Origin of the sequence: Paenibacillus gallinarum, assembly GCF_014836635.1 — a bacterium.
Classification (GTDB): Bacteria; Bacillota; Bacilli; order Paenibacillales; family Paenibacillaceae; genus Paenibacillus; species Paenibacillus gallinarum.
Genome location: NZ_JACSQL010000004.1, coordinates 288,356 through 329,582 on the forward strand (window position 1 = coordinate 288,356; position 41,227 = coordinate 329,582).

35 protein-coding genes, 1 rRNA gene and 2 riboswitches (1 of these 38 only partly in view) are annotated in these 41,227 nt (G+C 42.7%); of the genes, 30 read left to right on the forward strand and 6 right to left on the reverse strand.

Features of this window, described 5'->3' with window-relative positions:
• From queG to H9647_RS12365, 4 genes are all read left to right on the forward strand, one after another.
• Positions 1–597: the end of a tRNA epoxyqueuosine(34) reductase QueG gene (gene queG, locus H9647_RS12350; protein ID WP_191800254.1), read on the forward strand. The gene continues 1,227 nt to the left of window position 1, outside the view; 597 of the gene's 1,824 nt are visible here — the last part of the coding sequence; its start codon lies beyond the left edge, outside the window; the stop codon is at positions 595–597.
• Between the two features lie 123 nt (positions 598–720).
• The gene (locus tag H9647_RS12355) at positions 721–984 is read left to right on the forward strand and encodes a YneF family protein (protein WP_191800256.1); all 264 of its coding nucleotides are present in this window, start codon (positions 721–723) and stop codon (positions 982–984) included.
• Between the two features lie 48 nt (positions 985–1,032).
• Positions 1,033–1,626, forward strand: coding sequence for a GTP cyclohydrolase I FolE (folE, locus tag H9647_RS12360; protein ID WP_191800258.1), 594 nt, complete (start codon positions 1,033–1,035; stop codon positions 1,624–1,626).
• Positions 1,627–1,741: 115 nt separating this feature from the next.
• Positions 1,742–2,533, forward strand: coding sequence for a lipoate--protein ligase family protein (locus H9647_RS12365; protein ID WP_191800260.1), 792 nt, complete (start codon positions 1,742–1,744; stop codon positions 2,531–2,533).
• 118 nt (positions 2,534–2,651) lie between these two features.
• Here H9647_RS12365 and H9647_RS12370 read toward each other — a convergent pair whose 3' ends face one another.
• Entirely contained in the window at positions 2,652–3,899 is a 1,248-nt protein-coding gene (locus tag H9647_RS12370; protein ID WP_191800262.1) for a superoxide dismutase, read from the reverse strand.
• Positions 3,900–4,103: 204 nt separating this feature from the next.
• Entirely contained in the window at positions 4,104–5,102 is a 999-nt protein-coding gene (locus H9647_RS12375) for an alpha/beta hydrolase (RefSeq protein WP_191800264.1), read from the reverse strand.
• A gap of 411 nt (positions 5,103–5,513) precedes the next feature.
• On the opposite strand from H9647_RS12375, the gene H9647_RS12380 reads away from it, so the two are divergent.
• The 3 genes from H9647_RS12380 to H9647_RS12390 all read left to right on the forward strand — a co-directional run bounded on the left by H9647_RS12380 (position 5,514) and on the right by H9647_RS12390 (position 9,539).
• On the forward strand, positions 5,514–6,263 hold the full coding sequence (locus H9647_RS12380) for an IclR family transcriptional regulator (RefSeq protein ID WP_191800266.1): 750 nt from the start codon (positions 5,514–5,516) through the stop codon (positions 6,261–6,263).
• Between the two features lie 117 nt (positions 6,264–6,380).
• A riboswitch (TPP riboswitch) is annotated at positions 6,381–6,491 on the forward strand.
• 302 nt (positions 6,492–6,793) lie between these two features.
• The gene (gene thiC / locus H9647_RS12385) at positions 6,794–8,575 is read left to right on the forward strand and encodes a phosphomethylpyrimidine synthase ThiC (protein WP_191800380.1); all 1,782 of its coding nucleotides are present in this window, start codon (positions 6,794–6,796) and stop codon (positions 8,573–8,575) included.
• Between the two features lie 109 nt (positions 8,576–8,684).
• Complete coding sequence (locus H9647_RS12390) at positions 8,685–9,539, forward strand: manganese catalase family protein (RefSeq protein WP_191800268.1); 855 nt, start codon at positions 8,685–8,687, stop codon at positions 9,537–9,539.
• 104 nt (positions 9,540–9,643) lie between these two features.
• Here H9647_RS12390 and acnA read toward each other — a convergent pair whose 3' ends face one another.
• A complete protein-coding gene (gene acnA / locus H9647_RS12395) occupies positions 9,644–12,370 on the reverse strand; it encodes an aconitate hydratase AcnA (RefSeq protein WP_191800270.1) in 2,727 nt (908 codons plus the stop codon).
• A gap of 263 nt (positions 12,371–12,633) precedes the next feature.
• Between acnA and H9647_RS12400 the strand changes: the two genes are divergently transcribed.
• The 10 genes from H9647_RS12400 to H9647_RS12445 all read left to right on the forward strand — a co-directional run bounded on the left by H9647_RS12400 (position 12,634) and on the right by H9647_RS12445 (position 21,448).
• Positions 12,634–13,632, forward strand: coding sequence for an amidase domain-containing protein (locus tag H9647_RS12400; protein ID WP_191800272.1), 999 nt, complete (start codon positions 12,634–12,636; stop codon positions 13,630–13,632).
• 134 nt (positions 13,633–13,766) lie between these two features.
• Complete coding sequence (locus H9647_RS12405; RefSeq protein WP_191800274.1) at positions 13,767–14,861, forward strand: D-alanine--D-alanine ligase; 1,095 nt, start codon at positions 13,767–13,769, stop codon at positions 14,859–14,861.
• 83 nt (positions 14,862–14,944) lie between these two features.
• Positions 14,945–15,268, forward strand: coding sequence for a hypothetical protein (locus tag H9647_RS12410; RefSeq protein ID WP_191800276.1), 324 nt, complete (start codon positions 14,945–14,947; stop codon positions 15,266–15,268).
• An 83-nt stretch (positions 15,269–15,351) separates the two neighbouring features.
• Entirely contained in the window at positions 15,352–16,353 is a 1,002-nt protein-coding gene (gene uvsE / locus H9647_RS12415) for a UV DNA damage repair endonuclease UvsE (RefSeq protein WP_191800278.1), read from the forward strand.
• A 143-nt stretch (positions 16,354–16,496) separates the two neighbouring features.
• Positions 16,497–17,369: an inositol monophosphatase family protein gene (locus H9647_RS12420; protein ID WP_225229266.1), complete on the forward strand. Its 873-nt coding sequence runs from the start codon at positions 16,497–16,499 to the stop codon at positions 17,367–17,369.
• 15 nt (positions 17,370–17,384) lie between these two features.
• A complete protein-coding gene (locus H9647_RS12425; RefSeq protein WP_191800280.1) occupies positions 17,385–17,663 on the forward strand; it encodes a hypothetical protein in 279 nt (92 codons plus the stop codon).
• Between the two features lie 126 nt (positions 17,664–17,789).
• Entirely contained in the window at positions 17,790–19,052 is a 1,263-nt protein-coding gene (locus H9647_RS12430) for a stalk domain-containing protein (protein WP_191800282.1), read from the forward strand.
• Positions 19,053–19,379: 327 nt separating this feature from the next.
• Positions 19,380–19,823 (forward strand): helix-turn-helix transcriptional regulator, encoded by a 444-nt coding sequence (locus tag H9647_RS12435; RefSeq protein WP_191800284.1) that lies wholly within the window; start codon positions 19,380–19,382, stop codon positions 19,821–19,823.
• A 32-nt stretch (positions 19,824–19,855) separates the two neighbouring features.
• A complete protein-coding gene (locus H9647_RS12440; RefSeq protein WP_191800286.1) occupies positions 19,856–21,028 on the forward strand; it encodes a rhamnogalacturonan acetylesterase in 1,173 nt (390 codons plus the stop codon).
• Positions 21,029–21,064: 36 nt separating this feature from the next.
• Positions 21,065–21,448 (forward strand): sensory rhodopsin transducer, encoded by a 384-nt coding sequence (locus H9647_RS12445; protein WP_191800288.1) that lies wholly within the window; start codon positions 21,065–21,067, stop codon positions 21,446–21,448.
• A gap of 107 nt (positions 21,449–21,555) precedes the next feature.
• On the opposite strand, the gene H9647_RS12450 is transcribed toward H9647_RS12445, so the two are convergent.
• On the reverse strand, positions 21,556–22,872 hold the full coding sequence (locus tag H9647_RS12450) for a glutamate-1-semialdehyde 2,1-aminomutase (RefSeq protein ID WP_225229249.1): 1,317 nt from the start codon (positions 22,870–22,872) through the stop codon (positions 21,556–21,558).
• 149 nt (positions 22,873–23,021) lie between these two features.
• A complete protein-coding gene (locus H9647_RS12455; protein WP_191800289.1) occupies positions 23,022–24,035 on the reverse strand; it encodes an LCP family protein in 1,014 nt (337 codons plus the stop codon).
• 193 nt (positions 24,036–24,228) lie between these two features.
• Between H9647_RS12455 and bcp the strand changes: the two genes are divergently transcribed.
• Both bcp and H9647_RS12465 read left to right on the forward strand, forming a co-directional pair.
• The gene (gene bcp, locus H9647_RS12460) at positions 24,229–24,693 is read left to right on the forward strand and encodes a thioredoxin-dependent thiol peroxidase (RefSeq protein WP_191800291.1); all 465 of its coding nucleotides are present in this window, start codon (positions 24,229–24,231) and stop codon (positions 24,691–24,693) included.
• A 220-nt stretch (positions 24,694–24,913) separates the two neighbouring features.
• Positions 24,914–26,287: a polysaccharide deacetylase gene (locus H9647_RS12465; RefSeq protein WP_225229250.1), complete on the forward strand. Its 1,374-nt coding sequence runs from the start codon at positions 24,914–24,916 to the stop codon at positions 26,285–26,287.
• A gap of 151 nt (positions 26,288–26,438) precedes the next feature.
• Here the strand turns inward: H9647_RS12465 and H9647_RS12470 are convergent, their stop codons facing one another.
• Positions 26,439–26,576: a hypothetical protein gene (locus H9647_RS12470; RefSeq protein WP_191800293.1), complete on the reverse strand. Its 138-nt coding sequence runs from the start codon at positions 26,574–26,576 to the stop codon at positions 26,439–26,441.
• A gap of 46 nt (positions 26,577–26,622) precedes the next feature.
• Between H9647_RS12470 and H9647_RS12475 the strand changes: the two genes are divergently transcribed.
• The 11 genes from H9647_RS12475 to H9647_RS12525 all read left to right on the forward strand — a co-directional run.
• Positions 26,623–27,453 (forward strand): TerC family protein, encoded by an 831-nt coding sequence (locus tag H9647_RS12475; protein ID WP_191800295.1) that lies wholly within the window; start codon positions 26,623–26,625, stop codon positions 27,451–27,453.
• A 155-nt stretch (positions 27,454–27,608) separates the two neighbouring features.
• Positions 27,609–28,577, forward strand: coding sequence for an AAA family ATPase (locus tag H9647_RS12480; protein WP_191800297.1), 969 nt, complete (start codon positions 27,609–27,611; stop codon positions 28,575–28,577).
• A 4-nt stretch (positions 28,578–28,581) separates the two neighbouring features.
• Positions 28,582–29,802, forward strand: coding sequence for a DUF58 domain-containing protein (locus H9647_RS12485; protein ID WP_191800299.1), 1,221 nt, complete (start codon positions 28,582–28,584; stop codon positions 29,800–29,802).
• A 21-nt stretch (positions 29,803–29,823) separates the two neighbouring features.
• Entirely contained in the window at positions 29,824–32,091 is a 2,268-nt protein-coding gene (locus tag H9647_RS26160; RefSeq protein WP_191800301.1) for a transglutaminase domain-containing protein, read from the forward strand.
• Between the two features lie 162 nt (positions 32,092–32,253).
• Positions 32,254–33,792: a glutamine-hydrolyzing GMP synthase gene (gene guaA / locus H9647_RS12495; protein ID WP_191800303.1), complete on the forward strand. Its 1,539-nt coding sequence runs from the start codon at positions 32,254–32,256 to the stop codon at positions 33,790–33,792.
• A gap of 381 nt (positions 33,793–34,173) precedes the next feature.
• Positions 34,174–34,884 (forward strand): purine-nucleoside phosphorylase, encoded by a 711-nt coding sequence (deoD, locus tag H9647_RS12500; protein ID WP_191800388.1) that lies wholly within the window; start codon positions 34,174–34,176, stop codon positions 34,882–34,884.
• 220 nt (positions 34,885–35,104) lie between these two features.
• Positions 35,105–36,499 carry an MFS transporter gene (locus H9647_RS12505; protein WP_191800305.1) on the forward strand — a complete coding sequence of 465 codons (1,395 nt, stop codon included), beginning with the start codon at positions 35,105–35,107 and terminating at the stop codon, positions 36,497–36,499.
• A gap of 18 nt (positions 36,500–36,517) precedes the next feature.
• A complete protein-coding gene (deoB, locus tag H9647_RS12510; RefSeq protein ID WP_191800307.1) occupies positions 36,518–37,696 on the forward strand; it encodes a phosphopentomutase in 1,179 nt (392 codons plus the stop codon).
• A gap of 144 nt (positions 37,697–37,840) precedes the next feature.
• On the forward strand, positions 37,841–38,581 hold the full coding sequence (locus tag H9647_RS12515; protein ID WP_191800309.1) for a GntR family transcriptional regulator: 741 nt from the start codon (positions 37,841–37,843) through the stop codon (positions 38,579–38,581).
• Between the two features lie 418 nt (positions 38,582–38,999).
• Positions 39,000–39,099: riboswitch (purine riboswitch) on the forward strand.
• A gap of 172 nt (positions 39,100–39,271) precedes the next feature.
• Positions 39,272–40,639 carry an NCS2 family permease gene (locus tag H9647_RS12520; protein WP_191800311.1) on the forward strand — a complete coding sequence of 456 codons (1,368 nt, stop codon included), beginning with the start codon at positions 39,272–39,274 and terminating at the stop codon, positions 40,637–40,639.
• A gap of 510 nt (positions 40,640–41,149) precedes the next feature.
• Positions 41,150–41,227: ribosomal RNA gene (locus tag H9647_RS12525) — 16S ribosomal RNA — on the forward strand; the annotation flags it as partial.

The window sequence follows — 41,227 nt, forward strand, 5'->3', positions numbered from 1 at the left end:
GAAACTGCTCCACAGGCAGATTATATAGAAGGTAAGACTCCGAATCAGGCTGTATCCTGGAAGCCAACGGCAGTTACAAACCAGGCGGGTACACCCATTTATTATCATGAGATGATGACAGACCTTGGAGAGTTAACCTTATGTGCAACACCGCAGGGTCTCGCACGACTGGATTTTGGTAATTATGCTGTGCGGGAAGCTCATTTACAACAATGGGCGAGAACATGGATTGGAGAGTATCATTTTGTTCGTGATATAACTCCTTTTAAGGAAGCAGTGTGGCAATTGGACGAGTATCTAAAGGGTGATCGTAGATCGTTTGAACTCCAGCTGGATCAGCACGGAACCCCTTTTGAAGTTCAAGTATGGAAAGCGCTAGCTGATATTCCTTTTGGACAAAGTGTATCAAGTTTGGATTTAGCAGAGACGATCGGTAGACCAAAAGCAGTACGTTCTGTTGTGGCTGCTGTCGGAAAAAATCCGCTGTCGATCATTATTCCACATCATCGAGTAACAGGTAATGAAGGTGGCGTTATCATATATCCGGGCGGCCTGTCAGTAAAAGAGAAGCTTATGATGATAGAGAAGCAGAATTAGATATAAAAGTGGTAAGATAAACACCAATTTCCGTTTGCTAGCAGCCATCCTACATGCTATGATATCGTTTGTAAACCGTTTTTAAACGATAGGAAATCTAGTTAAAAATAGGGGTGTAGAAGCATGTGGGATATCGTCATACCCATTATTACACTAATTGTGGGCTTGATCGGTGGATTCTTTATTGGAGCTTTCTATCTGCGTAAACAGATGGAGAAAATGCAAAATGATCCTGAGGCTTTACAAAAAATGGCTAAGCAAATGGGTTATAATTTGAATAGCAAGCAGATGCAGCGTGCTCAACAGATGATGAAATCCCAGCAAGGCGGTAATGGATCCGGTAGAATGCAACCGCCTATGCGAAAAAATCAGGGCAGAAAAAGATAGCAGCTGCAATTTGCCTGCCAAAATGCGACGGCGGGGAGGTTATACGAAATGGCTGGACTAAAAGATTACGTGAATTCTTCTGTTGCGGATAATCGCGAGCAGATTGAATACCATGTTGAACAAATATTAAAGCTGATTGGTGAAGATACAAACCGTGAAGGTTTGCTTGAGACACCAGCGCGCGTTACTCGTATGTACGAAGAGATTTTTGCAGGTTACGAAGTAGATCCAAAAGATGTACTGGGTGTAACTTTTGATGAGAATCACGAAGAGCTTGTTATCGTCAAAGATATCGTGTTCTACAGCCAATGTGAACACCATATGGCTCCCTTTTTCGGGAAAGTTCATATCGGATACGTTCCAAGTGGACAAATTGTCGGTCTTAGCAAACTTGCGAGATTGGTAGAAGCAGTAACTCGCCGTCTTCAGGTGCAAGAACGTATCACATCCCAAATTGCTGATATTTTGGATGAGGCGTTGAAGCCGAACGGTGTGATGGTTGTCGTTGAAGGTGAACATTTATGTATGTGCGCTCGCGGCATCAAAAAACCGGGTAGCATGACGGTTACATCTGCAACGCGCGGTACATTCCGTGAGAATGCAGCTTCTCGTGCTGAGTTTCTTTCTTTGCTTAAAGGATAATACCGTTAGACGGGCCTTGGCATATGAAGTACGGATCGAAAGCCTTGACCTTTTAGGTCAAGGCTTTTTTGTATGTGTACAGGATGAAATATACATAAGGGAGGAAAAGACTAACATGTTCGAGGAATTACAAATTTATGAATCTCCGCTCATGAGAAGTTCAGAAGATGTACTTGCTGCTTTTGCATGGGAAGAAGTGCTCTGTAAGCAGGTTGGGCAAGGACATCCTCCGGTTGCTCATCTGTGGAGACATGAGAATGCGCTGGTGATCGGGCTGAGAGACCGTAGGCTTCAGATGGCGCCTGATGTACTGCGTGACTACGAGGCGCGCGGAATCCGTACTTGTGTACGTCCTTCGGGAGGGGCTGCTGTGAAACTTACACCGGGAGTAATCAATGTATCTTTGATCATGCCAAACACAGATCAAGTTATAAATATTCATGAAGATTTTAAAAAGATGGTGAGTTACATACAAGAGGCATTACTGCCTTGGGGAGCTGTGGCAAAGGCTGGAGAAATTGAGGGAGCCTTTTGCCCAGGAGATTATGATGTGAGCATAGCTGGTCGTAAATTTTGCGGTATTGCCCAGCGTCGTTTAGCGAAAGCCTATCTCATTACGGCTTTTATTATTGTTGAGGATAACGGAGATGATCTGGCAGCAGAAGTACGTGAATTCTATGACGCAGCGGCGTCAGGTGAAGAAGATCATTATCCGCAGGTTGTAGAAGGAACGATGGGAGGTCTCCGTGAACTGGCAGGTGTGCCTTCAGTTGAAGCTTACATGAATTCGCTTATTCAAGTTTTTCGTAAGCAAGCTGTACATGTATCTGAAATTGAGCCTGTAGTAAATAGAGAAGAAGTAGATAAGATGGTAACCATATTAAAAGAAAGATATGATCGGGACTAGATCAGGATCATAGAGTTGCAAAAAAACAGCCTGTGCAGAAGCGAGCAGGCTGTAGGCTGTATTGATGCATATTAATTTAGCTGAGCTGTAAATGGCTTCTATTGCAGTTCGCAAAAGATTAATAAGGTGCCCAGCGTAGTTTGCGCGCTTCCATGAATCGTTCAGATACCTCTGGCCAGTAAACCACGTTCCACCAGTCCGCAATGTATTTTTTACGTTCATTCTGATGTTTAAGATAATAGGCATGTTCCCATACATCAAGCGGAAGCAAAGGGACGATATCGTATTGAGACAGATTTTGGTGTTTCTCCGCTTGTAGAATCTCTAGACGATGTGACCTTGGGCTCCAGACAAGAACAGCCCATCCACCGCCCTCTACTTTATTCGCTGCTTCTGTAAAATGCTTCTTGAAAGCTTCATAACTTCCAAAGTCTTTGCGGATTTGCTCGCCGAGAGAGCCGGTGGGTTTGCCGCCCCCTTTCGGGTTCATGATGTTCCAAAAAATCGTATGCAAATAATGTCCAGCTCCATTAAACGCAAGCTCTCGTTCCCAATGCTTTACGAGTTCAAAATCCCCGTCTTTTCTTGCTTCTTGCAGTTTCTTCTCTGCTTTGTTTAGATCATCCACATAAGTTTTATGATGCTTATCATGATGGATGCGCATTGTTTTTTCATCAATAAAAGGTTCTAGTGCATTATAAGCATAAGGAAGAGGAGGGAGTTTGTGTCCACCGATCGGTACAGGTGATTCTGGAGTGCTTGCTTCAAGTGACACACTAGAATTCGTATCTGCTTGTGAAGAAGCCGTGGTTGCAATAGTGAAATCTTCTTCGTCAAGTCGGTCATATCCCGCTACTTCAGGATAAGGGAAGGGTTCTTCATCCCAGTAGTCTCGCTTATGAGCGTTCGCATACGTTTGTTGGTTAATTAGATTAGATACCGCGTTTGGATGATCCAAAGGTTTTAACTGATTTATGTTTTTTTCACACTGATTTCGAATATGCTCAACTATTACTTTCGCCGAAGGATGCTTCGCTACCGATTCACTGCCGCTTAATAAATGACCAAGTTGGCGATGGAATTCTCTGGACTGGGAGAAACAAGTCTGAAGCAGCACATCCATCTGACCCAGAATATATTCATTAGCAGGCTCAGAATTTTCCTTCGTTTTCTTCTTCCAATCGTCCGCTGTATAGCCTGTTCTCTCAAAAACAGATTTCCATTCATCAAGCAGTTTTACATAAGGCGATTCTAGACTCGGTACAATAGGCAGAATAATATCAATGTATTCCTTTTCTGCATCTTTCCAAGAACCGATCTCTTCAAGAACACGCAGGGGCAAATAGGGTCCATACGCAAGCTCCATATACGGGTTACCTCCTAAATATAATTGATATCTTCTTTTTCAGTCGCAGCATCTACTCAAGGACGTTTTCTCTTCTATCTCTATTCTTGGAGGGGCTTGGTTTATGATGACTTGTCAAAGAATACGAAACAGGCAGGGGGTTCAGTAATTAATAGCTATAAAAAAAGCACCTTGGTTAAGGTGCCTTCGACTAAAAATATTGTATTATTGCTGGGCGAGCTTTATATTACCGAGGAACAACGATACTTTTCGTAAATATTCCTTTGGATGTTCTCTAAAAATAAGTTCATGGTGTGCATCATCTACAATCCACACATCAGAATTTGGATTCGTTTGATTACTAGCCAAAAGTTCAGCCATAGGATAAGGAGCTTTGTCATCCTGTGTGCCATGTATGAACAAGATTGGAATGTCATAATCTGTTGTTTTTACTGCTTGATACGGTATGGAATTCAGACTTGTACCATTAAGAATCGGAAATAACATGGTAAGAATCTGTAGTGTCGGCTGTCTTGGCAAGTCGATCTGGTTCTGGATATTATGATATAAAGTATCTGGCTCGAGCAAGAAGGTGCTGTCGAGGATCATAGCATCAATATCATCCGAGACGAGCGCTGCCTGTAAAGCCGTACCTGCTCCCATCGAGAAGCCCCAGACGACGACTTCCTGAGCCCCCTTTTGCTTCGCTAATTGTACTGCACCGAGCAACTGCTTGGACTCTGCTTTTCCTCCTGTAGCAACACCGCGGCTGTTCTGGGAGGCAAATCCATAGTCAAACATAATGACATTAAAGTTTTGCTGGTGAGCGTAATGAGCAAGATCATACATTGGAATCCAAGATTCCTCCCGATTAGCACCATATCCATGGCTCAAAACGATGGTTTTTTTTGCGCTGTCTTCCTCTGCAGGAATATACCAGCCATTCACATTCCGGCTTCCGTCAACTGCTGGAAACGTAACTTCTTCATAAGCCATCCCTTTGGCAAGCATAGGATTCGAGTATACAGGTGCCACTGTCGGATTGGAAAGTACCCAGGCGATATAGGCATGCAGAGCAATAAAACAGAATACAAAAAAGAATATGATGGATAGAATGAGAGCTACAATAATATGTTTAAAACGAATCAACTTTGGTGAGATTGCTGGAGGAATCGTTGATACGTCTCGCTGAAGATGGCTATTGCTCTTGGATGTAGGAAACACTCAGGATCCCCTCCTTCTCGTTAGTATCTTATGCAACCTCTTTCCCTGATGACGAAAGAACTAGTTATTGGTTGAGTTCACATAAATTTACGACAAAGTATGACAAATAGTTTATTAGTCAGTTCTTAACTCTCTTACTATTGTTTTTAATCCTATGTTCTATAAGTAGCAAAGTCAATCCATTAAGATGATTTGTTACACAGATGTAATATTCGACATTCTAGTATCAAAAGTTAATTGTCAAGTGAAGCAAGCCCTAATCCCATGAAGAGAGAAGAGGACATTGGTAAGAGTATGATATTATCTAAATGAGATTGATTCTCAATTATTTTCTTTACTTTAAGGACGAGTTCTCATATAATTTATGTAACCAGGTTTCACGTGATGAAACATGAAAGGAGCATGGATCCCATGGAAGATCAGGATCGCAAATCAACAGTTCGAGCGGTCGAACGGGCACTCGACATTCTGCTCACTTTTACAGGTCAAACGGACCTTGGGCTAACCGAAATATCCAGCAAGATTGGATTACATAAAAGTACGGTGCATCGACTGTTGTCGACTCTGGAGGAGAGAGGGTTTGTTATCCGTAATCCCGCTACTGAGAAATATCGGCTGGGAATTCGGATATGGGAACTCGCTGCGCATATGTCGCAAAGTGATGATCCCGCCGTGTTGCTGCTCCCTGCAATGGAACAGCTCCGCGATAATCTAGGAGAGACCGTTAGTTTGTATTTAAGGGATGGCATTGAACGTATTCGTGTTCAGGCTGTACAAAGTAACCAGGCCATTCGCCGGGTCGCTCCTGTAGGAGTCAGACTTCCTTTATCTGTAGGAGCTTCGAGCAAAGTACTTGTTGCTTTTGCACCTATGGAAGAGCAGGAACAATTAATCAGGGAGTTTGATCCCCAGATTCCTTTTGACAAAGAAACTTATCTAGCACAGCTTCAAGAGATTAAAGCTTTGGGTTTTGCTACAAGTTATGAAGAAAGAGAGCCGGGTGCAGCCGCTGTTTCTGCCCCGATTTTTGACCGTAAAGGGAATGTGGCAGCGGCTTTATCCGTCTCTGGACCTGTCAGCAGATTATCTCAGGAGACGTTGCATGAATATGGACCTGTGCTTGTAAAAGCAGCTGCTCAGATGGGGCTTATGCTGAGATAGCAACAGCTATTAAACGAGAATATGTAAATATTAGGTTGTGTTTCTCATTTTTATGAGATACCCTAATAGAGACCGTTCTTTAAAAGGGCGGAAGTGATCTATCACTACAACGTAATATCAACTTACTAGGGGAGCCCGAAAGGCCGGGCTGAGATGGTGTCGCAAGATACCGGACTCTTTGCACCTGATCTGGATCATACCAGCGTAGGGAAGTAATTGGCGATAACATTAGGAGCTTATTCGATTCCATCTAAATACAGGTAGCTTATCTGATTTCAGGAGCCGTGTGATGACGCGACTTTCGAAATTCGCCTGTATAGATAGATATGGAGAGAGTAGGAACAAACTATTGTATAGAAGCTGATTCCCCTAGGGAATCGGCTTTTTTTATTGTCGTACACTTCTTGCAGCAAAGGTTCATGTGATTCTTTTACAGGGGCGGTAAGCCACTTTGAAGGAGGATGAAGACAATGAAGTTGCAGCAACAAGGCAGTACCGAAAATAGTAAATCAGAGGACGTTACAGAAGGAATGGGGAGTGAATCGATGTACATTCCTTTTCCTGCAAGCCGTAAAGTGTACAAGACAGGATCTCGGCCTGATCTTGTTGTCCCAGAACGCGAGATAGAGCTTAGTCCCACACAAACTCCGCAAGGGGTAGAGATCAACGAACCTTTTCATGTCTATGATACGAGCGGACCGATGGGGGATGCCGATTATGAAGCAGATATTATGAAAGGACTCCCTGCACTTCGGCATGAGTGGATAAGGGAGCGCGGGGATGTAGAGTATTATGAGGGGCGGACTGTGAAACCGGAAGATAATGGACTGCGGTCAGAACGAAGTGTTCAGCAAGCAGCCGAAGTTTTTCCAGGAGAGACAAGCAGGCCGCTCCGAGCAAAATCGGGACAGAATGTGACGCAGCTGCATTATGCCCGCCAGGGGATCATCACTCCGGAGATGGAATTTGCTGCCATTCGCGAAGGGCTGGAACCTGAATTTGTGCGTGAAGAAATTGCTAGTGGACGAGCGATTTTGCCGTCTAATATCAATCACCCGGAAGCTGAGCCGATGATGATCGGAAGAAATTTTCTCGTGAAAATCAATGCGAACATTGGTAATTCTGCTGTTTCTTCCTCTATTAAGGAAGAGGTAGAAAAAATGACGTGGGCGGTACGTTGGGGAGCCGATACGGTGATGGATTTATCAACCGGCCGTAACATTCATACCACGCGGGAATGGATTATTCGTAATGCTCCTGTTCCCATTGGGACCGTGCCTTTATATCAGGCGCTCGAAAAGGTGAACGGAGAAGCAGACAAGCTGAGCTGGGAAGTGTACCGAGATACCCTGATTGAGCAGGCAGAACAAGGTGTCGACTATTTTACGATCCATGCTGGGGTGCTGCTTAGGTACATTCCTATGACTGCCAAGCGAATGACAGGAATTGTGTCCCGAGGCGGTTCGATTATGGCAGCTTGGTGCTTAGCCCATCACAAGGAGAATTTTTTATATACACATTTTGAAGAAATATGCGAGATTATGAAGACCTACGATGTTGCTTTCTCGCTGGGTGATGGACTGCGGCCAGGAAGTATCTATGATGCGAATGACGAGGCACAGATGGCGGAACTTGCTACGCTAGGGGAACTCACGCAAATCGCATGGAAGCACGATATCCAGGTGATGATCGAGGGACCAGGTCATGTTCCTATGCACAAGATTAAAGAAAATGTAGATCTACAGATGGAGATTTGCAAGGAAGCTCCGTTTTACACTCTTGGACCCCTGACGACTGATATTGCACCGGGTTATGATCATATCACTTCTGCTATTGGTGCTGCGATGATCGGTTGGTTTGGTACTTCGATGCTTTGTTATGTTACGCCGAAAGAGCATCTAGGTCTGCCGGATAAGAATGATGTTCGTGAAGGAGTTATCGCCTATAAAATTGCTGCACATGCAGCGGATTTGGCGAAGGGACATATAGGAGCACAGCGGCGTGATGATGCCTTATCCAAAGCACGATTCGAATTCCGCTGGAGAGACCAATTCCATCTTTCGCTCGATCCAGAGCGGGCGCTGTCTTATCATGATGAGACCCTGCCTGCCGAGGGGGCAAAGACGGCTCATTTTTGTTCGATGTGTGGACCGAAGTTCTGTAGTATGCGTATTACCCAGGATATCCGAAATCTTGCTGCTGAAAAGGGAGTGAGTGAGGCTGAGGCGGTTCATGCTGGAATGCAGGAGAAAGCAGCAGAGTACCGAGATAAGCAGTCTTTTGTATCGTCTTTTGATATAGATCCATCTTAATAATAGAAAGTTATCCAATTCATAAAGTAGCACTCTCTGTTGTATAAATCATGATATGGGAGAACAAAATAGGGTATCCGAATGATCAGAAATGAGGAGGCCCTATCCTATGTATTTTTACAAAGAAGATTTAATTAATGTTATTGTACCGGACAAGCCCGATCCAGCGGCAGCTAAAGTGATTCAGGAAACGCTTGGCGGACAATTTGGTGAAATGCGTACAATGATGCAGTATTTTTTTCAGAGCAGTAATTTTCGGGGGAAAGCAACCCAGTATCGTGATTTGATTCGTGGTGTATTTCTTGAGGAAATCGCCCATGTGGAACTTGTTCAGCAAACCATTAACCAACTGCTGAGCGGGAGTGGAGAAGCCATTCCTGGTAATGCCGGGGTAGATGGGGCACCTATTGATGAAGCCGTTCGTCATGCAAATCCGCACCATTATATTATGGGTGGACAAGGTTCACTACCTGTAGATGCAGGGGGGAATCCTTGGCTTGGAAGTTATGTATATAGCCATGGAAATCTAACCGCTGATTTACTTAATAACGTGGTGCTAGAGTCTACTGGCGTTTTGCAAAAGACAAGGATCTATGAGATGAGTTCGAACAAAACATTCCGCGAAACCCTTGGATTTCTGATTGTCAGGGATAATGCGCATCAGAATGCTTTTGCCAAAGCACTGGAGACCCTGGGGGTAGATTGGGGCAAAATATTCCCGATTCCTAACTACGATATTAATAAGTACCCAGAGTGCAGAAAATATGTCGACATGGGATACCATAATGCGCAGTTTAATTTTCGATTGGATTCAACCCGAATCGGGGAGATTTTCACAGGGGAATCGCCAAGCCGAAATGGAGAAGAGCTTCAAGTTACTGATCCGCCGGAAGGTTTTCCGGTACCTGAATTGCCAGAACAGCCTAATATGCATAGTCCGGGACTTTATGATCTGAACCACTAGTTATAATGGGCTGACTAAGTATAGCGATCAAAAAAACAAAAGCCGCAATCTCTTGCCAATTGGCAGGAAATTGCGGCTTCTTTTATGAATTTAAAAGTGAGTGTTTAGACAGTTTGCTCGTCATTTTGCATCAGCTGACGAAGGACAGTCTGTAGAATACCGCCATTGTGGTAGTAATCTACATCCACCATACTGTCAAGACGTGCAATCACTGGGAAATCAAACTCAGTTCCATCTTCTCTAGTAGCCGTCACGGTTAGTTCTTGACCTGATGAAACATCATTACTCAAACCAACGATATCAAACGTTTCACGACCGTTCAGACCTAGGCTCGCCCATCCATAACCTTCTTTGAATTGAAGAGGAAGAACACCCATACCTACAAGGTTACTGCGATGAATCCGTTCAAAGCTTTCTGCGATAACAGCTTTCACGCCGAGCAGAAGCGTACCTTTTGCAGCCCAGTCACGGGAGCTTCCTGTACCGTATTCTTTACCTGCAAGCACGATTAAGTTCTTGCCTTTTTCTTGATACTTCATGGAAGCATCGTAGATCGACATTACTTCATCAGTTGGGAGGTAAGTCGTTACTCCACCTTCTGTGCCAGGTGCAACCTGGTTACGAATCCGGATGTTGGCGAAGGTACCGCGCATCATAACCTGATGGTTACCACGGCGGGAACCGTACGAGTTAAAGTCTTTACGCTCTACGCCGTTTTCTTTTAGATACAATCCAGCAGGACTCGATGGAGAGATATTCCCTGCAGGGGAGATATGGTCCGTTGTAACGGAATCACCCAAGAGAGCAAGAACACGTGCATCACGAATATTTTGAATATCATTCAGCTCGTCACCAAGATCTTCAAAGAATGGAGGATTCTGAATGTAAGTGGAGTTTTCATCCCACTCATACAGCTCGCCTTCTGGAATTTCAATTGCATTCCAGCGTTCGTTCGCTGTAAACACATTAGCATATTTATTGCGGAACATGTCTCTGTTCAAGGAAATGTTCATTGCTTCTTGAATCTCCGCAGAAGAAGGCCAGATATCTTTCAGATATACAGGCTGATTATTCGTATCATAGCCAATTGGATCGTTTTGAAGATCGATGTTTACGGTTCCAGCCAGAGCATATGCGACAACAAGTGGCGGTGAAGCCAAATAGTTTGCTTTTACTTGAGCATGAACACGGCCTTCAAAGTTACGGTTACCGGAAAGTACAGCTGCCACCGTTAAGTCATTATCTGTAATGGCTTGGCTGACTTCGTCAGGAAGTGGACCAGAGTTACCGATACATGTTGCACAACCATAACCTGCAACGTTAAATCCAAGTTTCTCAAGCGGTTCAAGAAGTCCTGCTTTTGTCAGATACTCCGTTACTACGAGAGAACCTGGAGTCAGAGAGCTCTTTACATAACTTGGTTTGGTGAGTCCGCGCTCTACTGCTTTTTGAGCAAGAAGTCCTGCACCGATCATTACGCTTGGGTTAGAAGTATTCGTACAGCTTGTAATCGCAGCAATAACGACTGCTCCTGCAGAGAGTTCACTCTTAGAACCGTCAGAGTGAGTAATCGATACTTTCTCAGCAATCTTCTCATCACTGAGTCCATATCCGCCTTTATCTACGGGTGTACGTACAATGCCTTCCCAGTTTTCTTTCATTTTTGTCAGTTCAATACGGTCTTGCGGACGTTTAGGTCCTGCAAGGCTTGGTACAACAGACGCTAGATCGAGTTCAATGGTATCTGAGAAAACAGGGTCTTCAGAATGATTCGTACGGAACATGCCTTGAGCTTTGTAATAAGCTTCAACCAGCTCAATTTGCTCTTCCGGACGACCTGTATTACGAAGATAGTTCAATGTTTCTGTATCAACAGGGAAGTATCCTACGGTTGCGCCGTACTCAGGAGCCATGTTTGCTACCGTTGCGCGGTCAGCAAGACTGATGTTGGAAAGTCCAGGGCCGTAGAACTCAACGAATTTACCAACCACACCTTTTTTACGAAGCATCTCCGTAACGGTAAGAGCAAGGTCTGTCGCTGTTGCGCCTTCAGCAAGGCTACCCGTAAGTTTGAATCCGATTACTTCAGGAGTTACAAAATAAAGCGGTTGTCCGAGCATTCCAGCTTCTGCTTCAATCCCCCCGACACCCCAGCCGACTACGCCAAGACCATTGATCATTGTGGTATGAGAGTCTGTACCTACAAGGGAATCCGGGAACACAACTGTTTCGCCGTCAATAACTTTGGTAGCAGCTACAGAAGCAAGATATTCAAGGTTAACTTGGTGAACAATCCCTGTGGAAGGTGGAACTGCACGGAAGTTATCAAATGCCGTTTGCGCCCAGCGCAAGAAACGGTAACGCTCTTCGTTACGTTCAAATTCCACTTTGATGTTGTAATCAAGCGCATCGTTTGTTCCGTATGCATCAACCATAACCGAGTGGTCGATAACGAGGTCAACAGGGACAAGCGGATTGATTTTTTTAGGGTCGCCGCCTGCTTTTTTGACCGTATCACGCATCGCAGCGAGATCTACAACAACCGGTACACCGGTGAAATCTTGCAATACAATACGTGCAGGAATAAATGGAATTTCTTTATTGTTATCTTTGCCTTCAGCCCAGCCTGTAAGCTGGCTTACGTGTTCTTCTGTAATTGCGCGTCCATCGAACTGACGAACGGCAGCTTCAAGTAACACTTTAATAGAGAATGGAAGTTTAGAGATATCGCCATGACCTTGATCTTGCAAAGACTTAAGGCTGTAGTAACGGTACGTTTTGCCCCCGACTTCAAGCGAACTTGCAGCAGAGAAATGGTTCTTTTGAGACATGCATGTACCTCCTAATTTGATAGTATTCGGATGAGTTCATTTCCATAGGTATATCGTTGTTTGTTTCACTGTGCGAAACACTATTTCAAAAACGAACTTTTGAGTTTAGTATACCGTTTTCAAACTTGTTCGTAAAGGGTTTTTTCAGGGTTGATGTGCCCAGGACCCGTACATACCCTGGGATACTTTGTCATATAGATGAAAGAAAAAGTAGCTTGGAACGTTGGCAATGGCTAGGGGCATGGGAAAGGGGAGAAAAAGGCGTGGAACGTGAATGGAGTCATGCGTTATACACCTATGTTAATGATTACAATGCTTGCGAAATCAGCTGTAAACCACATCATGAGCAGGTGATTTCGGATGTGGCGATACTCGAGAAGAGGGCGGAGCGTCTCCTTTTGTTAGAGCAGTGGTATCATGAACGTGAATCTCATCCTGTCCGAAGCGAGACACGTGCCAAACTGCTCCGGGTATTATCTAATGAGCCATATCAAGGAGTTGTGGATGTACAGCTTTATCGTCGACTTTATTATATGAAGTCAGGTATTACCCACCGGGAGGATCGAATTGAAAAGGAACGGCTTACTTTTTACAAACAACAAGGCCGCTGGGCCATTTCGAGTATTGTTCATGATGTCCCAGAACGCAAACCAATTATTCTAGGCGATCTACTGAGCGATGAAAACAGTTCATCCTTAAACAGGCCTCTTTTAAATAGACAATTATTATATCCCGGTATTCCTACAAGGCCTTCCCGTTATCGCAGAGAGGATGCTGTAGCCTACGCAGACAGGTGGTGGGATTCCGGTAATCCCGAGTTCGAGGAATTTGATGTGAACTGCACCAATTATATCTCTCAATGTCTCTTTGCAGGGGGAGCGCCGATCAACTATACTGGTAGGAGAGAGTCAGGCTGGTGGTATAGAGGTTACGTAGGTGGAAGAGAATTATGGAGTTACAGCTGGGCCGTTTCTCATAGTTTACAGAGTTACTTAGCTCATGCTCGTACGGGTCTTACTGCAACCCTTGTTGACAGTCCGAGTGAGCTTCAGCTCGGGGATGTTATTTTTTATGATTGGGATGGTGATGGTAGATACCAGCACAGCACCATAGTGACGGGGTTTGATGCGGGAGGAATGCCGCTCGTGAATGCAAACACAGTCAGCAGTCGGCATCGCTACTGGGACTATAAGGATTCTTATGCTTGGACAACTGCGACGAGATACCGTTTTTTTCATATCTCTGATACTCTAGGAACATAATACGGAACGATCATCATCCTTGATGAATATACTGCTGGCATAGATACGGTGGGCCTTGGCGGATACGATATCTTCTTAACGAATGTTTAACTTTCTCCAAGACCTATCCGTTTAATAGAAACCGGAGGTTAGGCATGGTACAGAATAAAATGACCGTAGGTATTGTATACGGTGGTAAATCTGGGGAACATGAAGTATCCCTGCAGACTGCATTTGCTGTGACAAGTGCTTTTGATTATGACAAATATGAGCTCGTTCCTTTTTATATCTCGAAGCAGGGGACATGGGCAAAAGGAAATATGCTTACAGCTCCGCCTGCAAGCGTAGATGCACTAAAACTTAAGGGCAATCCCGAGGATACTCGAGATGCACTGAATACGTTATTCAGCCGTCTATACGGCGGCGAGAGTGAAATCGATGTTATGTTTCCGCTCTTGCATGGCACGTATGGTGAAGATGGTACCATTCAAGGACTTTTCGAAATGGCTGATATGCCATACGTAGGTGCAGGCGTACTGCCATCTGCTGCCGGCATGGATAAAGTAACGATGAAGAAGTTATTTGCACAGGCGGGTATTGAGCAATGTGAGTATGCTTACTTTAATCATATTCAGTGGAAACGTTCAAGCGATGAACTCATTGTGAATATGGAAGGCCAGCTTGGATACCCAATGTTCGTTAAACCGGCGAACCTTGGTTCAAGTGTAGGTATTTCCAAGGCGCGCAATCGGGAAGAGTTGATCGAAGCAGTTGATTATGCTCTTCGCTATGATATCAAAGTCATCGTAGAAGAGTTCGTCGATGCAAGAGAAGTGGAAGTCAGCGTACTTGGTAATGAAGAAGCAATTGCTTCTGTTCCGGGCGAGATCGTATCTTCCAGCGATTATTATGATTATGCAGCGAAGTATACGGATGGACAATCCGAAATGCTGATCCCGGCTCCTCTTGATGAAGAGAAGGCAGATCAAGTTCGCGAAGCAGCACTGAGCGCATTCCGTGCGATTGAAGGAAACGGGATTACTCGTGCAGACTTCTTCGTTCGCCGTTCGGATGGAAAGATCCTTATCAATGAAGTGAATACAATGCCTGGGTTTACCCCATTTAGTATGTATCCTCTGTTGTGGCGGGAAACAGGTATATCCTATAAAGCGCTTCTTGATCGTATGATTGAGCTTGCTTTGGAACGTTATGAACTGAAACAAGCATTGCAATACGAAAATAATAAATAAGAATAAGTGGGAAGGGGAGTGATTACTTCCCCTTTTTGCTATAACGAAAAAGAAAATAAGAGAATGGAAGAGGAGGACAAGTCATGGGATTTCAAACCGAGTTTAATTCAGTATGTAAGTTTAAAAGTGAACAAGAGTTGTACGAGCTCCTTGAATACGGTAGAGGTAAAATGGTGAAACAAGGATTTCGCGTCTTTCCTACAGGGCAAAAAGTAATTGCATATACCCCAGATAATGTCGCGGTTGCGATTGTAAAAATCGTGGGCTGCATCGCCGAGATTAACTTTCAGAATCAAGAAGTGACAGAGGTTGAGATGATTCTCGAGCGTAAGCTTACAGAAGAAGAGTCCCGAATTCAGACAAAGCTTGCTTATGAAATGTTTTTCGGAGAACAAACGAAAAGCTGAAGCAGAAGTAACAGGGTTTTAACAAGTCTCTTACGGGTATAATCTGTACTATTAAGGTTACTGTGAGAGGAAGGTCTCATCCTATGATCGTACGCTTTGGTTATGTAGCTATGTCTGTCCTTGTAAACAATGCTTCTCCATCCAAGACGATGACAATGGCTAGTTTTAATAAAATTGGAGATCGAGAGGCAGCCATTCGCAAACTTGAGCGTATTGCTGCCGAAAATTTACATAACACTTTAAGATTACTTAGGCACAATCTCGCTTATCAGATTTGGGTGTACCGTTTTTCTTCGAAACTGATCCCGCTGGCCACACATGCAGATTTGCAGGACTGGAATCCGTTTGAAGCGCTAACTCCATCCTTTCGGGAGGTAGGCGATTTTGTGAAAAAGAACAAGATGAGAGTATCCTTTCATCCGGATCATTTTACGGTGCTTAGTACACCGCGTGAGGACGTTTTGGCAAGTTCGATCCGCGATCTGCAGCATCACAAATCCATGTTAGAAGCCATGGGGCTGGATGCTACGGCGAAGAACAATATACATATCGGCGGAGCCTATGGTAATAAACAGTGCTCGGCTGAACGTTTTATAGAGAATTTTAGTGCCTTGACATCCGATATCAAGGAAAGAATTACACTTGAGAATGATGATAAGACATTTAACGCGGTGGAAACCCTTGAGGTTTGCAAGAAAACAGGTCTTCCTATGGTTTTAGATCTTCACCACCAGTGGGTAAATAATAATGGAGAGAAACCTTGGGAGTTGTGGAAAGAGATTCAGGCTACCTGGACAACTCCTTTCGCTCAGGCTGATACCCTACCAGAGACTCCTTTAGCTCCTAAAGTCCATATTTCGAGTCCTAAGAATGAAAAAGACATCCGCAGTCACGCAGATGGAGTGGAGCTGGAACCACTGCTTACTTTTTTAAGAGAGATTGCGAAGGATACGCCGGTTCTTGATGTTATGATTGAAGCAAAACGCAAGGATGAAGCGTTATTTGGGCTGATGGATACGTTTAAGACTTTGACGGGGGAAGGCATCGAAATTCTAGATGGAGCTACCATTCGTGTACAGCCCTGACCCCAATTCGTACAATTTTGTGAATCAGGACTTTTGTGGGTAACCGATATGCTCCTGAAACGTTACTATAGTAAGCAAGAGTAAGTAAGTTGAATTTTCTATCCTGGTGTTCTCTTAGAAATGAGGAAAGTAGTGTGATTGTTTTGAATGAAAATCAGAAGACTCCTTATGTAGTTTCAAGTAAGAGTTATACGGCTGTTGCCATTAATGCTGCTGCGAAAACAGGGGAATGGATTAAGAGCAAAGTCGGTTCCAATCTGAAGATGTCGACAAAATATTCCCAGCAGGACCTTGTTACTGAAGTGGATAAAGGTGCGGAGCAAATGATCCGCCGATTAATTCTGACCCATTTTCCGGACCATGCTATTCTTGGTGAAGAAGGCGTAGAGCCAGGCCCGGATGCTTCTAATCTTGCTTTGCAAGCAGTAAAAGATGAGGAGTTTTTATGGATTGTAGATCCGGTAGACGGAACAACGAACTTCGTCCATGGATTCCCATTTTTCTCAGTTTCCATTGCGCTTGCTCATCACGGAGAGGTCATTGTAGGCGTAATCTATGATCCGATCCGAGACGAATTGTTTGTAGCTGAAAAAGGAAAAGGGGCTTATGTACATGGAAACCGTATGCAAGTGTCTTTAGAAGAACAACTTTCCGATGGACTTATAGCTGTCGGTTTTCCGCCGGACCCAAGCTTTGCCTTGCCTATGAATATGGCAGCAGTGCAGGCTCTGGCTCCCAAAGTCCGTAATTTACGAGCAGGGGGATCCGCTGCACTGCATCTTGCCTATGTTGCGGCAGGCAGACTGAGCGGATATACAGAGATTGGACTTAACCCATGGGATATCGCAGCAGGTGCCTTACTCGTTCAGGAGTCTGGTGGTATGGTAACAAGCACAGCGGGGCATCCTTATGATCTGTCGGTGCGCCATGTTACAGCAAGTAATGAAAAGCTGCATCACGAACTGATTACTGTCCTGAAAGAAGCGAAAGCTACAGGTATCGCAGGAGACAAGTAAAGGAGGAATGCAGATATGCCAGATTCACATGAACTTGAGAAGAAGCTGAGCGAGATGCTTACGGACGGTGAACCGGATTATGGGGATCCTGAGAAAAGAGAGCGGGAACAGGTCTCTCCTAAATACGAGATCCGAATTCAGACAGAGCTGGATCCAATCGTAGAAGAAACGATGAAATATCGCAGTATGGCTAAAGAAGTAGACGATCGTTATGACGCCTATATGGAAAAAGCCAAGCATTCTTCCATCAACAAACCTTTGGCTGAAAAAACAGATTCAGAAACAGAAAAATAAAGAAATTCTCAATAATCATAAGAAGTTCTCTCTTGAGGTGAAGAGAGGACTTCTTTTTTATTTGTACCCGTGATCCTACATAGGTGGTAAAATAAGGAATTAGGAAAAGGGGGCGACATATCATCTATGTTGAAGTGGACTAACGTTAGAAATAAGGTGAGAACATGTTCTGTATCGCTTATTGCGATTGGATTCCTTTTAGGAACAGGACCATTGTCTGCACAGGCACAGGAAATAACGAAGGAATATCGCATTGTAACGCTGGGAGATTCCATTACTGTCGGTTATGAGCCGGGTCTGGAGGACGTAAAAGCCGATCCTTATGGTTATGTAGAACGTCTGGAGGAGCAAGCCTTGCTGCATGGACGTGCGAAAGTTAGCAATTACGGCATTGCGGGATTAAAGACTTCGGGCCTTCTTCAGTTTACAGATTCCATTTCCAAGGGAGAGAAAAAGTCTTCCGAAGCCATTCAACCAGCACTGGTTGATCCGCGGGTTGATGATTTTACAGATCGGATAAAGCAGATTCAGACCGAAGTTACGGAAGCAGATGTCATCGCTATTACGATTGGTGGAAATGATGTATCGGAGCTGTTGGTTACAGGGGAAAGTCTCACAGATGCTCAGCTGAGTGAGCGAGTAAAGGAACTGCTGAGTCGTTATTCGGAGCAGGTAACCTCTTCAGTAAATGATCTGCATGCCTTAAATGAAGATGCTCTCTTTGTGATCGCGGATCAGTATCAGCCCCTCCCCAAAGTGGGAAATGAAGCTCTATACAACAAACTGATGGGTGCAGCCGCTTTATTTACAGATACGATTGATACGGTGGCATCCCAGCTGAACGAACAGGGAGTTAGAATAAAAGTAGCTCATGTGGCGAAGGAGTTTGTAGGAGGAGAGGGAACGATGACCCATATGATCAGGCATCGTGACTTTCATCCCAATCAATATGGATATGAAGCCATCGCTGAGGTATTTGCTAAAGTGATCTGGGGAGATTATGTAAAGCTTCAGACACCTGATCGGGAAGAGCCGATGAATATTTTCGTGAGCGGTAAGCAGCTTATTACTCCTTATAAACCTGTTCTTAAAAATAATCAGAACTATATTGCGATTCAGGATATTGTAGAAGCCGTATCCGCAGAATCCAAATGGGATAATCAGACGAAATCTACGAAAATCACATATGGTACGAAGACGGTAGAAATTAAAATGGGATCAAAGACAGTACTTGTGAATGATCAATCGATTCCAGTTGCGACACCAGCCTTTTTACAGAAAGTCGGTAAAGAATCCAAAACCTATGTGCCTCTTGCCCTTGTTGCAGAAAATCTTGGTTTTGATGTCCAGTATCAGTCCAAATTAAAAACGGTCTTTATCAATCCTTAGATTATGGTTCTGGAGAAATGAATGGAGGTTATCCCTAGAGGATAACCTTTTTTCACTTTCATCAAATCCAAACTGTACAATATACAGGAATTGGGTTTATAATCAAAATAAAGAAATTCAAAGAACAACACAGATTTAAATGTGGTAAGTTGTTATTTTTCCAAATGCAAAACAGATAGAGGAGGTAATTAAGTTTCTTTTCTTGCTTACAATTTAAAACGCTTACAATTTATTTTAGGTAGATAATTAATGATTGCTTCATCAGAAGGACAGCAGAGAATGTTTGTACACTAATGTACTGTTCCTTAAAAGGAGGCGCGTTTGTACATGAACGATTTACTGCAAATGGAACATATGAGTCAAGGATCAGCCTATTCATTACTAGATACGTCTTTACCCCTCTCAAAAGAAAAAAATATGGAAGCAGTCAGTAGACAGTCGATGATCGTCTATCAACTCTTGGAACTTGTTCATCGTCATTATGCAGATTCGGACATTTCACTCAATACAATTGCTAGACATCGGCTATATATGAATCCGGATTATTTAGGAAAAGTATTTAAGAGAATTACAGGAATCGGCTTCTCTCAATATCTCAATCAATATCGGATACAGCAGGCATGCAGTTACATGCGGCACAAAGATCAGGATGCGAAAATATTTGAGCTTGCAGAGTCATTTGGGTTTGGAAGGAATCCACAGTATTTCAGTCAAGTGTTTAAAAAGTGGACGGGGGTTACTCCCTCGGATTATCGAAGCAGAGCGAGATGAGGATAAAAAGATGAAGGAGATGAGGTCACTTCATGATTCATTATAAATTTGATTTTGGACCTGGAACTGCAGCAGAAGGCTATACTGGGGTTCTTCCGGATACGCTGTATCATGCGGAACTTGGTTATGGGTTTGAATCTATAGACCGAGTGTATGGGAGAGATCGCTCACAAGAGCAAGCCAATCCTGGATCATCTACGAAGACTTCAACTATTAAAAAACAACTCCAAGACCGTTTTTGCATCCCGCTTCATACAGCTTTTATCCTTGATGTTCCGCCAGGTACATATCGTGTTCATACGTTGATGGGCGACAACAATACCGAATCGATTACTGAGATTCGGGCAGGTGAAGGCAGACTCATGATGCCGCCTGTTCATACACAGCCTGGGCAATGGATTGAAGAAAAATTCAGTGTTGTCGTTCGTGAAGGCGAACCGTTACGACTTTCTTTTTCCGGTCCCGCTCCGAGGATTAATACACTCGAAGTAATGGAAGCAAATGAGACGCTTACCGTTTATATTGCTGGGGATTCCACGGTATGTGATCAGCCTGCATCAGGTTACCCCTATGCGGGATGGGGGCAGATGCTGCCATCCTTTTTCAAACATGATGTGGCGGTAGATAATCATGCGCATTCGGGACGCAGTACGAAAAGTTTCATCGATGAGGGACGACTGGATGCGATACTAACCAACATCAAAGCGGGAGACTTTCTCTTTATTCAGTTTGGTCATAACGATGAGAAATCAGATGTACTGAGAGGAACGAAGCCATTTACAACCTATCAGGAGTATTTGAGTAAATATATTGAGGCAGCTCGAGAGCGCGAAGCTCATCCCGTTCTTATTACACCAGTACAGCGCAGATACTTTAACGAAGATGGAACCCTCATGGATACACACGGGGATTATATTGTTGCTATGAAGGAACTCGCAGATAAGGAGAATGTTCCTTTGATTGATCTGGCTGCTCGCAGCAAGATTGTATTTGAACAAGCTGGGGTGGAAGCCAGCAAACTCGATTTCTTGTGGGCTTGGCCTGGCGAATATATTCATTTTCCTGCGGGAGTAGAAGATAACACACATTTCTCTCAGTTCGGGGCAAAAAGAATGGCTAGAATTGTAGCCGCCTCTATAGCTGAACTTGCAATTCATCCGCTGACTATGTTTTTGCGTTCACCGGAAGCTTTGAGAGACAGGTAATACCGGAAATAAACCTATCAGAAGGGAGATACGAGGATGAGCTCAATTAGACCGGAAGCCGCAAAAGGTAACACCGTATGGGTTATTCCAGATGGATACATTCCTCCGCAGAGCAGTGGTGCGCTTGAAAGTCATGAAAGTATTTGTGTCTTAAATATAGGAAGACAGGATGCAAATCTACGGATTACTGTCTTTTTTGAAGATCGGGATCCGCTCGAGTGTAATGTGACTAGGGTATCTGCTAGGCGAACTTCTCACATCAGGACGGCCAGCCTTCAGGCCGATGGGGAGTTTATACCGCTTGGTGTTCCTTATGCACTTATTGTGGAAAGTGATATTCCAATTATTGTTCAGTACAGTAGGCTCGATACATCTCAGCCTGAACTGGCACTCATGAGTGTGATGGCGTATCCCGTATAGGGTATAGGATTGAATCAAGGTTTATGTTTCTCTAAGACAGATACTTTATCATACGAAAAGAACCGCCCTACAGATCGTCTGAAGGGCGGTTCTTTTTCATTAGTGATTTATTTTTCTTTAGCCATGGCCTCAAATGATGAATCAGCAGCTGCAATCGTAGCTTCGATATCTGCATCGGTATGTTCCGTTGTCAGGAACCAAGCTTCGTATTTGGAAGGTGCGAGGTGTACTCCACGGTTCAGCATATGTTGGAAGAAGGAAGCGAATGCTTCGCCATCCGTATCCTGAGCTTCTTCATAATCCGTTACTGGATGATCGCAGAAATGAGTGGAGAATGAGCCGCGTACCCGGTTAATTGTCAGTGGAATTCCGTGACGATCCGCTGCTGCCTGGATTCCCTCCGTTAATTTAATGGTGAGACGTTCCATCTCTTCATATACACCTGGCTGGGAAAGTACTTCAAGGCATGCAATACCTGCCGAGATGGAAGCTGGATTCCCTGCCATAGTGCCTGCTTGATAAGCAGGTCCAAGCGGAGCCACTTGTTCCATGACTTCTTTTGACCCCCCATAAGCACCGATGGGAAGACCGCCGCCGATGATTTTACCAAGAGCCGTAAGGTCAGGTTTAATAAGGTCATGATTATCAAGCCCTGCATAGGTTTGCGTTGAACCATAGTGGAAGCGGAATGCGGTAATGACCTCATCATAGATAACGAGTGCCCCGTGATCATGTGCCAGCTTGCAGAGGCCTTCGAGGAAGCCTGGTTTTGGCATAACCATTCCGAAATTACCGACGATCGGTTCTACCATAACGGCAGCTACATCATGACCCCATTTTTTCAGTGCTTCTTCAAGTCCGCTCAGATCGTTGTAAGGAACCGTGATCACTTCCTGTGCGATACTTGCAGGAATCCCTGCACTATCTGGTATACCAAGAGTAGAAGGGCCAGAGCCTGCCGCTACAAGGACCAGGTCCGAATGGCCGTGGTAGTTACCCGCAAACTTGATGATTTTATTACGTTTCGTATAAGCGCGCGCTACCCGGATGGTGGTCATAACCGCTTCTGTACCTGAGTTCACAAAACGAACCTTATCCATGGAAGGGATCGCTTCTTTTAGCATTTTAGCTAATTTGATTTCGAGCACGGTAGGAGTACCGAGGAGCGTACCATTGGAAGCTGCTTCTGTAATCGCTTTGGTGATGTGTGGGTGAGCATGACCGGTAATAATCGGTCCGTATGCCGCAAGGTAATCAATATATTTGTTATCATCTTCATCGTAAAAATAAGCACCTTGTCCGCGTTTCATAAAGACAGGGGCTCCGCCGCCTACTGCTTTGAACGAACGAGAAGGGCTGTTTACACCGCCGACAATATGTTCAAGTGCTTCTGCATAGTACTGCTCAGATTTGGAACGATTCATTTGTATTCATCCTTTCTTTGAAGCAAGTCACCACAAGAGTATGGTATGTACAATGTAAAAGGGCAGCGATCTGCTGCCCTTACCAAGTTCGAATCTATTATAACATTTCCTTTTTGTGAAACCATAGCTCTCAGGAAGAGTCTGCGTTATTATTCTTCTCCACTGGCTGACTTATCAATCGTGGATTTGTTATCTGGCTCGGTTACCTGAGGATTCAGGACTTCTTGAACGTATGATTTTAGCTCATCCTTATCTCTAACGGTGAGGACGGCAGCACCACCGATTCGCTCTTCAACCAGAAGTTTCATAGGAGGAACTTGTTCGCTCCCTTGCATGCTGCTCTGATAACCTACAGAGGCCAGTTTCCACATGTCGTTAAGAGTTAGGTTGGTATCAATGTAAGGATTCACTTCATTAAGAATGGAAGGTAGTTTAGCTATAGAAGTCGTTGTTTGCATTTTATCAGCAATGGCTTTCAAGAGTTCACGCTGACGTTCAGTTCGAGAGAAATCGGACAAGGCGTCATGCCGGAATCGCACATACATGAGTGCTTTTTCACCATCGAGATGCTGCATTCCTTGTTTGAGATCAATATCATACTCATGCTTATCTGCTTTGCTTGTATACTTCATATCTTTTTCGACTTCAAAATCAACGCCCCCTACAGCGTCAACGAGTTCAATAAAGCCTTGGAAATCGGTATATAAATAGTACTGAATCGGAATCCCCAGCAGATCACCTGCTGCCTGCATAGCCACATTAGGACCATGAGTAATAGCTGTATTAAGCCGGTCTCTTCCGTATCCAGGGATGTCTGTATATGTATCACGCAGGAGAGAGAATAGCGATATTTTTTTGCTGACCGGGTTAAGGGAAGCGACAAGCATCGTATCTGAGCGAGGGACTTCACCTTCCGTTAGACCTCTGGCATCAACGCCCATAAGCAGAATGTTAACTGGTTCTTTACCTTCCCATTTCGGGGGATCTGGGGTGATTTCCTGATCTACCTTTTCTACGTTGTAAAAAGGAGAATTCTCTCCTTCTTTGTTCAAACCTTGTAGTTCGTTAACAACAGAAGTAAAATAATAAACTGCGAGTAAGGCGGCAGTAACAACGATTACTGCAAGAACCATCCATACGGTTCGTTTCGTCTTCCTGTTCATGTAACGTTCTTCCTTTCCATCTTACGGAATGAAGCCAGTTAGGGGCTCTGGCCGTGTGACTGCCTGCGCATAAGTAGTATGGTATAATTTTGGATGAATTAACACAATTTTCATTCAACAACTTCCATTATAATTTCTTTTATGGATACAATCAATTGATAGAAATACGGTAACTTTAAAGGAGATATGCATCATGAGTATAAAGATCGGTTCTGAAGCACCAGATTTTGTTCTACAGGGCGCTGGAGATCAGCTGGTGAAGCTGTCTGATTTTCGCGGGAAGCGGGTCATATTATATTTTTATCCAAAAGATATGACAGCGGGCTGCACAGATGAAGCGTGCCAATTTCGGGATGAACACACCTCATTTGAAGCGTTAAATACAGTAATCATAGGAGTAAGTGGAGATTCCTTAAAACAACATGAGAAGTTTATTGCGAAGTACAATCTGCCGTTCATTCTATTATCGGACGAGGATCATAAGGTGGCTGAATTGTATGATGTATGGCAGCTCAAAAAAATGTACGGCAAAGAATATATGGGCATCGTTCGTTCGACATTTGTCATTGATGAACAAGGAATACTTACGAAAGAATGGCGGAAAGTGAAAGTCAAAGGCCATATAGAAGAAGCATTGGAGTATATTAAACAAATGTAGCCTTTAGCGATACAGTGTGTGCGTTTTAGAACATCAGGACCGGCTCTTAGGAGTCGGTTTTTTATTTGCTTACTCATTCATCAACCCTCACAGGAAAATGTGAAACGCTTGAAATGCAAAAATATCTGTAAGTCTTTTTTATAAGAAACACTCATAGACTGAATATATAAATCTTAAAATCTATGAACAATTCATATAAAGACCATGGGGGCGAAGCGATATGAGAAGAATGGGTAAACAAAACAGATGGAAGAAAATCAGTTCTACATTAATCGCAGGATTTATCATTCTTTTAACGTTTGCTTTCGCTGATAAAGATTTTTTATCTGACGTAGTGAACTCCCGAGCTGTGATTCTAGATGAAGCAATAGACTCTGCAAGCATAGAAACAGTATCAAAAGTTGTACATACGGTAGTAACGAATGCCGCCATTCACACGAATCTAGAACAGGCTGTCCAAACGCAACCAGTGAATTACCTTTCTTTGACTGAACAAAAACAAGAAGCAGATCTCGCTCAGTCTCATTCGAAATCAGTTACAGCTCCAGTAGCAAAAACGGCCGCAAACAAAGTGTATTTAACATTTGATGACGGACCGGGTAAATATACAGAAGCTGTTCTGGATATTCTTGATAAATATGAAGTTTCTGCTACTTTCTTCGTATTAGGAAAGCAAGTCGAAGTGTATCCTGAATTAATTAATCGTATGCATGAAAAAGGATATGTCATTGGGAATCATACTTATGATCATAAATATGATAAGCTGTACAGCTCCTTCCCTGATTTTTGGAAACAGATCAAACAAACAGAGGAAGCGGTAAGGCGTATTACAGGAGAACGACCGCAGCTTGTTCGTGCTCCTGGGGGAACCTACGGTCATTTTGACACCACTTATTTCGAACTCATGAAACAAGCAGGTTATGTGGTTACCGACTGGAATGTCGATAGTGGAGATTCGCTTAAAAAAGATGTACCTGCTAAGGAAATTATAAAGAATGCAACAAAGTCAGCAGTGAGTGGTGATCGGATCGTATTATTGCATGATGGAGGGAGCCATGCGGAGACGGTAAAAGCGTTACCTGCCATCATTGAATATTACCAAGCGCAAAATTATGAATTTGCAAGCCTGAATCCCGCGGAGAAACCAGTTCAGTTTCAAGTGAAAACGCAAAATTCTAAAGACAAAATGATTCAGCCAAGCAAAGAATGGATAAATAATCATATCACTGAGAATGCGGCTCTATTTGATACGGGCCCTTCACTTGTGATTGAAGCAGGGAAACTTGTGACAAAGCTTGCGCCTGGTGAATATCAGGAAGAGCAAGGCGAACTTCTTGTTCCGCTTCGAGTTCTTGTGGAGCGATATGGAGGTACAGTGAAGTGGAACAGTACGGATCGGTATGCCACGGTTAAGTGGGCTGGGCATGAAATTACTGTGAATCCAGCACAGCAACTACTTGACTCGATAGAAGGTCATGTAGAGATGAAGTCAGGTTCCCTATGGGTTTCTCTTCGAGATCTTCTTTCCGCCGCAGATTATAAGATCAAGTCCATCAATCGAAATCAAGATGAACTTATCATAAAAGCGAGTTGATCTGCGTATTGGGTTCAGTGATATAGGGAAAGATGAATGCTGCCACTTGAGCTAGAAGAGTTTTATAAATAATTCTTGACTATGAGCTTTGATTTTTATATGTTTATTACACGGTTTGGCTGATCATCATATCAGTTAAGCAGGAACGTGATTAAAGGGGAGTAGCTGTTACAGCAAAGTCGTCAGTTCGGGAGAAAATCCCCGGCTTTGTTGGCAACCATTCGTTGTTAGCGAGACCTTTACCACACTCTGTGGTAGAGGTCTCTTTTTTGTTGGAGACCTTTGCCAAGCCGGCAAGGTCTCTTTTTATTTTATTATTTTAGGAGGATGTTTTTATGGATTTATTCTTAGAGTATGGCTGGGTACTTCTTGTACTCATTGTACTAGAAGGGCTGCTTGCCGCAGATAATGCGCTAGTCCTTGCCATTATGGTTAAACATTTACCAGAAGAAAAACGTAAGAAAGCTTTGTTTTATGGTTTAGTGGGGGCCTTTTTCTTCAGGCTGGGATCCTTATTCCTGATCTCCTTCTTAGTTGACGTTTGGCAGGTACAGGCGCTTGGTGCGATCTATCTCCTGTACATTTCCATTAACCACACCATCAAGCATTTCCTTAAAGGAAGAACGAAGACGGATGAGGCACAAGATTCACCGAAAAAGGCCAAGAAACAATCTGGCTTCTGGATGACCGTATTTAAAGTAGAAGTTGCGGATATTGCTTTTGCTGTTGATTCTATTTTGGCAGCTGTTGCTTTGGCTGTTGCACTACCTCCAAGTGGACTACCGAACATCGGCGGCTTGGACGGAGGACAATTCATTGTCATCTTCCTCGGCGGATTTATCGGACTCATCATTATGCGTTTTGCAGCAACCTTCTTCGTGAAGCTCCTGCAACAACGTCCGGGCCTCGAAGTCGCGGCATTCCTTATCGTAGGTTGGGTAGGGGTTAAGCTTGCAGTGATTACTCTAGCGCATCCTGATGTTGGCTTAATCGATTCTCACTTCCCGCATAATAGCATCTGGAAAATCTCATTCTATTTTGTTCTTGTAGCGATTGCTGCACTTGGATGGTTCCTTTCGTCTAAGGTAGAAATTACAGATGATGAGAATGCGATTAAAGAAGTCGAAGAACAACAGCCTGCAAAAGATACAGACACATCAAAATAATCGAATATCATGCCTTATATGAAAGTCTGGAGATTCTCTCCAGGCTTTTTTTGTTTGAATTTCGATGTCTATTTACTCTATGTGAGGGGAATACTAGCAAACATAGAGTAGATGAAAAAATGAGTGATACTGCGGATATAGGAGGAGTTTGAGCCATGGAATATACGAAGTCTAGTGAATATGCTGCGGAGTTGCTTGAGAGAGTGACTCAGCGAGTAGAGAGCGTCATTGTAGGGAAACGGGAGGAAGTTCGATTCATTCTTATTGCGATGCTGTCTGGAGGGCATGTGCTACTAGAAGACGTGCCAGGTACGGGCAAAACAAAGCTGATTCGAACACTGGCTTCCTGCCTCTCGGCAAGTTTTGGACGAATTCAGTTTACGTCTGACGTGATGCCTTCTGATGTGACAGGAACTTCTGTATATAAACCGATGACGGGGGAGTTTGAATATCGTCCGGGTCCGGTTATGGCAAACATTGTTCTTGGGGATGAGATCAACCGTGCTTCTCCTAGAACTCAGTCAGCACTGCTTGAAGCTATGGAAGAGAAGAGTGTTACTGTGGATGGGGTGACTTATGCATTACCGAGGCCTTTCCTACTGATGGCTACTCAGAACCCGTTGCAGTTTGAAGGCACTTATCGTCTTCCGGAAGCTCAGCTTGATCGTTTTCTTATGAAGTTAAGTCTTGGATACCCTGGTATTGATGAGGAAATCGAGATCATGAATCGGCAGGAGTCAGGTTCTCGTTCTTTCATAAAACCTGTCATGTTAGCAGAAGAACTTGTTAAGATGCAGCGTGAAGTTTCTGGCGTTTTTGTAGATCCTGTAATAAAAAAATACATTGCTGAATTCGCTGCTGCATCACGCACACATAAAGACCTTTTACTCGGGATCAGTCCGAGAGGGAGTCTGGCATGGATGATCGCTTCTCAAGCAGCCGCCTATCTGAATGGCCGAACCTATGTCATTCCTGATGATTTGAAGGAAGTTGCCTTGCCTGTCTTAACTCACCGGATTCGTACTCGTTATGAGATTGTGCAAGCTTCTGATGGCGAGCGTATCGTAACGGACTTGTTGCAGCACATACCTATTCCCGTTCAGTCCTCAAGAATGAGGGGGTGAGTCTATGTGGAGAACCATGATTAGTCCGCTGTTTATGATTTTACTTACAGGCCTTCTTTTTTCTCTATACCAGATTCAAGGCGGAGAGACTCTGCTATTCCTGTTGGTATCTTGCATGATCTTGACCTGTTACGGTGTATTAGCTCAGTTTATCGGTCCTCGGCGTGTTCACATCACAAGAGAATTTCAGCCCGGCAGAGTGACAGCAGGAGAGAGAGCAGAAGTTAGAATTAGTGTCACCATAAATAGCTGGGTACCTTTATTGTGGTTAAAGATTGAAGAAGAGGCCGTTCCTTTCAAACATACTCATATCATTTTTCCTCGCAAACGCAGCTATGATTGTTCTTATTCTTATCATCTAAAAGCAGTACACCGAGGAGTGTATTCTTATGAATACTGTAAAATCACATGGGGAGATGCATTCGGCTGGTTTACATGTAGCAGACGTGTACATGTGCCGGGAGAGCTGATTGTGCACCCTTCCTTCCACCGAAGTCATCCGGGATTAGAAGAAGGTTACGGAGAATCTCTACATCAGCAGCAAACCCGAAACAGTGTGGTAGAAGAGTGGAAAGGGTACGAAGTGAGGGAATATACCCCTCGTGATGGATTTCGTTCTATACACTGGAAAAGCTCCGCAAGAAAAGGAAAACTTCAAGTTCGAATTCCAGAAAAAAGTGAAGCGAATAAAATATATCTCCTGCTAGATAATGGACTAGATTCCTATATGCATAGGGGGAAAGATCAAGTAAATGAACTGTCATGGAAGGCCTATGATTCGGCAATCTCACTTTGCGCAAGTATGCTAAGAAGTGCCTATAACAAGGGAGTAACGCCCTTTATAGCCACCTATTTTGTTCAATCGGGGAGAGCAGTGTTTCAAGGGGATAATTACACGAGTGAAGCCGCATTTTCTACCGATAAAATGCTCCATCAGTTGGATTTTTTAGCACGGTTGGAACCAGGAGAAGGGTTACGAAATACGCTGGATGTCTCCTTACCTGCAGGGTCAGAAGTATACATGGTCACTGGCAGCTTAAATGAGCAAAATTCGAAGCTGGCTAGAGAGCTGAATGCACAAGGAGTACGTGTTCGATTTTATGAAATGACAGATTGGAAACAGGAAAATAAGACACATCAAACTAAAGGAAACTCGTTAGCGGCAGAGCTAGAGAAGGAACAGATTCGTGTGAAGACGATCGCTTCTTTTTCTGAGATTGTCTGAGTATGGGAAGGAGGAATACGGGTGGAGACAACAGATCTAAATAGGAAGGAAAAAGGATATATCGAACCTTGGTTATACCGTGCCGGCATCTCTTTTTTGCTATATATCATGTTTATGGATTGGCTCATGCCCGCTGGCTTCGGGGACCAGCCCGACATTACTGCTTCGATGAGGACCATGTTCCTCCTTACGGCAGTACTCCTTCTAGTCGGCAGTCTGCATATTTCACAAAAATACATGGTGTTTATGAGAGTGGTTTGTGCTCTGTTTTTTTTATGGTGGATGCTGGTCCCATCTGCAGGAGGGAGCTGGGTATTTAATTATGTCTATACGCTTCAAAGCGATATCGCAAGCTGGGGGAGATCAGGGCATTTTCGGAATGTGAGTGAAGAAACAAGAGCGGTCTTCGTTGTGATCGGATGGACGCTTTTTGTGACCTCCGTTCAAATGTTGGCTATTCAGCTTCGGACCGTGCTTCTGTTTGGTGTGGTTACGATTGTCTATTTACTCTGCATGGAAATGCTGAGCGGTATCTATTCCCCAGGCGGGATGATACGTACGGTTTGTTGTTTTCTGTTGATACAATCCCTTTTGCAACTGCCAAGATTATTAGGAACAGCAAAAGTGCTGGTAAAGGATAAAAAATTGCATCTGATTTGGACGGGGACAGCGATTGCGACAGTGCTTTTAACGACTTACATGACATCGTCCATTGCTTCTGCAATTCCTGCGAAATCAGAAAATAAAGAAGTGCTGACAAGGATTTGGGATCAGATCTCTGAGTGGTCAAGTCCTGACACTGATACAAATGCAGTACCTACTTTTTCAACTACAGGTTATGATCCGGCGGGGAGAGACATGGGAGCTCCGCTTGTTCAGAGTAATGCCGTATATTTTACGGCAACGAGTCCTATTCCAACTTACTGGAGAGGTCAATCTCGAAGTATCTACGACGGGAGAAGCTGGAAGCTGAATGAATCAGCAGGTCAATCCTTTGAATACATCAGTACTGAGCAGAGAGTGAGAGAGGATGAAATTGAAGAAAATCCGTATTTTCAAATCGTGAAACAGACAATTAGCCTTGAGGAACCTGCTAAGGGCGGATCTGATATTTTTGTAGGAGGAGTTCCTCTGCGATTAGTAATCGGAGATAGAGACAACACAAGGAAAGAGAACAATTTATCAGGAAATCAAAATGGATCGAACTTTCCTTACATATGGAGCGATTTATCTTCAGGTAATCTAAGATTTGATGATAAGCAAAACGCTCAGCCGATTCAGCATTATAGTATGGATGTACTGATTCCTGTACAAGACAAAACGGTGCTTCGTAAAGCGGAGGGAGAAGATCCCGCTTCGATCCAGAAGACGGATCTTCAGCTTCCTTCTAGTTTACCTGCGAGGGTCACGAAGCTGGCAGATTCAATAACCAGCGGTACAAGTACTCGTTATGACGCAGTGATTGCTATATCCGAATATCTACAGTCGAACTATACGTACACACTGAATACCCGTGTACCAGCGGTGGATCAAGATTTTGTGGATGACTTTCTGTTTGTAACCAAGAAAGGGTATTGTAATCATTTTTCTTCTGCCATGGTTATTCTCCTGCGGAGTAATGGGATCCCTGCGAGATATGTGCAGGGGTTTGCTCCAGGTCAGCGAGACGAACAGCAGCCGGACAAGTACACGGTTACTCAAGGGGATGCACACTCCTGGGTGGAAGTGTATTTTCCGGGGGCCGGCTGGTTTCCATTTGAAGCAACACCGGGCTTTGATCCGGCGGCTGAACTGCAAGCTGCATCTGCTGCGGATGAACCGGCACCGGGGTCTAGGAAGGATGGCGAGTTTGAAATAGATCTGAGTCAGTTGATGGCTCTCTTTCAGACAGGGCTAAGAAGCGTTGCTCAGCCGAATATACTTGCATGGGCTGTTGTTGCGATGTTACTGCTCGCAGCAGTTATTACAGCGGGGCGTGTTTACGGACCGGTCATACAGCTCCGGCTTCGGATGATTTGGCCGCGCCGGACCTTTCCAGACCGGGAGCATCTACTTCACATAGGTGCTCCCGTTTGGGATATGCTCGCTAAGCGTTACGGTGAGCGGGCCAGCGGACTTACGCTGCGGGAATATATCGAAGGGCTGCCTGTGGAAGAGGACGCCCTGCGTGAGGAAGTGCGGCAGTTCGCCAAAGACTGGGAAACGATGGTCTATAGTCCGGTGGGTCCTTCCCGAGGAGAGAGCATTGCTTTTTTACAGTGCTGCTTGCGGATGGCTAAAGTTTTGTGAATAATTCCCTTAAAAGTAATAAGTAGAGTTGGAGGTATGACTACCTTTTATAACATACATTTTTTTACAAAATTTTATTAATAAGAAGAAAGCGAGCTTTCCTTGACGTCAGGTTTTGTCGGCAAGTATAATTAATCTCATTGAATTGAGGGAGGCACGGTAATGATAAAGCCAAATGAAATTGTTGTTGTTCTAGATTTCGGGGGACAGTATAACCAACTAATCGCAAGAAGAATCCGCGATCTCGGAGTATACAGCGAGTTGCTTCCATATAACACACCTGCAGAGAAGATACGTGAACTTGCACCAAAAGGTATCGTATTCTCCGGTGGACCATCCAGTGTATACGCTGAGAATGCACCGCATGTAGACCCTGCTGTTTATGACCTGGGATTGCCGATTTTCGGGATTTGCTATGGTATGCAGATGATGGCCCAGCAATTAGATGGTAAAGTAGAACGTGCTCACAAACGTGAGTATGGTAAAGCAGATGTTTTGTTTAACGAAGGATCTGACCTTGTAGCAGGTCTTGAATTGAATCAAACGGTATGGATGAGTCATGGAGATCACGTTGTTTCCTTGCCTACAGGTTTTAAACTTGATGCGGGAACAGAAAGTGCTCCGATTGCAGCAATGAGCCATCCAGAACGCAAATTTTATGCAGTTCAGTTCCACCCAGAAGTGCGCCATTCTTTGAATGGTAACGATATGATCCGTAACTTCCTATATAACGTGTGCGGTTGCGAAGGCAACTGGAGCATGGAGACTTTTATCGAAGACAAAATCAATGAAATTCGTGAACAAGTTGGCGACAAAAAAGTGCTTTGTGCCCTCAGCGGCGGCGTTGATTCTTCTGTAGTAGCAGCACTGCTTCACAGAGCAATCGGTGATCAACTTACTTGTATGTTTATCGACCACGGTCTTCTTCGTAAAGGAGAAGCAGAGAGCGTAATGGAAACTTTCGTAGGTAAATTCGATATGAAAGTTGTTAAAATTGATGCTCGTGAACGCTTTATGTCCAAGCTTGCTGGAGTAGATGATCCGGAACAAAAACGTAAAATTATCGGTAACGAATTTATTTACGTATTTGAAGAAGAGTCCAGCAAATTTGATGATTTCACATTCTTGGCACAAGGAACACTTTATACAGATATCGTAGAAAGTGGTACAGCTACAGCGGAAACAATCAAATCTCACCACAATGTAGGCGGACTTCCTGAGAACATGAAGTTTAAACTTATTGAACCGCTGAACGCACTCTTCAAAGATGAAGTACGTAAAGTCGGTGAAGAATGTGGATTGCCTGAAGAGATTGTATGGCGTCAGCCATTCCCAGGTCCAGGTCTAGCGATCCGTGTACTTGGCGAAGTAACAGAAGAAAAACTGAAGATTGTTCGTGATTCTGACTACATTTTGCGTGAAGAGATCATTAAAGCTGGTCTTGGCCGCGAAATTTGGCAGTACTTTACGGCTCTTCCTAACATGAAGAGTGTAGGGGTTATGGGCGATGCTCGTACGTATTCTTATACGGTAGGTATTCGTGCAGTAACATCCATCGATGGTATGACAGCAGACTGGGCACGTATCCCTTGGGACGTGTTAGAGAAAATCTCTGTTCGTATCGTTAACGAAGTAGATAACGTAAACCGTATCGTTTATGATGTAACTTCCAAACCACCTGCAACGATTGAGTGGGAATAGGTTAACAGTTACAATATATTAAATTTAAAACTCTCTATTATTTGCTAGACAAGCGAATAATAGAGAGTTTTTTTTGTAGAACGAAGATTGCTGAGCCGACAGTAAAAGATTCCTCATAAATAATTCATAAATGTTTCTCATATGTGCACCTATTATCTAGCTCATGATTGATTTCTTTCGTGTAATGGTTTGTTATCGTGACACCATAGCACACAGATCAGTCATGAGTTTTTTTGTTTATTGAGCAATACTTCATAGTAAAAACGGGATTATTGAAATTACTTGTAGGAAATAACAAGTTATGATAAATTGAACTTGTCTAAAAACTATACAAGTTAAACAAACAGCATAATTATCTACTAAAAGGAGCAAATGAAAATGATGACTACCAAAGAGACCCCTCATATTAAACCAAACGGAGTAGAAATAGCTGAAACAGTTCTATTGCCTGGAGATCCTCTGAGAGCCAAGTTTATTGCAGAAACCTTTCTGGAAGATTATAAGTGCTTCAACGAAGTAAGAGGAATGCTCGGGTACACGGGTACTTACAAAGGAAAAAAAATCTCTGTTATGGGTACAGGAATGGGACCAGCAAGTATGGGGATTTATTCTTGGGAATTAATCAATGTGTTCGGGGTTAAGAATTTAATCCGAATCGGTACTTGCGGTGCAATGCAAAAAGACATTGAACTTTATGATGTTATTTTTGGTATGGGAGCTGCAACAGATTCTAATTATGGTCATCAATTTAATTTACCTGGACAATTTCCACTAACTGCATCCTTTGAACTTTTGGAAAAAGCGAAAAAAATTGCAGACGATAAAGGTCAAAAAGTTCATATTGGTAATATTTTATCAAGTGAAATTTTCTATAATGCGGATACGACATCGAACAAAAAATGGCAGGACGTAGGTATTATGGCTGTCGAGATGGAATCTGTAGCACTTTATTGGAATGCGATTAAAGCTGGTGTGAATGCACTATGTATTCTAACGGTGAGTGATCACCTGATTACAGGAGAACAAACGACTTCCGAGGAACGCCAAACTGCATTTACGAACATGATGGAGATTGCATTAGAGTTAGCCTAGTGCATAATTCATTACTTTAAGGATTCATATATAAAATATAAATATGCCGCCTGCACTTCCTAATTAGTGGTGAGTGCAGGCGGCAATAATATAACGAAATACGTAATCTAATGCATTCAAGGCAGTTAATTAAAAGAAAGACTGTTTACTTTCAAATAATGAATGTAAGCGTTATTATCCATCTTTGTTTTAGGCAGCAGGAGATACTTGGAGGTATACTATGAACCATTCAATTAAAAATAAACCAGTAGTTAACTTAGGGAAAATTGTACCTGCTATATTGCTATTAATGATTTTTTCACTCGTAATCGATAACTCTTTTAAGATTATTTCTCCTGATTTAGTAGAGTATTTCGGAGTTTCAGCAAGTACGGTAAGTTGGCAAGTAACCCTTGCAGGACTAGTTATTGGGATTGGCGCAGTTGTTTATTCCTCTCTATCTGATTCCATTAGTATACGAAATCTACTAACGGTAGGTATTTTACTTATTTGTGTAGGCTCTCTACTTGGTTATGTTACACATACGAATTATTGGCTGATTGTATTTTCGAGAATTATTCAAGCTGCTGGTTTAGGTGCAACGGAAACCCTATACCTCGTTTTCATTACAAAATATGCTTCTGAAGCAGAACAGAAAAAATATATGGGATTCAGTACAAGTAGTTTCCAACTTGCTACCGTGATTGGTACATTAACAGGTGGATTCGTAGCGACCTATCTTGAGTGGCAGAATTTGTTTTTGATTCCTTTGCTTAGTTTATTATTGTTACCTTCTATTCTTAAGCACTTGCCAAAAGAAGAAAATAAGAAGAATAATCTAGACTTCATAGGGCTTTTCTTCGTTGCACTGATTGCTACTTCAATTATGCTGTATATGTCTTCTTTCCATTGGGGGCTATTCATACTCTTCATTGTCTCCGTGATCGTTTTCTTATTGTATATTAGCAAAAATAAGAATGCCTTTATCACCATTGATTTCTTTAAAAACAAACAATTTTTATTTGCTTTATTGGTCGCATTTGTGATTAATACGTTATATTCTGCGTACGCACTGAACACACTTTCATTTTTATTAACAAGCGTATATGACATACATCTAGATAAGGTGTCTTTAATGTTCATACCTGCATGTTTACTAGCTGCATTTGTGGGTGCTCTATCTGGTAAAATAGGAAAGTATTTAAATAGTAAGCAGTGTGTTTATCTAGCCTTCAGTATCATTGTTATCAGTTTATTACTTGGTGCCTTCTTTATCAAAGCATCCATTGCTGTATTTGTGATATCCCTAATCTTATTCTCTTGCAGTTTTGCACTGCTATATGCTCCACTTATTGATATTAGTCTGAGAAATGTACCTGCTGAAAAATCGGGGACTGCATTAGGCTTCTACAATTTATGTCTCAATATCGCAATGTCCGTTGGTTTCAGTTATTCGGCTTTGTTGATTGATAAGAAGGATTTACAATTCGGCTTTTTACGCTTTGTAACAGATGAACCAACCGCACTGAACTATAGCAGTATTATCATTATTCTAGCAGCGATTGCTGCAGTATCGATCGTATTGTTCTGGTTCTTATTAGGTCGAAAAATAGATAAACGCACTCCACAGAACTAGAGAAAGGAAGGGAATAGAATGAAAAAATTTAAACGAGTACATTTGATCGTCATGGATTCCGTTGGAATTGGAGAAGGAAAAGATGCGGCAGAGTTTAATGATGCAGGTTCTCATACCCTATTGCATATTGCTGAACATATGAACGGATTACATCTGCCTAACCTAGCCAAATTGGGGCTTTCCAATATTGAAGAAATCTTAGGGGTACCAAAAGCAGAAAAACCCCTTGCTTATTACACTAAATTACAAGAAAAATCAGTAGGTAAAGATACAATGACAGGTCACTGGGAAATCATGGGCCTGAATATTGATAAACCATTTAATGTGTATCCAAATGGATTCCCAGATGAATTAATTAAACAGATCGAAGAAATAACAGGCCGAAAAGTAGTAGCGAATAAACCGGCAAGCGGAACAGCAATTATTGAGGAGTATGGCGAACATCAAATGAAAACAGGGGATTTGATTGTTTATACCTCTGCCGACCCCGTTCTGCAAATTGCAGCTCATGAAGAAATCATTCCGCTCGAAGAGTTATATGATATTTGTGAAAAAGTTCGGGAGATCACAAAAGATCCTGCCTATTTAATCGGTCGTATCATCGCGAGACCTTATGTAGGAGAACCTGGGAACTTTAAAAGAACATCCAATCGTCATGATTACGCATTAAAACCTTTTAATAAAACCGTTATGAATCATCTGCAAGACGGGGGTTATGATGTAATTGCCATTGGTAAGATCAATGATATCTTTGATGGCGAAGGAGTTACCGAGTCCATTCGTACGAAAGACAATATGGATGGCATGGATAAGCTGCTTGAAGTGATGAAGAAAGATTTTACAGGAATGAGCTTTTTGAATTTGGTTGATTTTGATGCATTGTACGGTCATCGCCGCGATCCAGAGGGATATGGGAAAGCATTAGAGGAATTCGATAAGCGATTAGATGAAGTGTTTGAAACACTCCGTGAGGATGACTTACTAATTATCACAGCTGACCACGGGAATGATCCAACATTCCAGGGTACAGATCATACTCGTGAATTTATTCCAGTCTTGGCCTATTCGAAACAATTAAAAGACAGCGGAAAATTACCTGAGAATGATACATTTGCGGATATTGGTGCTACGATAGCAGATAATTTTGATGTAGATATGCCAGAATACGGTGAGTCTTTCTTGCCATTCCTTAAATAATTAAATTACTTCGCATAAACCTCCAAACCTTTTTTTGGAGGTTTATGTGTTATTATTGAAGAAAATTACAATTTTATCGACATTATTCGGCCATTCATTCCTATCATCAGCAGTTTGAATATAATAAAAAAGGACACAAAATATATGAATACCAATAAACTAGATAAACTAAAACGGCCGCTTTATATCAATGTATACGATGAGCTTCTTCTTCAGATTACAAAAGGAGAATACCTGGCAGGCAGCCAGTTACCCTCAGAACCGGATTTAGCAAGAAAGTTAGGGGTTAGCCGTGCAACACTCAGACAAGCATTAATCCTTTTACAAGATGATGGATTAGTAAGAAATATACGTGGTAAGGGAAACTTTGTACTAGAATCTTCTTATAGACAAGAGGATGTTCAATTAGAAAAACTAAGTAACCCGATGCATAAATGCCACATCAGTACGTTTGATCAAATCGATATACATTATCGGTTAGACCCGGAAACAGAACATACGAAACAAGTTTTAAAGAGCGATTCATCTTCCGTACTAGCTTTAGAACGTTTGTATAGAAAGGGAGGCAAGTTACTTGCTTACGCTTTTACTTTCATATCCATGCAAACAGTAGAAAGTTTATCTCTGGACCTGGGTAATAAGGAACAGTTGCTCGAATTTCTAGAGCAGGAAGCCTACGTAATCGCTAACCACGCAAATATTGAAATAAAATTTACACATACCATGAATCTAGCAGATCGGAAAGAAAAGTTAATTGGGCAATACGAGTGCTTCTTATTACTGGAAACTCTTCACACCAAAACAGAGGCTGATCCGCCGCTAATGTATAATAAATTCTATCTACCACAGCAGTTCTCGAATATAAAGTTAAATGCATATAAGTGAATCAATTTCATAATACCTTTAGCTGCTTTAATCAGGAGTATATATAGATCAAAATGTTTCTGTTTGTCTATATATAGTTACAAATTTATCGTTTTAATGAGTTGTGAAATTGATTCATGTGAGTATATAAAAAGCACACGTAACACCTAGAAGACTAATAGCCCAGTAGTCTCTGTAAGTTAGAAAACGCCGTATGTCCGTTCGGTAGAAAAAAGTAGAAGTCTCTGATGTAGAGGCTTCTTTTTTAGTTCTATTTTTATTCTTACATAACATAAATTAGTTTCATGAAAAAATGGTGAATGGTTTTCAACACTTACGCAAAAATGAAATATACGAACATTACACGCCTAGTTAGATATTAATATTCGCTTTTTATATTGACAATCGTATCTATCCCTCCTAGAATAAAAAATGAAAAACGAATAAACACATGCTTTTTCGTATAATTTCGGGAATTGGCCTGAAAGTTTCTACGAGATCACCATAATGATCTGGCTACGAAAAAAGATAATGCAATGGAATGACGAACTAAGGGTTTCGAAGCATCTGAGATCAACAACAAGATGTTGAAACTTTTAAGGATTCCTGCGTGTCTTTTTCAGCGTTAGCCCTTGAAGATCAATTTCTTTGAAGGGCTTTTTGTCGTTTTGAAGTTTATTCGACTTATCTCTAAGGGGGAGTATTCGGATTATGGAGAGTTTCTTTAAATTAAAGGAACGCGGAACAAATGTCAGAACAGAGATTATTGCAGGTTTAACAACGTTTATGACCATGGCGTACATTCTGATAGTAAACACGATCTTTTTAGGTGAGAGTGGGGCAGGTATACCAGATAATGCCGTCTTTTTTGCAACAGCGGTGGGCGCTGGACTAATGACGATCGTAATGGGCCTTTTTGTAAATGTTCCGATTGCTCTTGCTCCGGGTATGGGTCTTAATGCATATTTTATGACGGTTGTACTGAGCTCGAACGGTATGATTACATGGCAGGCTGCGCTGGGTGCAGTCTTTATCTCAGGTCTAGTGTTCATTCTACTGACCGTAACGAAGATTCGCCAGAAACTGCTTGTTGCTGTACCAGATAGTATAAAAACAGCAATAACCGTTGGGATTGGATTATTTGTAGCAGTAGTTGGACTAAAATTGAGTAATTTAGTTGTAGCGAATGTGAACGCTAATACGGATATATCACAACCTGTTGCAGGAGGAAGTTTCAGTCTTGCTTTTGGTAACCTGACACATGCAGACGTTCTTCTCACCCTGATTGGATTACTTATTATTGCGATCCTTATGGTTCTGAATGTGAAAGGTGCTATGCTCATCGGGATCGTAGTTACTACTATTATTGGTATTCCAATGGGAGTAACCGACCTCAGCGGTCTCAGCGGTTCGAATTGGATTCCATCTTTCAGTGGTCTTGCAGTAGGGCAGTTAGATATCATGGGCGCTCTAAAACTTGGTTTGTTCGAAATTATCTTTGTCTTCACTTTTGTAGAGTTGTTTGATACATTTGGCACCCTTGTTGGAACATCTACACGGATGGGACTAATGAAAGATAAGGAGAAGGGCGAGAAGATTGTCGGAAAAGCAATGCTTGTTGATGCTGCTGGTGTAAGCGCAGGCGCTGTGCTTGGTACAAGTACGATTACAGCATTCGTAGAAAGTTCGGCTGGTGTTGAAGCGGGGGGACGTACAGGACTGACTTCCGTAACAACGGGGATCATGTTCCTTCTGGCTTTATTCATCGCTCCTCTAGCGCTGGTTGTACCTTCGGCAGCTACAGCACCTGCTCTGATCATTGTGGGTGTGCTGATGATGAGTCAAGTTCGTAATATCGATTGGGATGATTTCCTTCAAGCATTCCCTGCATTTTTAACAATTGTTATGATGCCATTTACGAATAGTATCGCCAACGGTATTTCACTTGGTATTATCTCTTACGTTGTTCTTGCCACATTCTCTTCTCTAGCTACAAGCCGTAAGGTGAAAATACATTGGCTGATGTGGATCTTGTTCGTCATTGTTATGGCAAGATACATTTTCATCGGCTCGGAGTAAAATAAAACATAGATATAATAGTAGTTAATATGGGAAAGCCTTGCTCTTTGGAGTAAGGCTTTTTTTGTGTTCCTTCTATATAGAAGGAACAGGAGAGAGCATAAGATGAATTACTATCATTTTTACTTCAAATAATAGAGTAGAAATCAATCTAGTGATTTTTTAAAAAAAAGGGTTGCATTCTATTATTCAACATGGTATATTCTAATTCCGGCCAAGAAGTTAGCCAGTAAGCAACACACTGAATAACAAGCTTCGTAAATGAAGTTAAAAAAACTTCGAAAAAAAGCTTGCATTTCTGAACCGGACATGATATTATATAAGAGTTGCTGACGACGAAAGTTGTTAGCGAGATTGATCTTTGAAAACTGAACAACGAGGAGTTTTACGCAAGTAAAACTCATGAGTGAATTAATACAATTTCAACTTGTTGGTCATAACAAGTTGAATAGAGAACTTTTAGTTCTCGTCAGCATTTTCTAAATGAGCATATCGCTCTTTTCAATAACTTTATTGGAGAGTTTGATCCTGGCTCAGGACGAACGCTGGCGGCGTGCCTAATACATGCAAGTCGAGCGGAGTCGATGA

Bases quoted from the DNA above. Each gene is read 5' to 3' on its own strand.
- H9647_RS12410 (WP_191800276.1), top strand. From the start codon at position 14,945: ATGGGATTTCAAACCGAGTTTAATTCAGTATGTAAGTTTAAAAGTGAA.
- guaA (WP_191800303.1), top strand. From the start codon at position 32,254: ATGATAAAGCCAAATGAAATTGTTGTTGTTCTAGATTTCGGGGGACAG.
- acnA (WP_191800270.1), bottom strand. From the start codon at position 12,370: ATGTCTCAAAAGAACCATTTCTCTGCTGCAAGTTCGCTTGAAGTCGGG.
- folE (WP_191800258.1), top strand. From the start codon at position 1,033: ATGGCTGGACTAAAAGATTACGTGAATTCTTCTGTTGCGGATAATCGC.
- H9647_RS12450 (WP_225229249.1), bottom strand. From the start codon at position 22,872: ATGAATCGTTCCAAATCTGAGCAGTACTATGCAGAAGCACTTGAACAT.
- deoD (WP_191800388.1), top strand. From the start codon at position 34,174: ATGACTACCAAAGAGACCCCTCATATTAAACCAAACGGAGTAGAAATA.
- H9647_RS12465 (WP_225229250.1), top strand. From the start codon at position 24,914: ATGAGAAGAATGGGTAAACAAAACAGATGGAAGAAAATCAGTTCTACA.
- H9647_RS12445 (WP_191800288.1), top strand. From the start codon at position 21,065: ATGAGCTCAATTAGACCGGAAGCCGCAAAAGGTAACACCGTATGGGTT.
- deoB (WP_191800307.1), top strand. From the start codon at position 36,518: ATGAAAAAATTTAAACGAGTACATTTGATCGTCATGGATTCCGTTGGA.
- H9647_RS12425 (WP_191800280.1), top strand. From the start codon at position 17,385: ATGCCAGATTCACATGAACTTGAGAAGAAGCTGAGCGAGATGCTTACG.
- H9647_RS12440 (WP_191800286.1), top strand. From the start codon at position 19,856: ATGATTCATTATAAATTTGATTTTGGACCTGGAACTGCAGCAGAAGGC.
- H9647_RS12390 (WP_191800268.1), top strand. From the start codon at position 8,685: ATGTATTTTTACAAAGAAGATTTAATTAATGTTATTGTACCGGACAAG.
- H9647_RS12355 (WP_191800256.1), top strand. From the start codon at position 721: ATGTGGGATATCGTCATACCCATTATTACACTAATTGTGGGCTTGATC.
- uvsE (WP_191800278.1), top strand. From the start codon at position 15,352: ATGATCGTACGCTTTGGTTATGTAGCTATGTCTGTCCTTGTAAACAAT.
- H9647_RS12485 (WP_191800299.1), top strand. From the start codon at position 28,582: ATGTGGAGAACCATGATTAGTCCGCTGTTTATGATTTTACTTACAGGC.
- H9647_RS12380 (WP_191800266.1), top strand. From the start codon at position 5,514: ATGGAAGATCAGGATCGCAAATCAACAGTTCGAGCGGTCGAACGGGCA.
- H9647_RS12455 (WP_191800289.1), bottom strand. From the start codon at position 24,035: ATGAACAGGAAGACGAAACGAACCGTATGGATGGTTCTTGCAGTAATC.
- H9647_RS12515 (WP_191800309.1), top strand. From the start codon at position 37,841: ATGAATACCAATAAACTAGATAAACTAAAACGGCCGCTTTATATCAAT.
- H9647_RS12505 (WP_191800305.1), top strand. From the start codon at position 35,105: ATGAACCATTCAATTAAAAATAAACCAGTAGTTAACTTAGGGAAAATT.
- H9647_RS12475 (WP_191800295.1), top strand. From the start codon at position 26,623: ATGGATTTATTCTTAGAGTATGGCTGGGTACTTCTTGTACTCATTGTA.
- H9647_RS12480 (WP_191800297.1), top strand. From the start codon at position 27,609: ATGGAATATACGAAGTCTAGTGAATATGCTGCGGAGTTGCTTGAGAGA.
- H9647_RS12405 (WP_191800274.1), top strand. From the start codon at position 13,767: ATGGTACAGAATAAAATGACCGTAGGTATTGTATACGGTGGTAAATCT.
- H9647_RS12520 (WP_191800311.1), top strand. From the start codon at position 39,272: ATGGAGAGTTTCTTTAAATTAAAGGAACGCGGAACAAATGTCAGAACA.
- H9647_RS12365 (WP_191800260.1), top strand. From the start codon at position 1,742: ATGTTCGAGGAATTACAAATTTATGAATCTCCGCTCATGAGAAGTTCA.
- H9647_RS12430 (WP_191800282.1), top strand. From the start codon at position 17,790: ATGTTGAAGTGGACTAACGTTAGAAATAAGGTGAGAACATGTTCTGTA.
- bcp (WP_191800291.1), top strand. From the start codon at position 24,229: ATGAGTATAAAGATCGGTTCTGAAGCACCAGATTTTGTTCTACAGGGC.
- thiC (WP_191800380.1), top strand. From the start codon at position 6,794: ATGGGGAGTGAATCGATGTACATTCCTTTTCCTGCAAGCCGTAAAGTG.
- H9647_RS12435 (WP_191800284.1), top strand. From the start codon at position 19,380: ATGAACGATTTACTGCAAATGGAACATATGAGTCAAGGATCAGCCTAT.
- H9647_RS12370 (WP_191800262.1), bottom strand. From the start codon at position 3,899: ATGGAGCTTGCGTATGGACCCTATTTGCCCCTGCGTGTTCTTGAAGAG.